Origin of the sequence: Pseudomonas sp. PSE1(2024), from assembly GCF_050990555.1 — a bacterium.
Taxonomy (GTDB): Bacteria; Pseudomonadota; Gammaproteobacteria; order Pseudomonadales; family Pseudomonadaceae; genus Aquipseudomonas; species Aquipseudomonas aphyarum.
Genome location: NZ_CP158967.1, coordinates 130,001 through 187,671, shown reverse-complemented (window position 1 = coordinate 187,671; position 57,671 = coordinate 130,001). Strand labels below are relative to the sequence as shown.

The window sequence follows — 57,671 nt, the reverse complement described above, 5'->3', positions numbered from 1 at the left end:
CGGCAGTCAGCCACTGCAAGTCTTGAACCCGGCCCTGGTCCTCAACTTCAGCGTTGCCCTGAACGGCCTGTTCCCGTCGCGCAACTGAGCAAACGCCGGGGGCTTCACGGCCCCCGGCCGTTCTTTTTTCACTGGAGTCAGACCATGCTGCAAGCGGTTCAGATTCAACACGTCCAGCCGTTGCTCGGACAGCAACGCACGCTGCACCTGCCCGATGGCACGGCATTGCCGATCCGGATCGAGCACCTGGATGAGGTCCCCGCGGCGAAAACCCGCTACAGCGAACGCATGCCCTTCTGCCTCGAATTCAACAGCCTGGTGCCGACCGAGTTCGTCGACGGTTTATGCGCGCTGGAGCTGCCGGAACTCGGCCGGGTGGAGGACATTTTCGTGTCGCGGGTGCCGGCGATGGGGCGGGATCCGCAACTGGGTTATTTCTGCATTTCCTTCAACTGAGACCCCGCCTCACTGCGGGTACCACACCAACCGCTCCGCCGCCGGATTGCGCTCCTCCACGGCAAACCCCAGCGCCAGGTAATGCTGGCGCGCATGGGGGTTGTTGGCCCAGACCACCGTCGCCACCGGGCAGCGCACTTGCTGCGCGGCTTTTTGCACGCCTTGCAGCACGGTTCGTCCGTAACCTTTGCCCCGCGCCTGTGGAATGAACGCGAGGTACAACACGCGGATTTCATTGACGCCGAAATCGGTGCTGAGTGCGCCGATGGCCGTGCCGAGTTTTTCCACGATGTAGTGCATGGCATTCGGATGGTTTTCACCCATGCCCTGCTCCTGCACCTGAAACTGCTGGGCAACGATTTGCTGCACCTGTTCCTGCTCGCCGTCGATCCATTGCAGATCCGGCCGCGCCGATTGATACAGGCTCTGCAGAAAGGGTCCGTCAGTCGCCCGCGAAGGCCGCACCACCAATCCGTCCGCCGCCAGGTTGTCCGTCACCTTCATGCTCCCTAGAAACCGCTTTCCCTGACCCCCAGCGCCGCCATCCGGCGCCAGGCCACGCCGAGCACCGATTCGCCGCTGCCCTGCAACACCACCACGCCACGCAGCGGCTGCACCGGGGTCGGTGCCTTATCCAGCGTAGCCAAACGCACGCCGTATTGCGCCTGCACCGGTTCCGCCCGTTGCTGCTGATCGCGGCGCACGGCAATCGGCCCGTGGTGATCGGAAGTCAGCGCCTCCTGATCGACATAGGCCACACCGTTGGTGTCGATTTCATTGAGTTGTACCGCGATGGCGGCATGCATCGGGTCGTCGGCGATAAACCGCCCAGTGGCACCGGGCTTGACCCGCCACAGTTCGGCTTCGGCCAGATAACCGCGCAGTCGCGTGCCGTCCTCGACCACCCGCGCCAGCGCATCCTTGCTCGACAGCCAGCGGCCCGGCGTCAGGTTCGGCAGCAGATCTCGTACGGTGCCCGCATGAGGTGCGCGCAACAGAAGGCGTTCACGTTGAGCAGTCAGGCCACGGTATTCCGCCACCGCTTCGGCAAGGCGTTGCTCGACGATGCCGGCGTCGGCAGCGGTTTCACTACGGCCAGCCTGGCGGCGCATCAGCAATTGCTGGATGCGGATTTCCCGGCGGACGATGGCCTGCCGCGAATCGAGATCAGGCGATTCCAGTTCGATCAGCACGTCGCCCTGAGCAACGGTCTGGCCATCCTCGACCTTCACGGCTTTGACCCGCGCCGCCGTCGGCGCGTGCAAGGCACTGGCGCGACCACCCTCAAGCATCGTCGGCAACTCGACCGAGCTGCGCCACGGCACGATCAGCACCAGCAACAGGCCGAGTACCGCCAGGCTGCTGAGCAACACCCGGGGACCGTGAGCCTGTTCGCGGCGGCTCCACCACTGGCGCCACTCACTCATGATCGGCAGGAAAATGAACCACACCAGTTCCACCAGCATCAGGAAGATCCCCAACACCTTGAAGAACAAGTGATAGACCGCCAGCGCGATCCCGAAAAACAACGCCGCACGCCATAACCACGAGCCATACCCCCAGATCAGCAAACGCCGCTGCATCGTCGGCGACCAAGGCTCCGGCGCGGGCGCGCCATAGCCGAACAGAAATTCCCTCAGCCGCCATCGACACAGGGCAAAGGCCCGCCCCTGCAAATTGTCGACTTCCCATAAGTCGCTGAGCAGAAAGTAGCCATCAAAACGCATGAACGGGTTGAGATTGACCACCAGTGTGGTGATCCACGTCGCGCTGGCGAGCATGAACGCCGCCGTGCGACCGGGCCCGTCCGGCAGGAACGACCAGACCAGCAACGCAATGCTCGCCAGCAGCAATTCCGCCAGTACTCCACCGGCACCGATCAGCAGTCGCGCGCGTCGATCATTGACCCGCCAGGCATCGCTGACATCGGTGTAGAACATCGGCAGCAAGACCATGAACGCCACGCCCATGCTTTGCACTCGACACCCGGCGCGCTTGGCCATGAACGCATGACCGAACTCATGACAGAGCTTGGCGAAGAACAACGCGATGCCGAACGCGATCGCGCCGCCGAGGCTGAACAGGTGCGGAAAAGTGCCGACGAACCGCTGCCAGTCCCGCGACACCAGAAACACTCCGAGCGCCAGCGTCGCCGGCAGACCGTAGCGCAAAACCCTCGGACCGAAACGCTCCAGCCACGGCCAGGCACGGTTGAGAAAAGCGTCCGGCCGCCACAGTGGAATGCGAAAAAACAGGTATTGATGCAGCAGGATTTTCCACAGGCTCTGGCGTTGTACGAGGGCCTTGAGCCGATAGCTGGCGCGCTGTTGCTCGTCGAGGGCGCTGATCAGATCGTGGCCGCGCAGGAACTCCAGCAGTTGCGCCAGCTCGTTGCCGTCCAGAGGCAAACCCGGTTCACGATTGGCGGCGCGCAGCACTTGTTCGGGATCGCCCAGCGACCAGTGGCGCAACAGACGCATGGCTGCCGCACCAAGCTTGAAGTAGCGCCCGCGCACCGGGTCGGCCAACGTCCAGCGCGGCGAACCGTCCAATGCCGGCGCCGCGGGCGACAATTGCAGGTCGGCACGCAGGCTCGGCAGCGTCATTTAAAGGCCTACGCTCTGACGCAGCCCGGCGAGTGGGCGCCGCAGCAGGTACAAGGCCAGCGGCGCGCGGTCGCCGAAAATTTTTGCGGTGCCGCGCAGGCCGATGCGCGGTGGGGCGTCGGCGAAATTGGCGTCCAGCCGATAGGCCAATTGGCCGCCGGCGGTGGGCTGCGCCTCGTAGGCCGAACGTTCGAGGGTGGCGAGATGGCGTTGCAGCGGATCGCTGTCGAGAAACAGCGCGACTTCGGCACCCGGCTCCAGCGAGATCGCGTCGCCCACGGCCAGTTCGATACGCAGTTCGGCCTGGCTCGGGTCGGCGATTTCCATCAGCCGTTCGCCGGTCTGCACCGGTTTGCCGGTCCAGCGCTCGGCATCGGCGAACACCGCAATGCCGTCGCGCTCGGCACGCACTTCGCTGCGGTTGAGCAGTTCGCGAGCGTAGTCGCGTTCGGCGCGTTTCTGTTCGGCGCGGGCGGCCAGCAGATCGACCCGGGAGCTGGATTCGGCGTCAACGAACGAGCGTTGGGAGTTGGCTTTGAGTTCCGCCTCGGCAACTCCGAGTGCACGCTCGGCGACATCGGCCTGAGCCTTCAGCGTCGTGCTTTCAAAGCGCAGCAACAAATCACCGGTTTTCACGCTCTGGTTGGGTTTGACCAGAAACTCTGCGATCACTCCGTCCAGCGGCGCGGCGACAACCCGCCCGCCCTGAGGCACCACTTCGGCAGGCGCCAGCACCGACTGGCGCACCGGGATCAACAGCCCGAGCAACAACACGGCGACCAGCGCCACCTGGCGTTTGCGGGTCCAGCGCAGCCGCCATGGCTTGCGCGGTTGCAGCGCCAGCCAGGCATGACTATAGGTGTCGCCCAGCTGCGACAGCAGCACTTGTTCGGAAGGATTCCACGGCAGATCACGGGCCAGCCACAAACCACCGAACACCTGCCCCTGACGATCAATCAACGGCAACCAGAACACTTGCATGGCCGACAGACTGCGCCAGTCGGCCTGGATCGATTCGCCGACCATTTCCGGCGTGATCACCCGCGCCTGTTTCAGCACATCCTGCTTGAACAACTGCGCCACGGCCTGCTCGACGAACGCCACGAACGGCGCATTCGGCTCCACCGCACTGACCCCGGTCACCGCCTGCACTTTGCCGGCGATCAGCAGCGCCGCATGGCGAAAACCAAACAGTGACTGGCCGTCATTGACCAGGCTGTAGGCCAGTTGCGAAATGTCATGGGCCGCGCGGGTCTGCCGTTCGAGATCGAGAAACCGCGCGAATACTTGCTCGGCGGCGCCGCTCACCGGGGCGTTCACTTAAGCTCCGGAAAGCGCGCGGTGCCGCTCATGCCGGCGAGCAAGCCTTTGGCTTCGGGAAGAGTTGCGACCAGCAACAGGGTCTGGCTGCCTTCATCGATCCGCGCACCGAGGCGTTTGACCGTGGCGTCGATGGCCTGACCGGTTTCATCAGGCACGAAGCTGAATGACTGACCGGGCTTGAGCCTGGCCATCCAGCGCGACGGCACCAGCAGATGAATTTCCAGGGTGCGGTTGTCGACCACATCGAGCAGCGGCGCACCGGCCGGCACGCTTTCATAACGCTGCACCTTGCGCTCGACCACTTGCCCGTCGAACGGCGCGACCACGCTGCAGCGTTTGACCTGGACTTGATAAACCTGAGATTGCGCCTGGGTTTCGCTGACCTTGGCCTCGGCCCGGGCCACTTCGAAACGCCCGACGGAATTGAGCGCCGCCAGTTGCCGGTTGTGCGCCAGCTCTTCACCGGCGCCACGGCTGGCGGCCTGCGCGGCATTCAACTGGGCCTGATAGGCCGAACAGTCGAACCGCGCCAGGGTATCGCCCTTCTTGAACGACTCGCCCTCGCTGAACGGCAACTCGACGATGCGCCCGGACAACTCGCTGGCCAACGTCGCCTGATCCCGCGCCCGCAACACACCGCGCGCTTCACTGCTGGCCGACGCATTCGCCGCCCCGCCGTTATCCAGCAGCGGATCGTCTGGCGCGGGCGTTTGAGCCTGAACTGCACACGTTACAAAGGTCAATCCGACAACCCAACCACGAAAACGCCGCATAACCGTTACTCCCTGACGGATGCTCGGAGTCTACGACAGCGGGGATTAGCGTCAAGCGAAAGGCCATCATTCGTCTTGAGGTGGGCGCTTTCGTCGCTTACAAACTTTAGGGAAGTTTCCTACGCGTCTTTCCAAAAGGCCGTTATTGCCGATTTATCGTTCGTTGCTTACTCTCACCGCACTCAACCCCGTACGTAGCGATTCAGTTCGCTGGCAGTTGGGGTCAAAGAAACCGGCTTCGGCCGGTTTTTTTATTTTTGCGCTTTTGCACTCAACGCTGCGCCATCTCCCCCACCGGATACACCGACTCCCATCCCCCGCCCAACGCCCGGTACAGCCCGACCATCGCCAGTGAAACGCCGGTGGAGCTTTCCACCCATTGTTCCTGGGTGGCGAGCAGTGCGCCTTGCACGGTGAGGACGTTGACGAAGTCGACCACGCCTTCGACATATTGCTGTTGCGCGGTGCGCAGGGCGATCTGGTTCTGGCGCACGGCTTCAGCGAGGCTGTCGCGGCGGCGCTGGCTGGCGTTGTAGGCGGTCAACTGGTCGTCGATTTCGTGCCAGGCGCGCAGGACGGTCTGTTGATAACCGATGGCCGCTTCCTGCTGCTGGGCTTCGCGCAGTTGAAGCACGCCGCGCAGGCGGCCGCCGTCGAACAGCGGCAGGCTGAATTGCGGGCCGATGCCGAAGGCGCGAGAGCCCCAGGAGCCGAAATCACTGAGCTGCATGGCTTGCGAGCCGAGATTGCCGGACAGGGTGATGCGCGGATAGAAATCGCCCTTCGCCACGCCAATGTTGGCGGTGGCGGCATGCAATCGGGCTTCGGCCTGGCGGATATCCGGCCGGCGCTCGGCCAGTTGCGACGGCAGGCCGATGGCGACGGTCAGCGGCGACTGTGGCACCGGCGCATCTGTGGATAACTCTTTCGCCAGCGCCTGCGGCGGTTCGCCCATCAACAGGCTGATGGCATTGATCAGTTGCGCCTGACGCTGCTCCAGTGCCGGCAGCCGCGATTCGATGGCCGCCACTTGCGCGGCCGCTTCGGCGACGTCGAGATCGGTGGCTACGCCATCGTTGAGGCGCAGTTGCGAAAGCTTCAGGCTGTGCCGCGCCACATCGAGGTTCTGCTCGGTGACCGCGCGGGTGTTTTGCACGCCGCGCAGTTGGATGTAGTTCTGCGCGGTGTCCGCGAGTACCGCCAGCAGCACGCCGCGACGGTCGTTTTCCGCGACTTCGAGGTTGGCGTCGGCGGCTTCGGTTTCCCGGCGCACGCGACCCCAGAAGTCCAGCTCCCAGGAGGCCGAGAAACCGGCATCCCACAGGTTGAACGCGGAATCGCCGTTGTGCCCGGACGGGTCGTTCAGGCCTTCGCCGCTGTTGCGTTTGCGGGCGTAGCTACCGGTGGCGGCGGTCGTTGGATAACGGTCGGCGGTGATCACCTGACGGGCGGCGCGGCTTTGTTGCAGGCGGCTGCTGGCCAGTTGCAGGTCAAGGTTGCTGCGCAAGGCGCGCTGGGTCAGGGCCGAGAGTTGCTTGTCGTTAAAGACCTCCCACCAGCGCTCGTTCAAGGATTCGCTGACGGCTTGGCTGGGGGCGCTTTTTGACGGTTTAGCCCACTCGGCAATCTGCGTGGCTTCGGGTTTCTGGAAATCCGGGCCGACGGTGCAGGCCGCCAACGCCGACAGACTCAGGACAACCGTCATGGACTGAAAGCGCTTCATCGCTGCGTCACCTCACGCACCGACGTCATCGAGCTTTCGGTGTCGATGCTCGCCTCCACCGACATCCCCACCCGCAAGCGTTCGGCCAATGGCTGGCCCGGATCCAGCAAAACCTTCACCGGAATCCGCTGCACAACCTTGGTGAAGTTGCCGGTGGCGTTGTCCGGTTTGACCGCCACGAAGGTCACGCCGGTAGCCGGGGCGATGCTCTCGACGCGGCCGGTGAGCGCTTCGCCGCCGAGGCTGTCGACCCGCACGACAACATCCTGCCCCGGCTGCACGTCGGTGAGCTGGGTTTCCTGGAAGTTGGCGACCACATACGCCTGCTTCAACGGCACCACCGCCAGCAGTTTGCTGCCCGGCGTCACGTACGCACCGACCCGCACGGCGCGCTCGCCGATCATGCCGTCCTGGGGCGCGGTGATGCGCGTGTAGGACAGCTCGAAACTGGCGATTTCCAGCGCAGCCTGAGCGTGTTTCAAACTGCCCTCGGCGGCATCGCGCTGCGCCGTCAGAATCTCGACCTGCTTACGTTCCGCCGCCAGTTTCGCGGTGGCCGTGTCCAGCCGCGCAGAGGCCTGATCGATCCGGGTCCGCGCCTGTTGCGCGTTCTGCACGGTGCCGGCACCGACGCCCGCGAGGTGGTTGTAGCGGTTCAACTCCTGCTGTGCGAAAGCCATTTCAGCCTTGGCCGAAACCACCGACGCCTGCGCCTGTGCAATCACCGAGGTCTGGCGCTCCAGGGTGGCATTGGCGTTCTGCAACTGCGCGCGGGCCACCAGGGTTTGCGCGTCGGCGGCCTCGGCAGCAGCGCGCAGGTCGCGGTCATCGATCAGCGCCAGCAACTGCCCGGCCTTGACCTGCTGGTTGTCTTCCACCAACACCTCTTTGATAAACCCGGCCACACGCGGCACCACCAGGGTGAAATCGGCGGAGACGAACGCATCGTTGGTGTTCTGCTGAGTACGCTTGCCGAACATGCCGGGCATCGCCAGATACACCAGCACACCGACCGCCAGCGCAGCGGCCACAGCCACCGCGAGTTTTTGCTTTGCTTGAGTCGTCATAAGAACCTTCTATTTCAGTCAGGTCGGCGCGCGCGGCGGAAAGATCCGCGTCGGCAGCCAGAAAATCAGCAGGATCATCGCCACCGCGACGCCAGCCATGCACAGATAAAGATCCGAAGAAGTCAGCACCACCGCCTGTTCGTGCAGGCGATGGGCGAGGCCGGGGTCGTTGCTCGCGGCCAGCGGCGAGTTGCCGAGGCGATCGACCAGCATCGTCGAGTGAAAATGCAGGCGCGAAGTGGTCAGCGCTTCGATAACGCCGGTGGCGACCACCGCCGCTAGGCCTTTCACGGTGTTGAACCACGCCGAAGCGAACGGCCCGTCCTGCGGCTGGATGCTGCCGGTCGACAGCATCAGCAACGGCAGCACCGCCATCGGCTGGCCGAAAATCTGCAGCCATTGCAGCACGTAGAAATCGTCGCGAATCCATTCCGAGGTCAGCTGCGAGCCGCCGAGGCACGAAAGCGTCAACATGCTCAAACCGATGCCGAGCACCCAGCGGCAATCGACCCAACGCAAGTTGCACAACGCCGCCACCAGCGGCAGCGCGATCAACTGCGGCAATGCCGCGATCAGCATGATCGGCGCGGTCTGTACCGGTCGGTAACCCTGCACCTGAGCCAGGTAACTCGACGGAATCAGCACCACTGCCAGCAGCACCACCAGCACGCCGGCCAACGTCATCAACGCGAACGACAGGTTGCGAATGCCGAGCATCTGCAACTTGAAAAACGGAATCGGCTGCGACCATTCATTGATCAGAAACGCCACCAGCAACAGCGAACCGGCACCGAGCAAAGCGCAGATCAGGTTCGACTCGAACCAGTCCAGCCGATTGCCCTGCAACAGGCCGATCACCAACATGCAGATCGCCGGAAAGCCCAGCAGCAGGCCTTTCCAGTTAAATGTTTTGAGGCGTTCCAGACGCAGCGGATCCTGCGGCAAGCCATAGGCGACAGCGGCCATGGCGATCAGGCACGGCACGATGATTTGCCAGAACGTCCACTGCCAGCCGACGTATTCGGTCCACAACCCGGCCAGCGGCGTACCAAGACCTGGGCCGAAGGTGGCGGTCAGGGCGTAACCGGCGAGACCGTAAAGCTTGATGTTGGCCGGCAGAAACCGCAGCGCAACGGTCATCAACATCGGCGGCAACGCACCGCCGGCCAGGCCTTGCAGGATGCGCATCAGCAGCAGGCTTTCGTAGTTCGGGGCGAACGGGCAGAGCACCCCGAGCAGGGTGAACACGCCGATGGCGCACAGGGTGAAACGACGCAGGGAAAAGGTCACCGAGCACCACGGCGCGAATGCCATGGCCGCCACCGAGGTCGCGGTGTAGCTGACGACCAGCCAGGTGCCTTCGTCGTAGCCGATGCTCAGGGCGCCGCGAATGTCGGCCAGGGCGACCTTGGTCACCATCTCGTTGAGACCCGACACCAGCACCGCCAGCAGCACGCCGACCAGACCGATGATGATCCGCGCCCCGAACACCGGTGGCGCGGCTGCCATCGGAGCGGCAGCGGCCATCGGCGCCGTGACCGTCAGGGATGTCATGCAGGCAAACTCCGGAGGGAAAAATACCGGAGCATAGTAGTAGGGCTTAGTGCTGACGAAAATTGACTTCTCGGCAGTTTATAAGTGCATCAGACGCAATCGTCAGGGCTGTGCCGCCAGCCAGGTTTCGTCGCAGCAGGTCTTGAGGGTTTCGCGCAGCCAGCGGTGGGCCGGATCCTTGTCGAAACGCGGGTGCCAGGCCTGGGTCAGCATCAACGTCGGAAGCGGAATCGGCAGGTCGAACGAGCGCAGCTTCAAGCCCAGCCGCCGCACGCTGAGCAACGCTTCCTTGGGTACTGGCAGAATCAGGTCGGAATCCGGCAGGGCGAACATCGCCGCATGGAAACTCGGCGCGATCACCGCGACTCGCCGCTCCAACCCCAAGGCATTCAAAGCGGTGTCGATAGGCCCACGGGCGATGCCCCGGCGGGACATGCTGATGTGGGAGAACCCGGCATAGCGCTCGGCGGTGATCTCGCCATCCAGCAGCGGGTGATCCTCGCGCACCAGGCCGACGAAGTGGGTGGAAAACAGGTTCTGTATTTTGACTTCCGGGGTCACCGGGCGGGTGTTGCTGACACTCAGGTCGATCCGCCCTTCGCGCAGGGCTTCATCATCGCCGTCACCCTCGGGGACGAAACGCAACTCACAGTGCGGCGCCAGTTGATCGAGGGTGTCGAACAGCTTGCCGCCGTACACGCCGACGAAAAAATCGTTAGCGCGAATGCTGAAGCGCCGGCGCAACGTCCCCAGTTCCACCGCATCGGCCGAGCGAAACAGCAGCGCCGCCTGTTCGACCACATCGCGCACCTGCTCGCGCAACTCCAGCGCCTTGGGCGTCGGCACCAGACCGCGACCGGCGCGCACCAGAATCGGATCGCCAATCGCTTCGCGAATCCGCGTCAGCGTGCGGCTCATGGCAGCCGAACTGAGGTTCATCCGCCGCGCGGCGCCGACCACACTGCCCTCGTCGAGCAAGGCGTCGAGGGCGACCAACAGGTTCATGTCCGGGAGTTGCATGCTGAGCACTCATGACCGATCAGGATTGATTCGCACGCAATGCTAGCAGATCAGAAAATCAGCGCTGCATGCCCCAGCGTTTTACCGTCACCCGCTCCAGCGTGTCGAACACCAGGTTCTCCACCAGCAAACCGATGAGGATCACCACGGCCAGACCGGCAAACACCTTGTCGGTGTACAGCTCATTACGGTTCTGGAAGATGTACCAGCCCAAACCACCCTTGCCGCTGGTGGCGCCGAACACCAGTTCGGCGGCGATCAGGGTGCGCCAGGCGAAGGCCCAGCCGATTTTCAGCCCGGCGAGGATCGACGGCAGCGCCGCCGGAATCAGGATGAACAGCACGAAGCGCATGCCCTTCAAACCGTAGTTCCGGCCGGCCATGCGCAAGGTTTCCGAGACGCCGAGAAATCCGGCATACGTGTTCAGCGCCAGCGCCCACAGCACCGAATGCACCAGCACGAAAATCAGGCTGTTCTGTCCCAGCCCGAACCACAGCAATGCCAGCGGCAATAGCGCAATGGCCGGCAGCGGGTTGAACATCGAGGTCAGCGTACTCAGCAAGTCCCGGCCGAATTGGGTCGAGACCGCCAGCGTGGTCAGGGCGAAGGCCAGGACGATGCCGATCAGATAACCCTTGAGCAGCACCACCAGCGAGATCCACACCTTGCCCAGCAGTTCGCCACTGAGCAGGCCGTCGTACAGCGCATGACTGGTTTGCAAAAAGCTCGGCAGCAGCAGATCGTTGTTCTGCACCCGGGCCACCACTTCCCAGAGCACAGCGAGCAAAATCAGAATCACGCTTTTACGCAGCCAGCCCTGTTGCCACAGGCGCTGGCCCAGCGGCAGCTCGCGCTCCACCGGGACGCTGGTCAGCGGTTGCAGATCATTTTCGAATTCTTGACGTACGGATGATGAATGGCTCATCGGGCAATCCTCCGGGTGGCTCAATAAGCGATGCGAATGTCGTTGAAATCGTGCTCGCGCTCGGTTTCCAGCGACGGCCCTTCATCGAACAGCAAACGGTGAATGCGCCGTGCCGACTCTTGAAACGCCACGCCGCCAAGGCTGTGCAGATCGTACTGATGGCTGTGCACTTCCGCCCTCACCCGGCCCGGGTGCGGCGACAACAGCAGGATGCGATTGCCGACCACCAGCGCTTCTTCGATCGAGTGGGTGACGAACAGCAAGGTGAAACGCACCTCCTCCCAGAGCAGCAGCAACTCCTCCTGCATCTTGCGCCGGGTCAGGGCGTCCAGTGCGGCGAACGGCTCGTCCATCAGCAGGATTTTCGGCTGCATCGCCAGCGCCCGGGCAATCGCCACCCGCGCCTTCATGCCGCCGGACAAGGTGTGCGGATAGGCATCGGCGAACGCCGCCAGACCGACCTTTTCCAGATAGTGCAGCGCACGCTCCTCGGCTTCCTTTTTCTTCAGCGTGCGCGAAGCCAGCAGCGGAAACATCACGTTCTGTTTGACGGTTTTCCACGGTGGCAGTTGATCGAACTCCTGAAACACCACGATCCGGTCCGGCCCCGGCGCGTCGACGCGCTGGCCCTGCAGACGGATCTCGCCCTCACACGGCGCAATGAACCCCGCGACAGCTTTGAGCAAGGTGGATTTACCGCAGCCGGACGGGCCGAGCAGCACGAAGCGATCCTGTTGATCGACTTCAAAACTGACCTGGTGGGTGGCGCGCACGACGCGCTGCGGCGTGCGGTATTCGAGGCTGACCTGGTCGACCGCCAGCAGCGCTTGCGCGGTGGCGATCGGGTTGCTGGCCGCGTGGCCTTGCAAAGGGGCGTTCATGTCGATCAGCTCCCCTGCAACGGTTTGGCGTCCTGGAAGAAGTAGTCCTTCCACGATTCGGGTTTGTTCTTGATCGCGCCGACGCGGTAGAGGAATTCGGCGAGCGGGTAGGTGTTTTTCGGCGTGACGCTGAATTCGAACTGCGGGTTGTCGATGATTTTCAGCAACGCGGCGCGGTCGATCTTGGCCTTGGTCACGCGGATGTAGGTGTCCGCCGCCGCGCCTTTATCGTTCTGCGCGAATTGCGCGGCTTCGGTCAGGGCTTCGACAAACGCCTTGTAGGTTTTCGGGTTCTCGTTGCGGAATTTCTCGGTGGCGAACAGCACGGTCGGCGAGTTCGGGCCGAGCACGTCATAGGAGTTGAGCACCACGTGCACATTCGGATTTTCCAGCGCCTGATCCTGGAACGGCGGGTTGGAGAAGTGCCCGGTCAGCTCGGTGCCGCCAGCGATCAAGGCAGCGGTGGCGTCCGGGTGCGGAACGGCGATGGTGTACTTGTCGAGGCGATTGAACTCCTTGTCGCCCCACTGTTTGGCCGCCGCGTATTGCAGGAAGCGCGACTGCACCGAAACCCCAACCGCCGGCACCGCAATGCGGTCCTTCTCGGTGAAGTCGGCGATGGTTTTGACCTTGGGATTGTTGCTGACGAGGTAGTACGGGAAGTTGCCCAGCGAGGCCACGGCTTTGACGTTCTGCTTGCCGTGGGTGCGATCCCAGATGGTCAGCAATGGCCCGACACCGGCGCCGGCAATGTCGATGGAGCCGGAAAGCAGCGCATCGTTGACCGCCGCGCCGCCGGACAACTGGGTCCAGTCGACCTTGATGTCGAGCCCTTCCTGCTTACCGTACTTCTCGATCAGTCCCTGATCGCGCACCACATTGAGCAATAAATAGACAATACCGAACTGTTCGGCGATACGGATTTCACCTTCGGCGTGGGCCACGGTCGGCGCCACCAGGCTGCCGGCGATCAGGCTGAAACCGAGGCCGATGGCCGCCGCCAGCGGCGCGAATGGAAGACGTTTGGACATGATCGGATCTCCGGCAAATCAGAAAGGCGCGTCGCCCTGGATGGTGGTGCGATACAGCTTGCGGCGCAGGTGCGCGGGGCAGCCGGCGGCAAGGTGGATCAGCGAGCGGTTGTCCCAGAACACCATGTCGTGGGGCTGCCATTGATGGCGATAGATGTTCTGCGGCAGCACGCTGTGGGCGTAGAGCTCGTCGAGCAGTTGTTTGCTCTCGTCTTCCGGCAGGCCGACGATGCGAGTGGTGAAGCCTTCGCTGACGAACAATGCTTTGCGGCCGTTTTCCGGGTGGGTGCGGACCACCGGGTGCACGACTTCGGCGACCTGAGCCAATTGCTCCGGGGTCAGGGTCGGGCGCCAGTTGCCTTCGAATTTGGTTTCGCTGTAGCGCGCGGTGTAGGAATGCGCAGCCGAGCGGCCTTCGACGGCTTTGCGCAGGGCGTCGGGCAGGCTGTCCCAGGCTTTATGCATGTCGGCGAACAGGGTGTCGCCGCCTTCGGACGGCAGCTCCTGGGCGTGCAGCATCGAGCCGAGGCTCGGCAGCTCTTTATAGGAAAGGTCCGAGTGCCAGAACTTGCCGGCATCACCGAGGCCGATGTTCTGGCCGTTCTCGACGATGTTGGAAACGATGAGGATTTCCGGGTGATTGGCCAGCAGGAACTGCTTGAGCACGTGGATCTGCAACACGCCGAAGCGGCGGCTGAAATCGATCTGCTGTTGCGGGGTGATGCGCTGGTCGCGGAACACCACGACGTGGTGATCGAGGTGCGCGCGGTGGATGCGGGCGAAGTCTTCATCGTTGACCGGGCGGGTCAGGTCGAGGCCGATGATTTCGGCGCCGACGGCACCGCTGAACGGGCGGATCTCGAAAGTTTGCGTCGCGACAGTCGCGGCGCTTGGGGTAGCAGTAGCTGCGGACATCAATCAATCTCCCACGCACGGCGCGCTCAAGGGCGCGCGCGTCGATCAGAAACTCACGCTGGATTGCGTGTTGGTTCGTGTCGTGCGGCGCGCCGATTGGTCGGCAGGTACGCAGGAGGCTGACTTTATAGCTATAAGAAGCGGAATTTAAATACTGTTAACGAATAACGATATGGCGATTGCTTAGGAATGGACTGGATGGTGAGTGACCATTTGTGTCACTTCTGGACGGAATGTGTTGTTCCGACAGACGCCTTCGTCGGATCGCCGCCCGGACCAAGCTCGCTCCCACACTCGATCGCGTGTCTCTGGAAAAACGCAGTCGAGTGTGGGAGCGGGCTTGCTCGCGAAGAGGCCTGAAAGGCCAATAAAGATCTAGCGTTCGTGCAACGCCTCGGCCCGCGCCCGGATGATCGGTTTGAGCAGATAGCTCAGCACGGTCTTCTTGCCGGTGATGATGTCCACCGACGCCACCATCCCGGGGATGATCAGCAACGGTTTCTCGTCAGTGCCGAGATGGCTGCGTTCGGTACGCAGTTTGATGATGTAGTAGGTGGTTTTCTTGTCTTCGTCGGTGATGGTGTCGGCGCCGATCTGTTCCAGCTTGGCCTTCAGACCACCGTAGATGGTGTAGTCATACGCGGTGAATTTCACCGTGGCTTCCTGGCCCGGATGCAGGAACGCAATGTCCTGCGGGCGGATCTTCGCTTCGACCAGCAGGGTGTCGTCCAGCGGCACGATTTCCAGCAGGTCGCTGCCCGGCTGAATCACGCCGCCGATGGTGTTGACCAGCATCTTGTTGACGATACCCCGCACCGGCGAGGTGACGAGCGTACGGCTGACCCGGTCTTCCAGCGCCTTGCCGGTGGCCTGGGCCTTGTTCAGGTCGGTGCGCGCTTCGTTGAGCTGAGTCAGGGCTTCGCTGCGGAATTTACCGCGAGTCTCGTCAATCTTGCGCTGCACTTCCTTGATCGCCGATTCAGCGCGCGGGATCGCCAGGGTGGTGGCGTCGAGCTGACCACGGGTTTCCACTTCGGCACGTTTGAGTCGCAGCACCTCCACCGGCGACACCGCGCCCTGGGCCACCAGCGGCTCGGACATGTTGATTTCCTGGCGTTGCAGGCCAAGTTGCTGGCGGTACTGCGCCTGCTTCGAGGTGAACTCACGCAGCTCTTGCTGACGCTGGATCAACTGCTCCTGCAAACCACCAACTTCGTCGTGCAGTTGCTGACGACGGCTGATGTACAACGATTCTTCACTTTTCGCCTGACCCGGCACGGCTTTGAGCACGTCCTCGGGGAAATTCAGCGGGCGGTCATCGACCTCGGCGCTCAGGCGCTCGACCCGCAGCAGCATCGACAGCCGATCAGCCTCGGTTTCGCCGACGTTGGACGCAAAACGCGTGTCGTCCAGGCGAACCAGCGGCGCGCCGGCTTCGACGATCTGGCCTTCCTTGACGAACAGCTCGGAGACGATCCCGCCCTCGAGGTTCTGGATTTTCTGGATTTTCGACGAGGGAATCGCTTTGCCGTCGCCCTTGGTCACTTCGTCGATGACGGCGAAGTTGGCCCACAGCATCAGGAACACGAAGAAACCGATGATCGCCCAGATCGTCAGCCGCACTACGCGCGGCGCGTCCTCGATCAAGGCCTTGTTAACCTCCGGCAGCGGCTGGCCCTGCAGCGATGCCGAGCCCTTGAAGTAGCGGCGGATCGAATCCTTGAAACCCGACTTAAGCAACACTGATCTGCCCCTTCTTCAACGCTTCCATGACGGCCGCTTTCGGGCCGTCGGCGAGGATCTGTCCACGGTCGACCACCAGCAGGCGATCGACCAGCGACAGCAGCGATGCCCGGTGCGTCACCAGCACCACGGTCTTGTTTTCCACCACCGCCGCGAGGCGTTGCTTGAGGCGTTCTTCGCCGGTGTTGTCCATCGCACTGGTCGGTTCGTCGAGCAACAGGATCGGCGGATTGAGCAACAGCGCCCGGGCCAGGGCGACGTTCTGGCGCTGACCGCCGGACAGGTTCTGCCCGCGCTCGCCGACTTGCAGCTCATAACCCTGCGGGTGCAGACGGGCGAATTCGTGGACGCCGGCCAATTCGGCGGCCTGCAGGACAAGCTCGTCCTCGACGTAACGGGCGCCGGAAACCAGGTTGTCGCGCAGGGTGCCGGCCAGCAGCTGGATGTCCTGCGGCACATAGCCGATGTTGTAGCGCAGCTCGCTGACGTCGATCTGGCGGATGTCGACGCCATCCACCAGTAACGCGCCGTCGTCCGGCTGATACAGGCCGACCAGCAGTTTCGCCAGTGAGCTTTTGCCGGAACCGCTGCGGCCGATGATGCCGATCTTCTCGCCGGGACGAATCACCAGGTTGATGTTCTTCAGCGCCGGGTTCTGTTGTTCCGGGTAGGTGAAGTTGAGCTGGCGGCATTCGATGGCGCCTTGCAGAACCTTGCGGCTCAACGGGCGCTCTTCGAAATTGCGCTCCTGCGGCAACTCCATCATCTGGTCGACCGAGGTCATGGTGACCCGCGCCTGCTGGTAGCGGGTCAGCAGACCGGACAGCGATGCCAGCGGGCTGAGGGCGCGGCCACTGAGCATGTAGCAGGCGATCAGGCCGCCCATGCTCAGGTTGCCGGCGATGATCTGGTACACGCCGAAGACGATCATGATCACCCCGGCCAGTTGCTGGATCAGCAGGGTGATGTTCATCGCCAGACCGGAGAGCATTTTCACCCGCAGCTCGAGACGGCTGAGGGTGCCGATGGTCTGTTCCCACTGATACTGGCGTTCGCTTTCGGCGTTGTTGACCTTCACCGCGTCGAGGCCGGCGAGGGTTTCGATCAGGCTCGACTGACGCTCGGCGCCGAGGGCCATGGTGCGTTCCATGGTTGCCACCAGCGGCTTCTGCAAGGCGTAGCCGATCAGCAGCGCAATCGGGAAGGCCAGCACCGGAATCCACACCAGATGCCCGCCGAGAATCGCGATGACGATGAAGATCAGGATGGTGAACGGCAGGTCGATCAGGCTGGTCAGGGTCAGCGAGGCGAGGAAGTCGCGTAGGCTCTGGAACTCGTGGATGTTCTGGGCAAAGCTGCCGACCCGCGCCGGGCGGTATTTCATGGCCATGCCGACGATGCGTTCGAACAGCGTGGCGGAGATGATCAGGTCGGTTTTCTTGCCGGCCAGATCCAGGCACAGGCTGCGCAGGCTCTTGAGGATCAGGTCGAACATATAGGCGCCGGTGATGCCCAGCGCGAGCACCCACAGGGTCGCTTCGGCCTGGTTCGGCACCACGCGGTCGTAGACGTTCATCACGAACAGCGGCGCGGCCATGGCGATGATGTTGATCAGGAAACTGGCGGCGATGGCGTCGGCGTACAGCCAGCGCGAACGCTTCAGGGTGTCGCGAAACCACGAGCGCGCACGCGGGATCAGCGTGCCGTGGTTGACGTCGAATTTGTGCTGGGGCTGGGCGAAGAACACTTTGCCGGTGTAGTCGTCGGCCAGCAGCTCGCGGCTGACCAGGGACTCGCCGCCGTCGCTTTCGCTGAGCAGCACCCGCGCGTCGTTCTCACCCTGCCAGCCGAGCAGGACGGCACTGCGGCCATCCTTGAGCAGCAACAGCGCCGGCATGGCAATCGTCGGAATTTCTTCCAGCTTGCGCTGCAGCACCCGCCCTTGCAGCCCGGCGCGCGCCGCTGCACGGGGCAACAGCTCGACACTCAGGCGTTGTTTGGGCAGCGGCAGGCCGGTGGTCAGCATCGCCGCGCTGGCGGGTTTCTGGTGGAGCATGCAAAGAGCGAGCAGACCATCCAGTAACGGATCGTCGTGCAACGCGCGTGGATCATGACTGAGATGAACTCGACTGACTTCTGATTCCACGCTCGACACTCTTTAGCAGTTGAAAAGGGACAACTCAATTCATCCCAGGCAGCTGGACCTTGGGCTTCACGTCGTTCTGCACAACGGATGCCAATGGTGCGACCACTCCCTGGCTCTTGAGCAATTCGCCCATGGTCGCCTTGATTCGATACTGAGTAAATAACTGAATGTTTTTGATTTCAGCCAGACGCCGCGAAGCGGTGAACAGCTCGTTTTCACTGTCGAGCAAATCCAGCAGGGTCCGTTCGCCGAGGCTGAACTGACGCTGGTAAGCGGTGCGCACCGAGGTGCTGTGATCAACGTACTGCTGAGCGATCGGCACCTGAGCGTTGGCGTTGTTCAGGGCGTTCCAGGCCAGGCCCAGTTCTTCATTCAATTGGCGCAAGGCGTTGTTGCGGATGTCCAGCGCCTGGTTCGACAGGTAGGACTTGGATTCCAGGTCCGCCTTGTTGCTGCCGCCCGAATACAGGTTGAAGCGCATGCGCAGCATGGCCTGCCATTCGTTGTTGTGACCGTTCTGGCCGTCGAGGTCGTTGTCGGCGGTGCGGCCCAGCTCGGCGTCGAAGCGCGGGTAGAAGGTCGACTTGGCGGTCTCGTACTGCTTCTCGGCAGCGGCGATATCGGACTCGGCCGAGCGCAGGATCGGGCTGTTTTCCAGCATCTGCGCGCGGGCTTCATTCAGGTTGGCCGGCATCATCGCCATGAACGGCGCCGGACGCTCCAGTTGATCGGGCATCTGGCCGACGGCGCTGAGGAAGTTGGTTTCCGAGTCGGCGAGATTGGTCTGCTCGGTGATCAGGTTGTTGCGGGCCTGGGCCATCCGCGCTTCGGCCTGATCGAGGTCGGCACCGCTGCCGACGCCGCGCTGGGTGCGCAGCTGGATCTGGTCGTAGATGCGTTGGTGGCTTTTGAGGTTTTCTTCGGCCAGACGCACGAATTCGCGACGAGTCAGTACATCCAGGTAAACCTGGGCCACGGTCAGCGCGGTGCGTTCGGAAGTGCCGAGCAAGGAATAGGCGCGGGAGTTGACGGTGGCTTGTTGACGCCCGACTTCGCTGGACGTCGCAAAACCGTCAAAGACCATTTGCGACAGACGCAAACTTGACTCGCTGCGGTTCAGGGTTTCCCAGTGATTGCCGCCACCATTGGCGCGGGTGGTCACGCTGTCGGTGCCTTCACGACCATAACCGCCCAGCAGATCGACCTTGGGCAGGTATCCACCTTTTGCAGCCTTTAATTGATAATCCGCGGCCAGCCGACTGTTGACCCCTGCCTGGATTTCCGGATGGACATCCAGCGCCTGCTGCATGGCTTCTGGTAAGGATTGTGCTTGTACGAAAGAGGCGGCGAGAGCGAAGGGTAGAGCCTTGAACAGGTGCGAACGCATGGTAAAGATTTCCCAGAACTTCTTGTCTTGAATCACAGCAAATTGGTGAGCTGCGTCGGAAGATGGCAACCGGAATGACCGTATGTCGGAAAGTTTAAAACCGGAACTGGATCACACGCTGAAGGGCAGGTCGCCGCATAAATATCAATGTGACATTACTGGGACGATTGTTTAGGATGGCACCCAGAAGGTCAATAGTTTGGCATAAAGTTAATAGCGAAAGAATCTAGCCAAAATATTGACGAACAGCAGCGTCAACTTTGTTTCATCTTTTTTAAAAAGTACGTCCAGACTGAATCGGCGCAGACAGCCATCAGGTCTATGGAAGTCAACTGAACGTGACACCCGGAGAGTCTTCAATGAGCAGTGTTGTTGCCATCGTCAAAAGCATTGTCGGTCAGGTTTTCGTGGTGTCCCCAGAGGGCGTCCGTCGCGTACTCGTTGAAGGCGACCGATTGTTTGCCGGCGATCAGGTCGACACCGGCGTTTCCGGCGCCGTGTCTCTGGAACTGGCCGATGGCCGCACGATCGATCTGGGCCGTGACACCCAGTGGAGCGCCGATACCCCGGACTCCAGCACCGACCTGGCCGAAGCCACCGCGCAAGCCTCGCCGTCGGTAGAAGAACTGCAACAAGCCATCGCCGCGGGCGTCGACCCGACCACCGCTCTTGATGCCACCGCTGCCGGCCCGAGCGCCGCGGGGACTGGCGGTGCCGCCGGTGGCGGTCACAGCTTCGTGATGCTCGATGCGACCGCCGGCCGCGTCGACCCAACCATCGGTTTCCCGACTGCGGGCATCAACGCTGCCGGCCAAGCCGCGCAGAACATCACCGGCGGCCAGACCACCGACACCAACGCCAATGCCCTGCGCGAATCGACCCTGAGCCTCAGCGCCACGCCGAGCATCACCGAAGCCGGCGGCGTGCTGGTGTACACCGCGACCCTGACCCAGGCGCCGCTGACCGACCTGACCATCACCCTGTCCAACGGCGCGGTGATCGTGATACCGGCCGGTTCCACCACCGGCACCGTCAACGTGCCACTGGCACCGAACGACACTGTTTATAACGACCCGACCCAGATCGACGTGACGGTCACCGGCACCACCGGCGGCGGCATCACCGTGACCCCGCCGACCACCCCGGCCACGACCCAGGTCACCGACACCATCGACACCACCACCGTCACTCTGACGGCGGGGCCAAGCGTGACCGAGGGCGGTCAGATCACCTACACCGCCACGCTGACCAACCCGGCGCAGACGCCGGTGACCGTCACGTTGTCCAACGGCTCGACCATCACCATCGGCGCCGGCCAGACCACCGGCACCGTCAACGTGCCGACCGCGCCGAATGACGTCTATAACAACGGCAGCACCGTCACCACCACCATCACCGGTGCCACCGGCGGCAACTTCGAGAACCTGGTGCCGAACCCGACACCGGCCGTTACCACGATCGTCGATTCGCGAGACACCACCGGCCTGACCCTGACCGCTACCGGCACCGTGGTCGAAGGTGGCCAGATCACCTACACCGCGACCCTGACCAACCCGGCGCAGACGCCGGTGACCGTCACCCTGTCGAACGGCTCGACCATCACCATCGGCGCCGGTCAGACCACCGGCAGCGTCAACGTGCCGACCGCACCGAATGACGTCTACAACAACGGCGGCACCGTCAGCACCACTATTACCGGTGCTACCGGCGGCAATTTCGAGAATCTGGTGCCGAACACGACGCCAGCGACCACCACCGTCACCGACTCCATCGACACCACCAACCTGTCGCTGAGCGCTACCGGTTCCGTGGCCGAAGGCGGTTCGATCGTCTACACCGCAACCCTGACCAATCCTGCTGGCACCCCGGTGACCGTGACGTTGAGCAACGGCTCCGTCATCACCATCGAGGCTGGCAAAACCACCGGCACCGTGACCGTTCCGGCACCAGCCGATGACGTCTACAAAGACGCCGGCAAAGTCGAAGTCACCATCAAGGACGCCACCGGCGGCAACTTCGAGAACCTGGTGCCAAGCACTGTTCCGGCCGTTACCGAAGTCACTGACACCGTCGACACCACCACGGTGAAACTCACCGCGACCGAGTCGGCAGCTGAAGGTGGCACTGTCACTTATACCGCTACTGTCGGCGCGCCAGTGACCGGTTCGCCGGTCACCGTGACCTTGGCCAACGGTCAGTCGATCACCATCGAAGTGGGCAAAACCACCGGTACCGTGACTACCACTGCGCCGAACGATGCGTTGACCGGCAATGCACCACTCACCAACTCGATCACCGGCGTTTCCGGCGGTAATTACGAAAATCTGGTGGCCGACAAGACTCCGGTTTCGACCACGGTGACAGACGTTGCCGACACCACCAACCTGACCCTGAGCGCCACCGGCACCGTCGCCGAGGGTGGTTCGATTGTTTACACCGCGACCCTGACCAATCCGGCCGGCACCCCGGTGACCGTGACGTTGAGCAATGGCTCCGTCATTACCATTGAAGCGGGCAAAACCACTGGCACCGTGACCGTTCCGGCCCCTGCCGATGACGTCTATAAAGACGCCGGCAAAGTCGAAGTGACCATCAAGGACGCCTCCGGCGGCAACTTCGAGAACCTGGTGCCAAGCACCGTTCCGGCTGTTACCGACGTGACCGATACCGTCGACACGACCACCGTCAAACTGACCGCGACCGAGTCAGCAGCTGAAGGTGGCACCGTTACTTACACCGCGACAGTTGGCGCCCCGGTAACCGGCTCGCCGGTCACCGTGACCCTGGCTAACGGTCAGTCGATCACCATCGAAGTCGGCAAAACCACCGGCACCGTCACCACCACCGCACCGAACGACGCATTGGCCGGCAACGCACCGCTGACCAACGCGATCACCGGCGTGAGCGGCGGCAACTACGAGAATCTGGTCGCCGACAAAACTCCGGTTTCGACCACCGTCACTGACACCGTCGACACCACCAACCTGACCCTGAGCGCCACCGATTCCGTGGCCGAGGGCGGCTCGATCATCTACACCGCGACGCTGACCAATCCGGCCGGCACTCCGGTGACCGTGACCTTGAGCAACGGCGCGGTCATCACCATCGAGGCCGGCAAAACCACTGGCACCGTGACTGTCGATGCACCGAAAGATGACGTCTACAAGGATGCCGGCAAAGTCGAAGCGACCATTACCGGCGCAACCGGCGGCAACTTCGAAAACCTGGTGCCAAGCACTGTTCCGGCCGTGACCCAGGTCACCGACACCATCGACACTTCGACCGTCAAACTGACCGCGACCGAATCGGCGGCTGAAGGCGGCACCGTCACTTACACCGCGACGGTCGGCGCCCCGGTAACCGGCTCGCCGGTGACCGTGACCCTGGCCAACGGTCAGTCGATCACCATCGAAGTCGGTAAAACCACCGGCACCGTGACCACCACAGCGCCGAACGACGTACTGGCCGGCCATGCACCGCTGACCAACTCGATCACCAACGTCAGCGGCGGCAACTACGAAAACCTCGTGGCCGACAAAACCCCGGTCAGCACCACCATCACCGACACCGTGGACACCACCACCGTATCGCTGACCGCCACCGGCAACGTCAACGAGGGCGGGCAGATCGTCTACACCGCCACCCTGACCAACCCGGCCGGCACCCCGGTGACCGTGACGTTGAGCAACGGCTCCGTCATCACCATCGAAGCCGGCAAAACCACTGGCACCGTGACCGTTCCCGCACCAGCCGATGACGTCTACAAAGACGCCGGCAAAGTCGAAGTGACCATCAAGGACACTTCCGGCGGCAACTTCGAAAACCTGGTGGCCAACCCGACACCAGCGGTGACCAACGTCGCCGACACCATCAACACCACGCACCTGACTCTCAGCGCCGAAAGCTATGTGCTCGAAGGCACATCGATCACTTACACCGCGACCCTGACCAACGCCGCGCAGACGCCGGTGACCGTCAATCTGAGCAACGGCCAGACGATCGTTATCGAGGCCGGCAAGACCAGCGGTTCGGTGACCATCCCGGCGCCGAGCGATGACGTCTACAAGGATGTCAGCAAGCTCACCGTGACCATGACCGATGCCAGCGGTGGCAACTTCGAGAAACTCGACGTCAGCAAGACGCCGGTCAGCACCACGGTCAACGACACCATCGACAAGACCACGCTGACCCTGAGCGCCAGCGACACCGTCAGCGAAGGTGGCCAGATCACCTACACCGCGACCCTGAGCAACCCGGCCGGCACCGCCATGACCGTGACCCTGGCCAACGGCGCGGTGATCAACATCGCCGCCGGTGCCACTAGCGGTTCGGTGAATTTCCCTGCGCCGGCCAACACGCCTTACATCGATGGCGGCAAGGTGCAGACCGCGATTGCCAGCCACAGCGGCGGCAACTTCGAACAGGTCGATGCCAACCGTACGGCTGTGGTGACCAAGGTCACCGACACCGTCGACACCACCAACATCAGCCTGAGCGCCACCGGTTCGGTCGCCGAGGGCGGTTCGATCGTCTACACCGCGACCCTGACCAACCCGGCCGGCACGGCCATGACCGTGACCCTGAGCAACGGCGCGGTGATCAACATCGCCAAAGGCGCGAGCACCGGCACCATCACCGTCGCAGCACCGGGCGACGACGTGTACAAGGACGCCGGCAAAGTCGACGCCAGCATCACCAAGACCACGGGCGGCAATTTTGAAAACCTGGTGGTCGACAAGACCCCGGCGGTGACCGATGTCACCGACACCATCGACAACAGCACCGTTTCCCTGAGCGCCACGGCCAGCACCGTTGAAGGCGGCGTGGTGGTTTACACCGCCTCCGTCACCGCACCGGTGACCGGTTCGCCAGTGGTCGTGACGCTGTCCAACGGCCAGACCATCACCATCCCGGTCGGCGCCAGCAGCGCCAGCGTCAACTACACCGCACCGAACGATGCACTGGCCGGCGGCAACACGCTGAGCGTGAAGATCGACGGCACCAGCGGCGGCAATTACGAAAACCTGGTCGCCGACAAGACTCCGGCCGTGACGTCAGTCACCGACACCGTCGACACCACCAACCTGACCTTGAGCGCTACAGGTTCCGTGGCCGAAGGCGGTTCGATCGTTTACACCGCCACGCTGACCAATCCAGCTGGCACGCCAGTGACCGTGACTCTGAGCAACGGCTCGGTGATCACCATCGAAGCGGGTAAAACCACCGGCACCGTGACCGTTCCGGCTCCGGCCGATGACGTCTACAAAGACGCCGGCAAGGTCGAAGTCACCATCAAGGATGCGTCCGGCGGCAACTTCGAGAATCTGGTTCCGAGCACCGTACCGGCCGTCACTGAAGTGACTGACACCATCGATACGTCGACCGTGAAGTTGAGCGCCGATACGTCGGTGGCTGAGGGTGGCACCGTCACCTACACCGCCACTGTTGGCGCTCCGGTGACTGGCTCGCCGGTCACCGTGACTCTGGCCAACGGTCAGACCATCACCATCGAAGTCGGCAAGACCACCGGCACCATCACCACCACCGCGCCGAACGACGCACTCAACGGTCATACCCCGCTGAGCAACTCGATCACTGGCGTGAGCGGCGGCAACTACGAAAACCTCGTAGCCGACAAAACCCCGGTCAGCACCACCGTGACCGACACCGTCGACACCACCGATCTGACACTGACCGCGACCGGCACCGTGGCCGAAGGTGGCTCGATCACCTACACCGCCACCCTGACCAATCCGGCTGGCACTCCAGTGACCGTGACGTTGAGCAACGGCTCCGTCATCACCATCGAAGCGGGCAAAACCACCGGCACCGTGACCGTCGACGCGCCGAAAGATGACGTCTACAAAGACGCTGGCAAAGTCGAAGTCACGATCAAGGATGCATCCGGCGGCAACTTCGAGAACCTGGTGCCGAGCACTGTTCCGGCTGTTACCGAAGTCACCGACACCATCGACACCACCACGGTGAAACTCACCGCAACCGAGTCGGCAGCTGAAGGCGGTACCGTTACGTACACCGCCACTGTTGGCGCACCTGTCACTGGTTCGCCTGTGACCGTGACCCTGGCCAATGGTCAGTCGATCACCATCGAAGTGGGTAAAACCACCGGCACCATCACCACCACTGCGCCGAACGACGCGCTGAACGGTCACACCCCGCTGACCAACTCGATTACTGGCGTGTCTGGCGGTAACTACGAAAACCTCGTAGCCGACAAAACGCCGGTCTCGACCACCGTCACCGACACCGTCGACACGACCAACCTGACCCTCAGCGCCACTGACTCGGTGGCCGAGGGCGGTTCGATCGTTTACACCGCGACCCTGACCAACCCGGCCGGCACCCCGGTGACCGTGACGCTGAGCAACGGCGCCGTCATCACCATCGAGGCCGGTAAAACCACCGGCACCGTGACCGTCGATGCGCCGAAAGATGACGTCTACAAAGACGCCGGAAAAGTCGAAGTCACCATCAAGGATGCAACTGGCGGCAACTTCGAGAATCTGGTGCCAAGCACTGTTCCGGCTGTCACCGATGTAACCGACACCATCGACACCACCACGGTGAAACTCACCGCGACCGAGTCGGCGGCCGAGGGCGGCACCGTCACTTACACCGCCACCGTTGGTGCCCCGGTCACCGGCTCGCCTGTGACCGTGACCCTGGCCAATGGTCAGTCGATCACCATCGAAGTGGGCAAAACCACCGGCACCATCACCACCACTGCGCCGAACGATGCACTCAACGGCCACACTCCGCTGACCAACTCGATCACTGGCGTGACTGGCGGCAATTACGAGAATCTCGTAGCCGACAAAACCCCGGTTTCGACCACCGTCACCGACACCGTCGACACGACCAACCTGACCCTGAGCGCCACTGACTCGGTGGCCGAGGGCGGCTCGATCGTTTACACCGCGACACTGACCAACCCTGCCGGCACACCAGTGACCGTGACGCTGAGCAACGGCGCCGTCATCACCATCGAGGCCGGTAAAACCACCGGCACCGTGACCGTCGATGCACCGAAAGACGATGTCTACAAAGACGCCGGCAAAGTCGAAGTCACCATCAAGGATGCAACTGGCGGCAACTTCGAGAACCTCGTTCCGAGCACTGCTCCGGCGGTTACCGAAGTCACTGACACCATCGACACCACCACGGTCAAACTGACTGCGACCGAGTCGGCGGCTGAAGGCGGCACCGTTACCTACACCGCCACCGTTGGCGCCCCGGTAACCGGCTCGCCTGTGACCGTGACCCTGGCCAACGGTCAGTCGATCACCATCGAAGTCGGCAAGACCACCGGCACCGTTACCACCACCGCGCCGAACGATGCGTTGAACGGTCACACACCGCTGACCAACGCAATCACCGGTGTGAGCGGCGGTAACTACGAAAATCTCGTGGCCGACAAAACGCCGGTCAGCACCACTGTGACTGACACCGTCGACACCACCAACCTGACTCTGAGCGCCACGCCGGAAGTCAACGAAGGTGGCCAGATCACCTACACCGCAACCCTGACCAACGCCGCCGGCACCCCGGTGACCGTGACGTTGAGCAACGGCGCTGTGATCACCATTGAAGCCGGCAAAACCACCGGCACCGTGACCGTCGATGCGCCGAAGGACGACGTCTACAAGGACGCCGGCAAAGTCGAGACAACCATTTCGACCACCACCGGTGGCAACTTCGAAAACCTGGTCACCAGCACCGCCCCGGCGGTCACCACCGTCAATGACACCATCGACACGTCCACCGTGTCGCTGACCGCTACCGCCAACGTCGCCGAAGGCGAAACCGTGGTCTACACCGCGACAGTGACGGCGCCAGTGACCGGCTCGCCGGTCGTCGTGACCCTGTCCAACGGCCAGACCATCACCATCGCCGTGGGCGAGACCACCGGCACCGTGAACTTCGTCGCGCCGAACAGCCCGTTGGCGGGCGGCAGTTCGCTGAGCGTGACCATCGACAAGGCCACCGGTGGCAACTACGAAAACCTGGCGGTGGACGGCAAGCCTGCCGACACCTCGGTGTCGGACACTGTCGACACGACCAACCTGAACCTGACGGCCACCGATTCGGTTGCCGAGGGCGGTTCGATCACTTACACCGCGACCCTGACCAACCCGGCGGGTACGCCGGTGACCGTGACCCTGTCGAACGGCGCCGTCATCACCATCGAGGCCGGTAAAACCACCGGCACCGTGACCGTTGATGCGCCGAAAGACGACGTCTACAAAGACGCCGGCAAAGTCGAGGCGACCATTTCGACCGCCACCGGTGGCGGTTTCGAGAACCTGGTGCCGAGCACCGTTCCGGCCGTGACCAACGTCACCGACACCATCGACACCACCACGGTGAAACTCACCGCGACCGAGTCGGCGGCTGAAGGCGGCACCGTTACTTACACCGCTACCGTCGGCGCGCCTGTGACCGGTTCGCCTGTGACCGTGACCCTGTCCAACGGACAGTCGATCACTATCGAAGTCGGCAAGACTACGGGCACCGTGACCACCACCGCGCCGAACGATGCGCTCAACGGCCATGCGCCGCTGACCAACGCGATCACTGGCGTGACTGGTGGTAACTACGAAAACCTCGTGGCTGACAAAACGCCGGTTTCGACCACCGTCACTGATACCGTCGACACCACCAACCTGACCCTGAGCGCCACTGGCTCCGTGGCCGAGGGTGGTTCGATCGTTTACACCGCGACCCTGACCAACCCGGCCGGCACTCCGGTGACCGTGACCCTGTCGAACGGCGCCGTGATCACCATCGAAGCCGGTAAAACCACCGGCACCGTGACTGTCGATGCACCGAAAGACGACGTCTACAAAGATGCCGGCAAAGTCGAGGCAACCATTTCGACCGCCACCGGTGGCAACTTCGAGAACCTGGTGCCGAGCACCGTTCCGGCCGTGACCGAAGTCACCGACACCATCGACACCACCACGGTGAAACTCACTGCGACCGAGTCGGCCGCGGAAGGTGGCACCGTCACTTACACCGCGACCGTGGGCGCACCTGTGACCGGTTCGCCAGTCACCGTGACCCTGTCCAACGGTCAGTCGATCACCATCGAAGTGGGCAAGACCACCGGCACCGTGACCACCACTGCGCCAAACGATGCGCTGAACGGCCACACGCCGTTGACCAATGCGATCACTGGCGTGAGCGGCGGCAATTACGAAAATCTGGTCGCCGACAAAACCCCGGTCAGCACTACCGTGACCGACACCGTCGACACCACCAATCTGTCGCTGAGCGCGACCGACAGCGTGGCCGAAGGTGGCTCGATCGTTTACACCGCGACCCTGACCAACCCGGCCGGCACCCCGCTGACCGTGACTCTGTCGAACGGCGCCGTCATCACCATCGAAGCCGGTAAAACCACCGGCACCGTGACTGTTGCCGCGCCAGCCGATGACGTCTACAAGGACGCCGGCAAAGTCGAAGTCACGATCAAGGACGCAACCGGTGGCAACTTCGAGAACCTGGTGCCAAGCACCGTTCCAGCCGTAACGGAAGTCACCGACACCATCGACACGACGACCGTGAAGCTGACCGCTTCCGAAACGGCCGCTGAAGGTGGCACCGTCACTTACACCGCGACTGTTGGCGCGCCTGTGACCGGCTCGCCTGTGACCGTGACCCTGGCCAATGGTCAGTCGATCACCATCGAAGTGGGCAAAACCACTGGCACTGTCACCACCACCGCGCCGAACGATGCGCTCAACGGCCACACGCCGCTGACCAACGCAATCACCGGCGTGACGGGCGGCAACTACGAAAATCTCGTAGCCGACAAGACCCCGGTTTCGACCACCGTCACTGACACAGTCGACACCACCAACCTGACCCTCAGCGCCACCAATTCGGTTGCCGAGGGCGGTTCGATCATCTACACCGCGACACTGACCAACGCCGCTGGCTCGCCAGTGACCGTGACCTTGTCGAACGGCGCCGTCATCACCATCGAAGCCGGCAAAACCACTGGCACCGTGACCGTTGCCGCGCCAGCCGACGACGTCTACAAAGACGCCGGCAACGTGCAGGCCACGATCACCAACGCCACCGGTGGCAACTTCGAAAACCTGGTGCCGAGCACCGTTCCGGCCGTGACCCAGGTCACCGACACCATCGACACCACCACGGTGAAACTCACCGCGACCGCGTCGGCAGCTGAAGGCGGCACTGTCACCTACACCGCGACCGTGGGCGCGCCTGTGACCGGTTCGCCAGTCACCGTGACCCTGTCCAACGGTCAGTCGATCACCATCGAAGTCGGCAAGACCACTGGCACCGTCACCACCACCGCACCGAACGATGCGCTGACCGGCCACACGCCGTTGACCAACGCGATCACCGGCGTGACGGGCGGCAACTACGAAAACCTCGTGGCCGACAAAACGCCGGTCTCCACCACCGTCACCGACACGGTCGACACTACCAACCTGACCCTCAGCGCCACCAATTCGGTTGCCGAGGGCGGTTCGATCATCTACACCGCGACCCTGACCAACGCCGCTGGCTCGCCAGTGACCGTGACTCTGTCGAACGGCGCCGTCATCACCATCGAAGCCGGTAAAACCACGGGCACCGTGACCGTTCCTGCGCCAGCCGATGACGTCTACAAGGACGCCGGCAACGTGCAGGCCACGATCACTAATGCCACCGGTGGCAACTTCGAAAACCTGGTGCCAAGCACTGTTCCGGCCGTTACCCAGGTCACCGATACCATCGACACCACCACGGTGAAACTGACCGCGACCACGACGGCGGCTGAAGGCGGCACTGTCACCTACACCGCTACCGTTGGCGCTCCGGTGACTGGCTCGCCAGTGACCGTGAACCTGTCGAACGGCCAGAGCATCACCATCGAAGTGGGTAAAACCACCGGCACCGTGACTACCACGGCGCCTAACGATGCGCTCAACGGCCACACGCCGCTGACCAACGCAATCACCAACGTGACGGGCGGCAACTACGAAAATCTGGTGGCCGACAAGACGCCGGTCAGCACTACCGTGACCGACACCGTCGACACCACCAACCTGTCGCTGAGCGCGACCGGCACCGTGGCCGAAGGTGGTTCGATCACCTACACCGCGACCCTGACCAACGCTGCGGGCACCCCGGTGACCGTGACCTTGAGCAATGGCGCCGTCATCACCATCGAAGCCGGTAAAACCACGGGCACCGTGACCGTCGCCGCGCCAGCTGATGACGTCTACAAAGACGCCGGCAATGTGCAGGCCACGATCACCAACGCCACGGGCGGTAACTTCGAAAATCTGGTGACCAGCACCACACCAGCGGTGACCAGCGTTACTGACACCATCGACACCACCACCGTGAAGCTGACCGCAACCGCGACAGCTGCTGAAGGTGGCACCGTCACTTACACCGCGACGGTTGGTGCACCGGTGACCGGCTCGCCTGTGACCGTAAACCTGTCCAACGGCCAGAGCATCACCATCGAAGTCGGCAAGACCACCGGCACCGTCACCACTACCGCGCCGAACGACGTGTTGACCGGTCATGTACCGCTGACCAACGCAATCACCGGCGTAAGCGGCGGTAACTACGAAAATCTGGTGGCTGATAAGACCCCGGTTTCGACCACCGTCACCGACACCGTCGACACCACCAACCTGTCGCTCAGCGCGACCGGTACCGTGGCCGAAGGTGGTTCGATCACCTACACCGCGACCCTGACCAACGCCGCTGGCTCGCCAGTGACCGTGACCTTGTCGAACGGCGCCGTGATCACCATCGAAGCGGGCAAAACCACCGGCACCGTGACCGTTCCTGCGCCAGCCGATGACGTCTACAAAGACGCAGGCAACGTACAGGCAACGATCACCAACGCCAGCGGTGGCAACTTCGAGAACCTGGTCACCAGCACCACACCAGCGGTGACCAGCGTTACTGACACCATCGACACCACCACCGTGAAGCTGACTGCGACCGCAACAGCTGCTGAAGGTGGCAACGTTGTCTACACCGCCACCGTCGGTGCGCCTGTGACCGGTTCGCCAGTGACCGTGACACTGTCGAATGGTCAGTCGATCACCATCGAAGTCGGCAAGACCACCGGCACCGTCACCACCACCGCGCCTAACGACGTGTTGAATGGTCATGCGCCACTGACCAACGCGATCACCAACGTCAGCGGCGGTAACTACGAGAACCTGGTTGCCGACAAGACCCCGGTCAGCACCACCGTGACCGACACCGTCGACACCACCAACCTGTCCCTCAGCGCCACCAACTCGGTCGCCGAGGGTGGTTCGATCGTTTACACCGCAACCTTGACCAACGCTGCGGGCACCCCGGTGACCGTGACCTTGAGCAACGGCGCCGTGATCACCATCGAGGCCGGTAAAACCACGGGCACCGTGACCGTTCCTGCGCCAGCCGATGACGTCTACAAGGACGCCGGCAACGTGCAGGCCACGATCACCAACGCTACCGGCGGCAACTTCGAGAACCTGGTAACCAGCACTACGCCAGCAGTGACCAGCGTCACCGACACCATCGACACCACCACCGTGAAACTGACCGCGACCACGACGGCAGCTGAAGGTGGCACCGTCACCTACACCGCGACCGTGGGTGCGCCGGTGACTGGCTCGCCGGTAACAGTGAATCTGGCCAACGGTCAGTCGATCACCATCGAAGTGGGCAAAACCACCGGCACCGTGACCACCACCGCGCCGAACGATGCGTTGACCGGCCACACACCGCTGACCAACTCGATCACCAACGTTTCTGGCGGCAACTACGAAAATCTCGTAGCCGACAAGACGCCGGTCTCGACCACCGTCACCGACACTATCGACACCACCAACCTGACGCTCAGCGCGACCGGCACCGTGGCCGAGGGTGGCCAGATCACTTACACCGCAACTCTGACCAACGCTGCTGGCTCGCCAGTGACCGTGACCTTGAGCAACGGTTCGGTGATCACCATCGAAGCCGGTAAAACCACCGGCACCGTGACCGTTCCTGCGCCAGCCGACGACGTCTACAAAGACGCCGGCAACGTGCAGGCCACGATCAAGTCCGCCACCGGTGGCAACTTCGAGAACCTGGTCACCAGCACCACACCAGCCGTGACCAGCGTCACCGACACCATCGACACCACCACCGTGAAGCTGACCGCGACCACGACGGCGGCCGAGGGTGGCAACGTTGTCTACACCGCGACCGTCGGCGCACCAGTGACCGGCTCTCCTGTGACGGTAACCCTGTCCAACGGTCAGTCGATCACCATCGAAGTCGGCAAGACCACCGGCACCGTGACCACCACCGCACCGAACGACGCGTTGACCGGTCACACGCCGCTGACCAACTCGATCACCAACGTTTCTGGCGGCAACTACGAAAATCTCGTGGCCGACAAGACGCCGGTCAGCACCACCGTCACCGACACCATCGACACCACCAACCTGTCGCTCAGCGCGACCGGCACCGTGGCCGAAGGTGGCTCAATCACTTACACCGCAACCCTGACCAACGCCGCTGGCTCGCCAGTGACCGTGACCCTGAGCAACGGTTCGGTGATCACCATCGAAGCGGGCAAGACCACCGGCACCGTGACCGTTCCTGCGCCAGCCGACGACGTCTACAAAGACGCCGGCAACGTGCAGGCCACGATCACCAACGCCACGGGCGGCAATTTCGAAAACCTGGTGACCAGCAACACACCAGCCGTGACCAGCGTCACCGATACCATCGACACCACCACCGTCAGCATCACCGGCAGCACCTCGGTGACCGAAGGCCAGACCGCCAGTTACACCGTCAGCCTGACCCACCCGGCGCAGACCGAAGTGACCCTGAAAATCGTCTACAGCGGCACCGCCGCCGACGGTTCGGACTTCACCGGCGTGTACACCGTGAAGATCCCGGCCGGTGCCAGCAGCGCGCAGTTCAACGTTGCGACCATCGACGACAAGATCACCGAAGGCACCGAAAACTTCGTGGTCAAGATCGACTCGGCCACCGGCGGCAACTTCGAAAACCTGGCGGTCAGCAGCACCAATGGCAGCGTCAGCACCTCGATCATCGACAACGATGCACCGCCGGTCATCGACCTCGACGCCAACAACTCCAGCGGTGCAACGGGTGCCGACTACAAGGTGACCTTCACCGAGAACACCCCGGGCGCAGGCGTATCAATTGCCGACACCGATATCAAGATCACCGACCCGGACAGCACCATGCTGACCGGCGCCACCGTCGTGCTGACCAACCGTCAGGACGGCGATGCGCTGAACCTGGGCAACAGCGTCAACGGCATCACCATCAATGCCAACAGCACCAACGGCACCGTCACCCTGACCCTGTCCGGCAACGCAACGCTCGCCGACTACATGCAGGCCATCAAGAACATCAGCTTCACCAACAGCAGTGAAGACCCGAGCACCGTGCCGCGGATCATCACCGTGACCGTGACCGATGGCGGCAACTACTCCAACACTGCGACCACCACGGTCAACGTGGTGGCGATCAACGACGCGCCGGTCGCTGCACCGGTCAACGTCACCGGCACCGAAGACACCCCGCTGGTTCTCGGCTGGTCGACCTTCGGCGTCAGCGACGTCGACAGCCCGGCCAGCAGCCTGGGCGTGAAAATCACCCAGCTGCCGGGCGAAGGCAAACTGCAGTACCTGGACGGCTCGACCTGGAAAGACGTCGCCAACAACCAGACCTTCAGCAAGGCTGACATCGACGCCGGCAAGCTGCGCTTCCTGCCGGATGCCAACGAGTCGGGCGTGAACGGTTACGGTGGCACCGGCCTGGGCAACAACCAGGCTGACTACGCACAGATCAAGTTCCAGCCAACCGACGGCCAGTTGCTGGGCAATACCGGCACCATCAAGATCGATATCACGCCGGTGGCGGATGCGCCGACCCTGTCGGTGGCCGACAACAGCGTGAAGTCCACCGGGCTGATCAAGGAAGTCTGGACCGGTCTGTCGGGCCTGGGCACCGACGGCAGCGGCGCGAACTCGACCACCCTGAAAAACGTGATCGACGGCGCGGGCAAGCCGAACACCAGCGGTACCGTGAACAACGTGCAGTCCGACGGCAGCGTGACCGCCGGTACTGCGTCGAAAACCTCGGGCCTGATCTATCTGGAAGCCGGCAAGACCTACACCTTCAGCGGTACCGGCGATGACAGCCTGCTGGTGACCATCGGCGGCAAGAACGTAGCCTCGACCACGTGGGGCGCAGGTGGCAACCTCAACGGTTCGTTCACCCCGACCACCAGCGGCTACTACACCCTGGACATCTACCACCACAACCAGAGCGGCCCGGGCAGCTACGACGTCAACCTGTCGGTCAACGGCAGCACGCCGATCGACCTGAGCAGTGCCGGCGTGCCGATCTACACCGGCGTGCAGGATCTGGTGAATGCCGGCGTGACCGTCTCCGATCTGCACGGCAACAACGGCGAAGGCTATTACGACGGCTACAAACTCAACACCGGCGCCGAAGGCACCACGGTGAAACTGTCGTCGATCAGCACCGCGCTGACCGATAACGACGGCTCGGAAACCCTGAGCATCAAGATCAGCGGCGCACCGGTCGGCTCGGTACTGAGCGACGGCGCAGGCCACAGCTTCACCGTGACCGCCACCAGCGGCGACGCCAACGTCACCGGCTGGAACCTCGGCACCCTGACCGTAACCCCGCCGACCTACTACAACGGCCAGTTCAACCTGACCGTGACCTCGACCTCCACCGAACAAGTCGGCGGCTCGGCCAGCACCACCGCGACCATTCCGGTCACCGTGGTGCCAGCGGTGTACAACGCGGTGGTCGCCACTTCGGCCGACGACACCGTCACCGGCACCGACGGCAACGACATCATCGTCGCCGACATCGGCGGCCTGACCGTGGTGCCGGGCACCAACTACAACATCGCGTTCATGGTCGACAGCTCGGGCAGTATGAGCGCCTCGTCGATCAACGCCGCCAAGGACTCGCTGACGTCGGTGTTCAACACCCTCAAGCAGAGCCTGGGCAGCAACTCCGGCACGGTGAACATCTTCCTGGTGGACTTCGATACCCAGGTCAACAAGTCGGTGTCGGTGAACCTCAACGACCCGAACGCGCTGACCTTGCTCAAGGCCGTGCTGGACTCGATGTCGTCCGGCGGCGGCACCAACTACGAGGACGTGTTCAAGACCACCGCCAACTGGTTCCAGAGTGCCGAGGCCGTGGCCAATACCGGGGCGAAGAACCTTACGTACTTCATCACCGACGGCCAGCCGACCTACTACCAGAGCAACGAGTCGACCAACCCGACGCTGTACGGCAACAAAACCCTCGATAGCCTGATCACGACCAGCAACTATCAATTGGGCAAAGCCATCAGCCTGTACCCGGACAGCACGCACCAGATCGACATCAGTGCCTCGGGCTACGTGACGGTCTGGACCAAGTCCGGCGGCAGCTGGTCGTACCAGAACTTCGGCACCCTGCATGCCCAGGGCGACGGTACTTACGAGTTCTCAAGCCTGGCAGGTTCGGGCAACAGTACCGGCTCGACCACCACCGACAACTCCACCAGCAGCTTCGCACTGCTGGACAAACTGTCGACCGTCGAGGCCATCGGCATCAACAACGGCGTCAGCCTCAACGACCTGAAGCCGTATGACTCGGACCACGCGCCGCAGACCAACATCGATCCGAAGGACCTGGCCAACTCGATCATCGGCCACACCGAAGCGACGATGCCGGGCAACGACACCGTCAGCGGTGGCGACGGCAACGACATCCTGTTCGGCGACCTGGTGAGCTTCAACGGCATTGCCGGCGAGGGTTATCAGGCGATGCAGGCGTTCGTGGCCAAGGAAACCGGAGTCGACGTCAGCAAAGTCACCACCAGCAACGTGCACCAGTACATCACCGAGCACTATCAGGCGTTTGATGTGTCTGGTGCCCACGATGGCAACGACACACTGCTGGGCGGCGCGGGCAACGACATCCTGTTCGGCTCGGGCGGCAACGACCTGCTCGACGGCGGCAAGGGCAATGACATCCTGCTCGGCGGCACCGGCAACGACACGCTGATCGGTGGTCAGGGCAACGACATCCTGATCGGTGGTTCGGGTGCCGACACCTTCGTCTGGAAAGCGGGCGACACCGGCAACGACGTGATCAAGGACTTCAAGGCCAGCGAAGGCGACCGCATCGACCTGCGCGACCTATTGCAGGGCGAGACCGGCAGCACCATCGACAACTTCCTGAAGATCACCACGGTCGACGGCGTGTCGTCGCTGCAAGTCAGCTCGGGCGGCAAGTTCAACTCGGGCGATGCCGCAGCCGCCACACCGGACGTGACGATCAAACTGGAAGGCAACAACTGGTCCACGGCCAACATTCACAATCTGATTGCCGGCAGCGATCCGACCATCAAGGTCGACCACAACAACAGCTGATGCGTGAACAACGGCCGCCCCACTTGGGGCGGCCGTCACGTTTGCGGCGCTTGTACCGGTGACGATTTCGTCGGCGCACCGCATACTCGCGCGCAGTTGGCTATGCTGCTGACAGCATGACGCTGGTCCATTTCCGAGGGATGCTCAATGTTTTACGTGCAACGCGATGCGCAGGGTCAGTTGATTCGCGTGGAAGCTGCGGCCTACGCCGAGGCCACGGAAACGCTGCCGGCCGACCACCACGAAATCCAGGCCTGGTACGCCAACGAGGCCGTGGAGAACAGCCTCAAACAGCTCAAGCAGAGCGACCTGGAAATGATCCGGGTACTCGACGACCTGATTCAGGTGCTGACCAGCAAAGGCGTGATCCGCGTCACCGACCTGCCGCCGGCGGCCCAGGCCAAGTTGATGGACCGGACCCAGGCGCGGGAAGCGCTGGGGGGGTTGAGTCAGTTGATTGATGAGGATGAGGGCGGGTTGATCTGATCCACCCGGAATCAAAAGCCTGCCCTCACCCCAGCCCTCTCCCGGAGGGAGAGGGGGCCAACCGAGGTGTCTGGCGCTATACATCGACCTGAAAAATCGAGTCGATTATGGATTCACGGCGAATCGTTCAGGTCGGCGGACCTCTCCAATATCCCCCAATCGGTCCCCTCTCCCCCCGGGAGAGGGTTAGGGTGAGGGCAGCGATCTCAATGGCTCACCGCCAAGGCGCAGGCTCACCGAACAGCTGCCCCTGAACCCCATACAACCCCATCTCGCGAATCACCGACAATTCCCCTTCCGTCTCGACTCGCTCGGCAATCAGCGGCAGATCGATGCTGTGCGCCGCGCGCTGGATCGCTTCGATGAACAGACGCTTGTCGCTTTCCTGATCGATCGCCCGGATGTAGCTGCCATCGATCTTCAGGTACGCCAGCCCGAGCCGCGCCAGGTTGCCGATCATGCTGAAGCGTCCGCCGAAGCGCTGCAGGCTCAGTGAGAACCCGAGCTCGCGCAGGCGCCGGGTCAACTGTTCCAGCACCGCTTGCTCCGGCAATTGTTCCTCGCCGATTTCCAGGGTCAGGCGCGCACCGAGGTTGGAATGCGTCCGCAGAATCTCGAACACTTTGTTCAACGCCTGCGGATCGGCCAGGGTCGCCGACGACAGATTCAGCGCCAGGGACTCTTCATGTCCGGCCATCTGCTCCAGCACCCGCTCAAGCATCAAACGGTCCAGTCGCGCGGTCCAGCCGAAGCGCTCCAGCCACGGCAGGAAGCGTCCGGCGGGAATGGTCTGGCCCTGCTCGTCGAGCAAGCGCGACAGCACCTTGTAATGCAGCACCAGTTGCGTGTCCTGCGCCGCCACTACCGGCTGGAAGAACAGCTCGAAACGCCGCTGATTCAACGCCTGATCGAGCAAGCGATGCCAGGCGTGGTGATCGTCACCGACGTCCGCCACCAGGCTCTGATCGAGGCATGCCCAGTTCTGCTCGCCCTGCCCTTCGGCCTGGGCCAGCGCCTGATCGCCGAGGCTGAGGACCGCTTGCGGCGAATCGCCGTGAGCGAACGGTGCCAGGCCGATGGAGGCCACGGCGGCCACGTCGGTGGCGCCTGTCGCGTGCAGACTGCTCAGCGCACTGTCGAGACTCTGCGCCAGTTGCAGCGCTTCTTCTCGGGTCAGCCCCGGCGCCAGCACGGCGAATTCACCGCCACGAATCCGGGTGACGAGGTTCTGGGTTTCCGGGTATTTGGCGCACTCGCGGGACAGTTGCTCGCCGACTGCCTTGAGCAATTCATCGGTGCGCTGACCGCCAAGACGCTGGTTCAGCCCGGCCAGATCCTTGACCCGCAACAGCAGCAGATATCCGGAGCTGGCCTGCTCCGGGTTGCTCACCCGCGCATTCAACTGCATCTCGAAATAACGCCGGTTGGCCAGCCCCGTAAGGTTGTCCTGATAGGACTCGGTGCGCAGTTTTTCACTGCGCTCGGCCTGCTCCTGGAACAGTGCCTTGAGCTTCTCGACCATCTGGTTCATCGCCAGCACTACGCGCCGCAATTCAGGCGTGCGCGGTAGGTCCGGCAGACTCAGGAACTCACGACGAGCGATGGCGTGGGATTGCTTGACCATGTAATCCAGCGGCTTCAATTGCCGACGCAACAACAACGCGCCCAGCACCGCACTCACCGCCCCACAGACCAGCAACCAGCCCAGGCTGCCGAGCGCGCTCTGCCAGAGTTTGGCCAGGGCGAACATCGGGTGGCTGACCACCTCGACCCGCGCCGCCTGCTCCCAGCCACGGCTGACCAGCGCATCGCCACCGGCCGGCTCCAGGCCGATCAGTTTGACGAACCAGTCCGGCACGTTGGTGACCGCCGGAATGCCGTTGCGCTCGACGATGGTCTGGTCGGTCTTCAGGTCGACCACGCGGATGCTCGAGTAATAACCACTGTCGAAGATCGAACTGACCAGCAGCTCGACCATCGCCGGGTCATCGATGTTCGGCGTCAACGACAGCGCCAGCGCCGTGGCCGCATCCTGGGCATGGGAGCGCAACTGGTTGACGTACTGGGTGCGCGAGCTCTCCAGACTGACCATGAAGCTGCCGGTGAAGGCGACCACCAGGAACAGACAGATAGCGATCAACAGCTGTTTGAACAAAGACATCTGAGCGCGTGCTCCTAGTTAGTCGTCTCGACCGGAAATCCTTCGGCCTGCATTTTCTTCAACACATCCTGCCAGCGTGACAGGCGTTTGGTGTCACCGACCTTCTTGTTGCCCTTGGCGCCCGGCAGGTACAACCCTTCGGCATTGAAAGAGTAGACCGGCAGCAAATCGGTTCGCTCGGCGGCCGGCTTGATCGGGTCGATCAGGCTGTCGAGCACCAGCGGCATGGCGTCAGGGCTGGAATAGTAAGTCAGGACCATGTGCGCGCGGTTCTGGCGCAGGGCCTTTACGTAGGTGATACGCAACTTGTCACTGGCCACACCGAGGTGGCGCAGGCTGAAATACTTGGCGATCGCGTAGTCTTCGCAGTCGCCGGCGCCTTTCCACAAGGCTTCGATGGGGGTTTCCCAATAATCGACCTCGTGCCACAGATCGATGTCTTCGACGTAGCGCATCTGTTTGTTGAAAAACAGGTTCACCACTTTGAGCTTTTCCATCTCGCTGACCTGCTTCTGCGTGGCCAGCAGGTTCTGCCAGGCATCGATCCGCTGTTGCCCGGCGCCCAACGGCCCGTACAGTGCCGTGGCCTTGCGGCTGATCGCGGAAAAATCCCAATCGGCATGCAGGCCGCCCAGCATGATGCCGGCCAGCAGCAGCGCGCAGGCAAGCCAGCGCGCAATCCGTGGGATTGCGAAACGTACCGCCAATGCAAGGCATCCAGGGCAGAGAGGAAAGCGCTTGATGGTGAAGGTTAGCCCAGCAAAAAACAATGGCACCCTGAGATCATCGCTGGCGCGCTAAACTTCAGATGTGACAGGGTTCTTCTACACGGTTTGACAACCTGTAGAGCAATCACTAGTGTCCTTTGGATCCAAATCCGCAGTCATAGGGTGTGCAGTTGTGACCCAGAAGCCCAAGCCACTCCACAGCATCAAAGTCGAAGGCCCGATTCCCGCGCATCTGGCGCGCTCGGTCATCGAAGAAACCCTGCGCGCCGCGATTCTCGACGGACGCCTGCCCTGCGGCACCGCCGTGCGCCAGCAGGATCTGGCCGACCTGTTCGGTGTCAGCCGCATGCCGGTGCGCGAAGCCTTGCGTCAGCTCGAGGCCCAGGGCCTGCTCAACGTGATTGCGCACAAAGGCGCGGTGGTGGCGCCGCTGATTCAGGGTGACGCAACGGAAACCTATGAGCTGCGCATCCTGCTGGAGTCCGAAGCGCTGCGCCAGTCGATCCCGTTGCTGACCCCGGCCGATCACGAGCGCGCGGCCGGCTACATCGAAGAGCTGGAAATCGAACACGACTACACCGAAATCGGTCGGCTCAACCGTCTGTTTCACATGGCGCTCTACAGCAAGGCGCCCAATGGCCGGCTGTTGCGGCTGGTGGAGGACGGCCTGAATGAAGAAGAACGCTTCCTGCGCTTCAACCTCGAGGCCATGGGCCTGGGCAAACTCTCCCAGGACGATCACCGTGCGTTGTTGCAGGCCGTGAAAGAGCGTGACACCCCGCACGCCGTGACACTGCTGGAGCAGCACCTCAATCGCGGTGTCGAGGTCATCACTCGTTACCTCGCCAGTTCCGCCGGCCAAAGCCGCAAAGCGGCGCGCTGAATCTCTCTCCCGGGTGAGCTACCACTCACCCGGCGAATAACCCGCTTACAAATCCCCCCACCGGTCACGGTCATTTGCCGTGGCACATCGGCGCCTGCGCTCTAACCTCCCCCCTGCTTTGAACAGCCCGGAATTTGCACCGCAAGGAAGTCATTTTCGACGATAGCCGCGGCGCCGATTTACGCGCACCCTTGAATCGCCAACCCAATATAGAACGGGGACGCGCCGCCCCGGCAGCAGTCCCCGCACCAGGAACCTACGGAAGGAGCCTTGTCACGGGAACAGGAAGAAACGGCGCCGTTACAGCCCGACTTCATCCCCTCATATTCATTCAATTACTCAATTGGAAAGTTGCTTCGAGTGAGGCATTCACTCTTGTCGTTCAATTTTGGCCATTAAACGCCGAAAGGAGTAACTACGCCCAAATAAAACTTAACTTATAAGTTTTATCAGACCCACTCATACTTCAAAAACAGTCAACTAAAAATAATTAAAAATAAACTTGTTAAGTTGTTTTGCGATGTATTAGTTTTTCTTCGCCGAGTTTGGATCCGAAATGACAAACCCGGCACAACCTTGCAGTAAGGCCTCGATTGCGACGGTTTGACCGTCCGCTGCTGTCTCGGGCCCTTCAGACATTGCCTGCTTTCATCGAAACCGAATGAGGCTGTCGTTCGCCTGGAGAAACTTGTTCAGCGTTATTAGCGATTGATTGAGCAATCCCTATTCCCTATTAGCCAGAGTCTCGCAACCATGCCAACTAAAGAGCAACTTACACTAAAGAAAGCCGAACTCAGCGTTCATCCGATCTTCTCCGAAATCGATTCTTTGGCGACATTGCGCCGTTTCATGGAGTCCCATGTATTTGCCGTCTGGGACTTCATGTCGCTGACCAAGCGCCTGCAGCAGGAACTGACTTGCACGCGTCTGCCGTGGTTGCCGCCACGGGATCCGCACGCGGCACGACTGATCAACGAAATCGTGCTCGGGGAAGAATCTGACGACCGGCTGTCACACGGGCATTACAGTCACTTCGAACTGTACCTCGATGCGATGCGCGAAGTCGGTGCGGACACGACAGCGGTGGAGCGCTTCGTGACGCTGCAGCAGGAAGGCGTGAGTTACGACGTCGCCCTGCAAAGCGTCGAGGTCGATCCGGCGGCTGCGCGGTTCGTCCGTGACACTTTGCACACCGCGCTGCATGCACCCGGTCACAGCGTCGCCGCCGCCTTCCTGCACGGTCGCGAGAGCGTGATTCCGACCATGTTCCAGCGCATGCTCGATGCCTGGGGCATCGGCGTCGAACAGGCGCCGACCTTCCGTTACTACCTCGAGCGACACATCGAAGTCGACTCCGAAGACCACGGCCCGGCCGCAGAACAACTGCTGGACCGACTGGTGGACGGCGATCCGCAGCGCGAAGCCGAGGTCTACGCCAGCGCCATCGCCGCCGTGGAAAGCCGCATCGCCCTGTGGGACGGCCTGCGCCTGAGCATGCGCGAACCGCTGGCGGAGGTGGCCCAATGAACGCCGCCGACTACCAGTCTTTCGCCGATGCCTGGGAAAGCCGCGCGACCATTCGCACCCGGCCGCGCCGCGTGCTGGAAGATGACGCGCGGCTGATCTATCCGCTCAGCCGCCAGCCGTTGGTGCTCAGCGAAACCTTCCTGCGCGAATGCCCGGAACAGCGTGATTTCGCCCTGGTGCAGACGCTGTACAAGTTCATCAACGACGTGGTGATTTTCGAAACCGAGATCGTCGACAAGACCGCGCGCAGCATCGCCAAGAACCGCTTCGCTGTGCCCTTCCCGTTCGCCTGTCGCTACGACGCCATGACCGTGGTCGTGGACGAGGATTACCACGCACTGGTAGCGATGGATTTCATGCAGCAAACGGTGGCCATGACCGGCATCGAGCCGATCGAGCTGCCGAATGAAATCGAACTGAGCCGGGCGATTCCGGCCGCCGTCGAGCTGGCCCCGCAACATCTGCGCAGCGCCGTGGAACTGATCTGCGTCGCCATCGCCGAAAACACCGTGACCGGCGATGTCGCGGCGTTCGCCCGGGACGACACGGTCAAGCCGTCGATCAAGGGCCTGATGGCCGACCACTTGCTCGACGAGGGCCGGCACTCGAGTTTCTGGGCGCGGATGGTGCGCATCTACTGGCACACCGCGAGCGATGCGGATCGCGAATGCATCGCGCAGATCCTGCCGGTGTTCATCGGCCACTACCTGACCAACGACATCCAGAAGTCCTTCGACCTGCGCCTGATCGACGCCCTGCCAGTCAACGAGGCAACCCGCCGCGCACTGAAAGACGAGATGGCCGGGCTGGCCTTCCCGATCAATCGCCACCACCCGCTGGTGGGCAACATCGTGCGGTTTTTCCACAACAGCTCGCTGCTCGACACACCGTGCGTGCAGCACGCCCTGCGCGACTACCTGGTTTGACAAGGAGGCTGACATGAGACGTCTCGACATTTTGCTGAGGGGCCGCAGCCAGGCCTTGACCGACCTGGCGCAGGAGCTCGAACAACACGGTCATTCATTGCTGACGCAAGCGGCTCCGTCGGTGGATCTGGTGATCGATGACGGCAGCCTTGCGCCGCAGGATCACGGCGTGACACCGCACCTGACTTTGCGTCTGGGTATCGGTGCAACGGGCGCCGGCGGTTTGCCGGTGCTTGATCTGCTGTGCCTGTACAACTCGACGTTGCTGAGCCGCGTGCCCATCGCCGACGAACCGTCCGGCAACGGTCAGGCCCTGCGCCAGCGAACACTGGCGCAGGTGGTGGACGAGGTGGCGCTGCTGGTCAGCCGCTTTTCCCGCGATGCCGAGTATTTCCAGCATGCGACGACGGCCCGTGCGCCGGACTTCGAGCAGGTGGAAAACCTGTTGTTTCTCGACAGCCTGGCCTACGTCCATCGCCTCAATGCCACGGCCAATCCGGGGTTGCTGCAACAGGCACGGATCCCGGTGATCGAGCGGCTGCAACAGAGCTTGATCGAGCACGCTGAACGCCCGGCGCTGCACCTCGCCGAGCAGTCGATCAGCTACCGCCAGTTGCATGCTCACAGCCGTGCAATCCAGCAACGCTTGCTGGCAATGCTGGAGACACAACCGCAACCATGGGTGGTGGGGATTTGCCTGCCGAAATGCGATGCGCTGTTTGCTTCGATTCTGGCCATTCTCGGCAGCGGCGCGGTGTATCTGCCGCTGGAACCGAGCCATCCGCTTCAGCGCCAGCAGTACATTCTGGAAAACGCCGGGGCGGTGCTGTTGCTGCACGACGGCGAACACCCGCTGAGCGGTTCGATGCCAGGGCTGGATGTCTGTCGCATCAACCGCACCGACGCCGATCTGTCGCAACCGTTGATGCGTCGTCGGCCCGAGCTCGATGCGCCGTGCATGGCGCTCTACACCTCGGGTACTACCGGGCATCCGAAAGGTGTGCTGCTGAGTCAGGCGAACCTCGCGCACTTCACCGCGTGGTACGCCGATTACGTGCAGTTGCGGGCCGAGAGCCGGGTGCTGCAGTTCTCGTCGCTGAGTTTTGACTCGTCGCTGATCGATATCTTCCCGACCCTGCTCGAAGGCGCAGAATTGGTGGTGCCCGACGACAACCAGCGCCGTGATCCGCTGCAACTGGTGGCGCTGATTCGCCGTCGGCAACTGACCCACGCGTTCCTGCCGCCGGCACTGTTGAGCATCCTGCCGCTGGAGCAACTGCAAAGCGTCGGGCAAATCATGACTGGCGGCGACGTCTGCGAGCCGTTCGTGATCGAGCAACTGACGCGCCAGGGCAAGCTGCACAACCTCTACGGCCCCACCGAAGCCACGGTGCTGATCACCGCGCGGCAACTGCAACCGGGCGACAGCAATCGCACCCTCGGCCGGCCGATTGCCAACAGTCAGGTGCTGATCCTCGATGACGATCTGCAACCGGTGCCGGAGCAAACGGTGGGCGAATTGTTCATCGTCGGCCCCGGCGTATGCCTGGGTTACCTGAACAATCCACAGCAGACATCGGAGCGCTATCTGGATCTGGAATTACCGGACGGCCAGCGCCTGCGTGCCTACCGCAGCGGCGACATGGCCAAGTGGGGCGAGGATGGCATCGAGCTGTGCGGGCGCCGCGACAATCAGGTGAAGATCCGCGGCTTCCGGGTCGAGCCGGAAGAGATCGAGCGCTGCCTGCGCGAGAGTCAGCTGTATCGGCAAATCGCCGTGGTGATCGACAGTCAGCGACGGATTCTGGCGTTCCTCGCCCAGCCGCAATCGGATGCCGCGCGCGAGTCTTTGAAAGCTCACGCACAGCAGTTCTTACCCGACTACATGCAACCGGTGGCGTGGATGGAATTGCCGAACATGCCATTCGCCGCCAACGGCAAAGTCGACCGCAAGGCCTTGCTGGAACTGCCGGTCAGCGTGCAGGACAGCGGCCCCAAATGCCTGCCGGCCAACGCCGACGAAGCGCTGCTGCTGGAGATCTGGGGTGAGTTGCTGGAGCTGCCGACCAGCGACATTTCCACCGACGAAAGCTTCTTCAATCTCGGCGGTCACTCGATTCTGCTGTCGCGCATGCTCCTGCGTCTGCGGGAGGAATTCGGTCGCAGTATTTCGATCAACCGCTTCATTGAACTGCCGACCATCACCAAGCTCGCCACGCTGGTGCGCGGCACAGACGACAGCGCGGTGCTCAGCGCTCAGGCGATGGCCGACGCCGAGCGAGCGCTGGACATCGAGCCGTTGCCGATCAGCCGCATGGGCGATGTGCACAAGGTGATCGTCACCGGCGCCAACAGTTTTGTTGGCGTGCACATCGTCGAGGCGCTGCTGGGGTGGGGCGCCAGCGAAGTGGCGTGTCTGGTGCGCGATGGCGGCGGGCAAACGGCGGCGCAGCGTTTTGCCCAGTCTTTGCGAGAGAACCGGCTGGAGCATCTGGACCTGAGTCGGGTGCGGGTCTATTCGGCGGACATCACCCGGCCGCAACTGGGCCTGGCCAATGAGGATTTCGAGCGACTGGATCGCGAGTTCGGCGCGCTGGTGCACAACGCGGCCAACGTCAATCACGTGCTCGACTACGAGTCGCTGGCAGCGGACAACGTCGAGCCGATTTTCGAACTGCTGCGGCTGTGCGAAGGGCGCAGCAAGAAGGTGTTCAATTTCGTCTCGACGCTGTCGGCCTCCAGCACCGTCGACGACGCAGGCCGGGTGCTGGAACTGCCGGCCGCACCGACGCCGCCGATCTACATCCGCAACGGCTACAACCTGTCGAAATGGGTCGGCGAACGCATCCTCGAACGGGCGCGGGAGCGTGGGGTGCGGGTCAATCTGTATCGGCCCGGCAACATCAGTTTCAACAGCCTCAGCGGCGTGTGCCAGCCGCACAAGAACCGTTTGATGCTGATGCTCAAGGGCTCGATCCAGCTCGGTCAGGTGCCGGCCTTCGCGCTGAATTTCGACCTGATGCCGGTGGATTTTCTCGCCCGTTTCATCGCCTTCCACGCCAGCCGTTATTCGGCCGAACGGGCGGTGTTCAACCTGCATAACCCGGAGCCCCTGAGCTGGGATGCCTACGTTGCGTCGTTCCGCGAAACCGGCAGCGAGTTTTCGCTGGTCAGCGTCGCCGACTGGCAACAGCAACTGGGCCGGGTCGATGCCGATAACGCGCTGTTCGGCGTGCTTGGTTTCTACCTCAACGGCTTCGAGGAAGACATCGGCGACATCTCCCTGATCGGCCACGCCAATGCCCAGGCCGGCGTGCAGCAAATGGGCGCGCACTACCCGGAAAAATCCCCGGCGCTGCTGCGTCGCGGCTGCGACTACCTGAAAGAAATCAACTTCATCTGACTCAACCACCAAGGAGCAACACCATGAGCGATCTTCAACCCGACACCCTGATCAAAAACCCTCACGGCTGCCACGTCGTGTCTTCGGTGGAAGTGCCGGTGGACGCCAGACAAGCGTGGGCGGTCGTCGGCAAGTTCGACGGTTTCGACCGTTTCATTCCGGCCCTGTCGCACATCGAAATGACCGGCGAAGGCGTGTCTTCGCTGCGCAAGAAGTTCTTCAAGGATGGCAACGTGGTGGTCGAGCAACTCAACTCCCGGGACGACCAGGCGCTGAGCATGACCTGGACCACGATCTACAACACGCTGGGCGTGGCCAATCTGTGGGCGGCGATGAATGTGGAATCGCTGGGCGCAGGCAAGTCGCGGGCGACCTGGACGATCATCGCCGAGCCGGCAAGCGGCGGTCCTGAGGCGCTGCCGGGGTTCAAGGATTTCGTGCAGGGGTTCGCCGATGATGCGATGGGCAATGTGCTGAAGCTGTTTGTGTAAGGCATGAAAAAGCCCGCTGCGGATCACTCCGCAGCGGGCTGTTTTTTGACCGCAAGCAATCAGATCTTGAAGCTGTCCACCAGCTGTTTCAAACGGTTGGCCTGCTGCGACAACGCATCGCAATCCTTCAACGTTTCATTGAGGTTGGCCACGCTCTGCTGGTTCAGCAGGTTGATCTGGTTGACGTCGACGTTGAGGGTTTCCACCACCGCAGTCTGCTCTTCGGTAGCGGCTGCCACCGACTGGTTCATGCCGTCGATTTCGCCGATGCGCTGGGTCACGCTGACCAGGCGCAGACCGGCCTGGTTCGCCACTTCAACGGTCTCCTCGCTGGACGCCTGACTGGCGTTCATGGTGGTCACCGCTTCGCGCGAGCCGACCTGCAGCGAGGTGATCATCTTGTGGATCTCTTCCGCCGATTCCTGGGTGCGGTGAGCGAGGTTGCGCACTTCGTCCGCCACCACCGCGAAACCGCGTCCGGCTTCACCGGCACGGGCCGCTTCGATGGCCGCGTTGAGCGCCAGCAGGTTGGTCTGCTGGGAGATGCCTTTGATTACATCGAGAATGTGGCCGATGTTATCGGTGCTCGCATTCAGGGTTTCGATCTGGGTGCACGACAGGCTGATCTTCTGCGACAGCTCGGTCATCGCCTGAATCGTCTGCTCGACCACCTGACGACCGTCATCGGCCTGCTCGCTCGCGCCGCTGGCGTGTTGCGAAGCGTCAGCCGCGTTACGGGCGATTTCCTGGGTGGCGGCACCCAGTTGATTGATCGCGGCAGCCACGCTGTTGGTGCGTGCGCTTTGTTCGTCGGAACCGATGATCGAGGCGTTGGACGATGCCATCACCCGTTGCGACAGGTCGTGTACGTGGCGAGTCGCGGAAGACACTTCGGAGATCGAAGCGTGAATCCGCTCTACGAACTGGTTGAACGAACTGCCCAGCTCACCGAACTCGTCTTTGCTTTCCACTACCAGACGACGGGTCAGGTCACCTTCACCCTGAGCGATGTCCTGCATCGCACGGCCCATGGTGATCAGCGGACGCATCAGTACGGTGATCAGCAGGCTCAGGAAGACTGCAATCGCGCCCACCGCGACGAACATCGCAATCACTGCCGAGGTACGGAACTGGCTGAGTGCGGCGTAGGCCTTGTCGCGGTCGATCGACAGACCGATGTACCACTCGGCATTCGGCAGACCCGCGACCGGGGTGAACGACAGGATGCGTTCCTGGCCGTTGAGCACTACGTTCTGGTTGCCCTTCTCGATGCGCACACCGGCGTTCGGGTAGATGTCCTTGAGGTTCTTCATCACCTGGTCTTTGTCCGGGCTGACGATCACCTGACCGTCACCGCTGACCAGGAACGCGTGGCCCAGGCCACCGAAGTCCACCGAGTTGATGATCTTCACCAGGGTTTCCAGGCTCAGGTCACCGCCCACGACGCCGAGCAGCTCGCCGTTCTTTTTCACCGGCATGGCGATGGTCACCACCAGACCGCCAACGGCGGCCATGTATGGCGGGGTCAACATGGTCTGGTCAGCGGCCACGGCCTGCTTGTACCAGGGACGCTGACGCGGATCGTAGCCGTCCGGCATCTTCGCGTCCGGGCGCTGGGTGAACACACCGTTGGCCTGACCGACGTAGGTGAACTGGAAGTTCGAGGTGAAGGCCGGTTGATCGACCAGCCCCGGGAAGTCGGCGTTCTTGCCTTGATGGGCGACGTTCTGCGCGAGGTTTTCCAGCACCAGAATCCGCCCGCTCATCCAGTTCTGCACACTGCTGGCGGTCAGGTCGCCGGCCTGCTGGACGGATGACTGGAGGTTCTGGCGAATGGTGTTTCGCTGCAGATAGTCGTTGTACAAAGTGAACAGCGCGAACGCCAGGACCACGACGCCCGAGGCGGCCAACAGGATTTTATGGCTGAACTTGAGATTCATTTCATGGGACTTCTTATGCCAAAAGTGGGGATGCGTTCCGGATGCAACATTCCATGTACAGCGCAGGCAGCGTTCTGATGGCCGCTCTACTTTGGTGCACGCATGTCTCACCAGTCTGTCGGCACGCTTTGGAGAAAACTTAGGGCTTTGCAGGAAATGGACGGCATTTCTGCCAGATTCCCGCCGAACGGCGTGCCAGAGCGTTCGCCTGTCATTTTTTGATGACTGTTTTGCAGCGCCGGTTGCAAATTCTGTAACCCTTGATGACAATGCGACTAATTATCATTTGTGACGTTCGGGCTGTCGCGTTCATGTCCTCTCCTGAGTTTGCAGTACAGGCGCTTTACAGTAGTCATCACGGCTGGCTCAACGGCTGGTTGCGCACTCGGCTGGGCAATGCCGCCGATGCAGCGGATCTGGCTCAGGACACGTTCGTGCGTTTGCTGCAACGCACCGAGCGTCTGGAACTCAAGGCACCTCGCGCATTCTTGCGCACGGTTGCTCGGGGTTTAGTGATCGATCATTGGCGCCGTGAAGAAATTGAACGCGCCTATCTGGAAACCATCGCCCATTTGCCTGAAGCCGAAACCCCGAGTGCCGAATCCCGCGCATTGGTGATCGAACTGCTCGAAAGCATTGCCCGCATGCTTGAAGGCTTGAAGCCGAAAGTGCGTCAGGCATTTCTGCTGGCGCAGTGCGAAGGTTTGACCCACAAGCAGATCGCCGAGCAAATGGGCCTGTCCTTGCGCTCGGTGGAACGCTACGTCGCCGATGCGCTGTATCACTGCTACGTGCTGCGGTACGAAAACTGATGCCGGTGGATAACCTCTCGCTTGGCCGACGCGCCGAGCCACCGCAACAAGTCGTCCGACAGGCCATTCACTGGCTCCTGCGCCTGCGCAACAACCATGGCAATCCGCGCCTGAATCGCCAGTGCGAACAATGGCGCGCCGAACACCATGATCACGAACTGGCCTGGCAGCGGGTGCAGTCTCTGCAAGCCGAACTGACCCACAATCTGCGTGCCGTGCCCGGTGCGCAGGTGGCGTTCAACACGCTGGAAAACAGTGCTCAGGGTCTGGGTCGACGTCGGGCATTGAAGCTGTTGTCCGGCGCGCTGCTGATGGGTTCGGCGGGATGGCTGGCCAGCGACACTTCCGCCTGGCAACAGTGGAGCGCCGACTACGCCACCGCCACTGGCGAGCGCCGTGGCTTCCAGTTGCCGGACGGCACGCGGATCGAACTCAACACCGCCAGCAGCGTGGATCTCGATTACACCGCGCAGCAACGGCTGATCAAACTGACCCGTGGAGAAATCATCGTCACCTGTGGCGGTGCCGATGAAGGTGCGTCGTTTGACCGACCACTGCGGGTGCAGAGTCGTCATGGCAGTTACGAGCCGTTCAAGGCGCGATTCATTCTGCGCCAGGAAGATGGATGCACGCGCCTGAGCGTCACCAGTGGTCGAGTCGCGATTCACTCAGGCGGCAACTCAACAGAGGCCATCGCCGGTCAGAGCTATCTGATCGATCACCATCAAGTTCGCCCGGCGCCGCCGTTGGACATGGACGCCGGTGCCTGGGTCGACGGGCTGATCGTGACCCGCAACATGCGGCTGGGCGACTTCCTCAGCGAAGTCGGCCGGTATCGTCAGGGATTTCTGAGCTGTGCGTCGGACATTGCGGATTTGCGCCTGTCCGGCGTGTTCCGTCTTGAGGACACCGACAAGCTGCTGGCGATCCTGCCGCAGACCCTGCCGGTGCAATTGCGCTACCGCACTCGTTGGTGGGTGACGCTGGAGTCTGTGGCCTGAAATTATTTTGGCGGGTTTTCGCGGCAAGTCCGGCTTAGTCAGTAAGCACTTCAACTCAGCCTTCGCGACTGCCTACGGAAACCTACAATGACTGCGCGCGTTACCTGTAAGAACCCTCTGAATTTCTCTGCCGAATCGGGCCTGTTGCGTCACGCCGTTCGGGCGGCGCTGTTCTCTACTGCACTGGGCGTTGGCTTGTTGCCGAGCCTGAGCATGGCGGCCAATGCCAGCGAGGTCAGCAGCCACCGCTACAACATCGCCGCCGGACCGCTGGGCGATGCGCTCAACCAGTTCGCGCGTCAGGCGGGCATCACGTTGTCGATGACGCCGCAGCAAACCCAGGGCCGCCAGTCACCGGGTGTACAGGGTGAGTATTCGACCGATCAGGCCTTGAGCCACTTGCTCGGCGGATCAGGTCTGGAGGCGGTCAGCCAGGACGGCAGCAGCTATGTGTTGCGCTCGGTCGCGGAAACCGAAGCACTGGCTCTGCCGACCACGGACATCAAAGGCTTCGCCCTCGGCAACGCGCTGGGCAGCATGGACGGCTACAACGCGACGCACAGCCAGATCGCCACCAAGACCAGTACCGCGCTGCTGGAAACTTCGCAAAGCGTGTCCGTGGTTACCCGTGAGCAAATGGACGACCAGGGCTCGCAAACCGTGTCCCAGGCCATGCGTTACACCCCCGGTGTGCTGACCAATCCTTACGGCGCCACGCACCGTTACGACTACGTGGCAATGCGCGGCTTCAACGATGGTTCGGTGGATAACATCTACCTCGACGGCCTCAAGTCGATGGGCGACAGCGGCACCTACAGCACTATGCAGGTGGACCCATATTTCCTTGAGCGTGTCGATATCCTGAAGGGCCCTTCGTCGGTGCTCTACGGCCGTAGCTCGCCGGGCGGTCTGGTGGCGCTGACCAGCAAGAAGCCGCTGTACGAGGCCTATCACCAGGTTCAGGCCACCGTCGGCACTCAGGGCCAGCGCGGTGTCGGTTTTGACTTCAGCGGACCGGTCGATGACGACAAGCGTATCGCCTATCGTCTGATCGGTTTGACGGATCAGTCCGACACGCAATTCGACCACAACAAGGAAAAGCGCTTCGCCCTCGCACCAACCGTCAGCATCGATTTCAACGAAGATACTTCGCTGACCCTGCAGGCGTATCTGCAGCATGACCCGGATGGCGGCTACCACGGTGGCGTGCCGGCCGACGGCACGATTCATCAGCGCAACGGCAACCGGATCTCGCCGCATTTCTTCGAAGGCGAGCCGGGCATCGATGGTTACTCCCGTGATCAGCAGTCGTTCGGTTACCAGTTCGAACACCGCTTCAATGACGTCTTCACCGTGCGGCAGAATTTCCGCTACCTCGACTCCAAAGTGAACATGGATCAGGTGTATGCCTATGGCTGGACGTCGCCGACCAGCAACGAACTGAATCGCTACTACACCGGCGGTGACGAGCGTCTGCACGCGTTCATCGTCGACAACATGCTGCAGGCTGAATTTTTCACCGGCGCGACCAAGCACACGGTGTTGATGGGGGCGGATTATCAGCGGCGCAAAACCGTGGTCGACTGGACCAGTGGTGGCCTGGCGCCGATCAATGCGTTCAACCCGGTGTATGGCAATTCCACTATCACGCCATATGGCGAGACCAGCTATCTGCGGCGCCTGGAGCAGACCGGCGTTTACCTGCAAGACCTGATCGAGATGGACAAGTGGCGCTTCTCGCTGGGGCTGCGTCAGGACTGGGTGGAAACCTCCGACGAAAACCGCATCGCCGAAGCGGGTCGTCCGGTCGGCACAGAGATCAACGATCGTCGCACCAAGCTCACCGGTCGTGCCGGCGCGCTGTATCTGTTCGATAACGGCCTCGCGCCGTACGTCAGCTATTCCGAGTCGTTCAACCCGAATTCCTACGCTGATAGCGCCGGCAATCCGCTCGCACCGACCGATGGAACGCAGTGGGAAATGGGCCTGAAGTATCAGCCGCCGGGTACCGACAATCTGTTCACCGCCTCGTTGTTCCGCATCGATCAGGAGAACCTGGCGACCAAACTGCCGCAGGAAAACTTCTATCGCGCTGTAGGTGCTGTCCGCTCTCAGGGTCTGGAACTGGAAGCGCACATGCAGCTGACCAACAACCTGAAAGTCCTCGGCAGCTACACCTTCACCGACATTGAATACTCGAAGTCGATGACCAGCACCTTGAGCACACCGACCAATGTGATCGAGAACAAAGGCAACTCGCCAAGCCAGGCACCGCGGCACATGGCATCGCTGTGGGCGGACTACAAGTTCGACAGTGCGGCGCTCGATGGGCTGCGATTGGGCGGCGGTGTGCGGTATGTCGGCTATAGCTGGGCGGATGCAGAGAACACCATGAAAGTGCCGTCCTACACATTGTTCGACGCATCGATTGGCTATGACCTCGGCAAGGTCGGTTTGAAGGGTGTCGACGTACGCCTGAATGCGAACAATCTGACCAACGAATCCTACGTAGCCTCCTGCGCCAGTCTGGACTTCTGCTACATGGGCGAAGAGCGCAACGTCGCCGCGACGGTCAGTTACCAGTTCTAAGCCTTTGTCTTGTGCATAAAAAAGCCAGCCCCTGATTTCAGGGGCTGGCTTTGTCGTATCTGTGGAGGAAGTTTTCATGCGTTCGTTTCTGGTTTTATTGCACCGGTATATCGGATTGGCCACGGCGGTTTTTCTGCTGCTGGCCGGGATCACGGGCAGCATTCTGGCGTTCAACCATGAGCTGGATGAGTGGTTGAATCCGGAGTTTTACGCGGCTTCGGCCGAGGGGGAGCGTCTGCCGCCAGGTGGGCTGGTTGATGCGGTGCAATCGGCCCATCCGAAGTTGCAGGTCTGGTACATGGAGTACCCGAATGAGGCAGGCCACACGGCATTGCTGGCGGCGGTTCCGCGAAATAATCCGGCGACGGGCGAACCCTTCAAAGAACGCAATGAAGTGTTCTACCTCGACCCGGTCAGCGCAGAGCAAAAAGGTCAGCGTTACTGGGGCGAGTGCTGTTTCCAGCGTGAGAACTTCGTTCCGTTCATTCTTGAGTTTCACTACAACCTGACACTGCCCGGTAACTGGGGTTTGCTGTTGATGGGGTTGGTGGCCATCGCTTGGGTAATCGATTGCTTCATCGCTCTCTGGCTGACGTTACCGCGGGGTAAACCGTTCTGGAAGAAGTGGTCGAAGGCCTGGAAGATCAAGGGCGGGCATGCCTATCGACTCAACTTCGATCTGCATCGGGCAGGGGGCTTGTGGCTGTGGTTGTTGTTGCTGCCGATAGCCGTCAGCAGCGTGGCGATGAACCTGCCGAGCCAGGTCTTCAAACCCGCGGTGTCGCTGTTTTCTCCGATTGAACCGAGCGTGTATGAGGCTCGAGGGCGGATGCCTGCCGAAGAGCTGGGGATCACCCGATTGAGTTATCAACAAGCATACGAAAGGGCACAGCAGGAGGGGAAAAGGTTGGGGCTGACAGCGGCGATCGGCGAGTTGTATTACAGCTTTGAATACAACTTCTACGGTGCGGGGTTTGGACAGCATGACACCGAGGCCCACGGTAAATCCTGGTTGTTCTTCCACGGTACTGACGGACGATTACTGGGGCAGGAGATCGCAGGAAAAGGGACGTTGGGAGAGCGGTTTTATCGGTTGCAGTTGCCGATACACGGGGGACGGATCATAGGCTTCACCGGACAAGTGATGATCGCGGTATTGGGTGTTCTGATTGCGGGATTGTCGGGGACTGGCGTCTACATCTGGTGGCGCAAATGGCAGGCTCGTCGGAGCAGCAAGGCACGCAGAGCGGTTTGAAAATCGGATTTTTGTGGGTACTGAAACGACAAAACCCCTGTCTGCGTTAGCAGACAGGGGTTTCGGAATTCAATCTTGACGATGACCTACTCTCACATGGGGAAACCCCACACTACCATCGGCGATGCATCGTTTCACTTCTGAGTTCGGGATGGGATCAGGTGGTTCCAACGCTCTATGGTCGTCAAGAAATTCTGTGACCAGCCCGTTACCGCAGTAACGTTCCGGCAAAAATCGGTGACTTCTACTAAAACAAAACCCCAACTGCTTTCGCAATTGGGGTTTCGGAATTTAATCTTGACGATGACCTACTCTCACATGGGGAAACCCCACACTACCATCGGCGATGCATCGTTTCACTTCTGAGTTCGGGATGGGATCAGGTGGTTCCAACGCTCTATGGTCGTCAAGAAATTCGGGTACTGAGTCGTGACCAGAGGTCTCGCTTCAGCAAATTGGGTATGTGACAGCTAGGTGTTTTGTGAGCATCGAACTTTCGGTTCATTTTCGTCTTCACACACCGCAATCTGGTCTCTCTCGCTTTTCAGCTCGGAGCATGCAAATTGCTTGGGTGTTATATGGTCAAGCCTCACGGGCAATTAGTATTGGTTAGCTCAACGCCTCACAGCGCTTACACACCCAACCTATCAACGTCGTAGTCTTCGACGGCCCTTCAGGGAACTCAAGGTTCCAGTGAGATCTCATCTTGAGGCAAGTTTCCCGCTTAGATGCTTTCAGCGGTTATCTTTCCCGAACATAGCTACCCGGCAATGCCACTGGCGTGACAACCGGAACACCAGAGGTTCGTCCACTCCGGTCCTCTCGTACTAGGAGCAGCCCCTCTCAAATCTCAAACGTCCACGGCAGATAGGGACCGAACTGTCTCACGACGTTCTAAACCCAGCTCGCGTACCACTTTAAATGGCGAACAGCCATACCCTTGGGACCGGCTTCAGCCCCAGGATGTGATGAGCCGACATCGAGGTGCCAAACACCGCCGTCGATATGAACTCTTGGGCGGTATCAGCCTGTTATCCCCGGAGTACCTTTTATCCGTTGAGCGATGGCCCTTCCATACAGAACCACCGGATCACTAAGACCTACTTTCGTACCTGCTCGACGTGTCTGTCTCGCAGTCAAGCGCGCTTTTGCCTTTATACTCTACGACCGATTTCCGACCGGTCTGAGCGCACCTTCGTACTCCTCCGTTACTCTTTAGGAGGAGACCGCCCCAGTCAAACTACCCACCATACACTGTCCTCGATCCGGATAACGGACCTGAGTTAGAACCTCAAAGTTGCCAGGGTGGTATTTCAAGGATGGCTCCACGCGAACTGGCGTCCACGCTTCAAAGCCTCCCACCTATCCTACACAAGCAAATTCAAAGTCCAGTGCAAAGCTATAGTAAAGGTTCACGGGGTCTTTCCGTCTAGCCGCGGATACACTGCATCTTCACAGCGATTTCAATTTCACTGAGTCTCGGGTGGAGACAGCGCCGCCATCGTTACGCCATTCGTGCAGGTCGGAACTTACCCGACAAGGAATTTCGCTACCTTAGGACCGTTATAGTTACGGCCGCCGTTTACCGGGGCTTCGATCAAGAGCTTCGCGTTAGCTAACCCCATCAATTAACCTTCCGGCACCGGGCAGGCGTCACACCCTATACGTCCACTTTCGTGTTTGCAGAGTGCTGTGTTTTTAATAAACAGTCGCAGCGGCCTGGTATCTTCGACCGGCGTGGGCTTACGCAGCAAGTGCTTCACCCTCACCGGCGCACCTTCTCCCGAAGTTACGGTGCCATTTTGCCTAGTTCCTTCACCCGAGTTCTCTCAAGCGCCTTGGTATTCTCTACCCAACCACCTGTGTCGGTTTGGGGTACGGTTCCTGGTTATCTGAAGCTTAGAAGCTTTTCTTGGAAGCATGGCATCAACCACTTCGTCGCCTAAAGGCAACTCGTCATCAGCTCTCGGCCTTGGAATCCCGGATTTACCTAAGATTCCAGCCTACCACCTTAAACTTGGACAACCAACGCCAAGCTGGCCTAGCCTTCTCCGTCCCTCCATCGCAATAACCAGAAGTACAGGAATATTAACCTGTTTTCCATCGACTACGCTTTTCAGCCTCGCCTTAGGGACCGACTAACCCTGCGTCGATTAACGTTGCGCAGGAAACCTTGGTCTTTCGGCGTGGGTGTTTTTCACACCCATTGTCGTTACTCATGTCAGCATTCGCACTTCTGATACCTCCAGCAAGCTTCTCAACTCACCTTCACAGGCTTACAGAACGCTCCTCTACCGCATCACTTACGTGATACCCGTAGCTTCGGTGTATGGTTTGAGCCCCGTTACATCTTCCGCGCAGGCCGACTCGACTAGTGAGCTATTACGCTTTCTTTAAAGGGTGGCTGCTTCTAAGCCAACCTCCTAGCTG

At 61.7% G+C, this 57,671-nt stretch carries 31 protein-coding genes and 3 rRNA genes (2 of these 34 running past the window's edge); 13 read left to right on the top strand and 21 right to left on the bottom strand.

What is annotated here, in order from left to right; translation table 11 throughout:
• Nucleotides 1–88, top strand: partial view of a phage tail protein gene (locus tag ABTV87_RS00795; protein WP_085608544.1) — the end only. Its footprint begins 500 nt before the window's first position; the window shows 88 of its 588 coding nt (coding positions 501–588); the start codon falls outside the window, past its left edge; its stop codon occupies nt 86–88.
• A gap of 56 nt (nt 89–144) precedes the next feature.
• Nucleotides 145–456: a DUF6916 family protein gene (locus tag ABTV87_RS00790; RefSeq protein ID WP_221535789.1), complete on the top strand. Its 312-nt coding sequence runs from the start codon at nt 145–147 to the stop codon at nt 454–456.
• A gap of 9 nt (nt 457–465) precedes the next feature.
• On the opposite strand, the gene ABTV87_RS00785 is transcribed toward ABTV87_RS00790, so the two are convergent.
• The 15 genes from ABTV87_RS00785 to ABTV87_RS00715 all read right to left on the bottom strand — a co-directional run bounded on the left by ABTV87_RS00785 (nt 466) and on the right by ABTV87_RS00715 (nt 19,550).
• The gene (locus tag ABTV87_RS00785) at nt 466–960 is read right to left on the bottom strand and encodes a GNAT family N-acetyltransferase (RefSeq protein WP_433898839.1); all 495 of its coding nucleotides are present in this window, start codon (nt 958–960) and stop codon (nt 466–468) included.
• Between the two features lie 5 nt (nt 961–965).
• Nucleotides 966–3,062: a biotin/lipoyl-binding protein gene (locus ABTV87_RS00780; RefSeq protein WP_433898838.1), complete on the bottom strand. Its 2,097-nt coding sequence runs from the start codon at nt 3,060–3,062 to the stop codon at nt 966–968.
• Nucleotides 3,063–4,382 carry an efflux RND transporter periplasmic adaptor subunit gene (locus ABTV87_RS00775; RefSeq protein ID WP_127796548.1) on the bottom strand — a complete coding sequence of 440 codons (1,320 nt, stop codon included), beginning with the start codon at nt 4,380–4,382 and terminating at the stop codon, nt 3,063–3,065.
• The gene (locus ABTV87_RS00770; RefSeq protein WP_085608539.1) at nt 4,379–5,158 is read right to left on the bottom strand and encodes an efflux RND transporter periplasmic adaptor subunit; all 780 of its coding nucleotides are present in this window, start codon (nt 5,156–5,158) and stop codon (nt 4,379–4,381) included. The genes ABTV87_RS00775 and ABTV87_RS00770 overlap by 4 nt, the downstream gene beginning before the upstream one ends.
• A 271-nt stretch (nt 5,159–5,429) precedes the next feature.
• Nucleotides 5,430–6,881, bottom strand: coding sequence for an efflux transporter outer membrane subunit (locus tag ABTV87_RS00765; RefSeq protein WP_433898837.1), 1,452 nt, complete (start codon nt 6,879–6,881; stop codon nt 5,430–5,432).
• Entirely contained in the window at nt 6,878–7,948 is a 1,071-nt protein-coding gene (locus tag ABTV87_RS00760) for an HlyD family secretion protein (protein WP_433898836.1), read from the bottom strand. Before ABTV87_RS00760 ends, ABTV87_RS00765 begins: the two co-directional genes overlap by 4 nt.
• 18 nt (nt 7,949–7,966) lie before the next feature.
• Complete coding sequence (locus ABTV87_RS00755) at nt 7,967–9,502, bottom strand: MFS transporter (protein WP_433898835.1); 1,536 nt, start codon at nt 9,500–9,502, stop codon at nt 7,967–7,969.
• Nucleotides 9,503–9,604: 102 nt separating this feature from the next.
• A complete protein-coding gene (locus ABTV87_RS00750) occupies nt 9,605–10,522 on the bottom strand; it encodes a LysR family transcriptional regulator (RefSeq protein WP_007957716.1) in 918 nt (305 codons plus the stop codon).
• 58 nt (nt 10,523–10,580) lie between these two features.
• A complete protein-coding gene (locus ABTV87_RS00745) occupies nt 10,581–11,447 on the bottom strand; it encodes an ABC transporter permease (RefSeq protein WP_085608535.1) in 867 nt (288 codons plus the stop codon).
• Between the two features lie 20 nt (nt 11,448–11,467).
• Nucleotides 11,468–12,328 carry an ABC transporter ATP-binding protein gene (locus ABTV87_RS00740; RefSeq protein ID WP_085608534.1) on the bottom strand — a complete coding sequence of 287 codons (861 nt, stop codon included), beginning with the start codon at nt 12,326–12,328 and terminating at the stop codon, nt 11,468–11,470.
• 5 nt (nt 12,329–12,333) lie between these two features.
• Nucleotides 12,334–13,359 (bottom strand): ABC transporter substrate-binding protein, encoded by a 1,026-nt coding sequence (locus ABTV87_RS00735; protein ID WP_007957722.1) that lies wholly within the window; start codon nt 13,357–13,359, stop codon nt 12,334–12,336.
• 18 nt (nt 13,360–13,377) lie between these two features.
• A complete protein-coding gene (locus tag ABTV87_RS00730) occupies nt 13,378–14,274 on the bottom strand; it encodes a TauD/TfdA dioxygenase family protein (RefSeq protein WP_085608533.1) in 897 nt (298 codons plus the stop codon).
• Nucleotides 14,275–14,649: 375 nt separating this feature from the next.
• Nucleotides 14,650–16,017, bottom strand: coding sequence for an HlyD family type I secretion periplasmic adaptor subunit (locus ABTV87_RS00725; protein WP_007957729.1), 1,368 nt, complete (start codon nt 16,015–16,017; stop codon nt 14,650–14,652).
• Nucleotides 16,007–18,163: a type I secretion system permease/ATPase gene (locus ABTV87_RS00720; RefSeq protein ID WP_085608532.1), complete on the bottom strand. Its 2,157-nt coding sequence runs from the start codon at nt 18,161–18,163 to the stop codon at nt 16,007–16,009. The genes ABTV87_RS00725 and ABTV87_RS00720 overlap by 11 nt, the downstream gene beginning before the upstream one ends.
• A 34-nt stretch (nt 18,164–18,197) precedes the next feature.
• Nucleotides 18,198–19,550, bottom strand: coding sequence for a TolC family outer membrane protein (locus tag ABTV87_RS00715; RefSeq protein ID WP_192563030.1), 1,353 nt, complete (start codon nt 19,548–19,550; stop codon nt 18,198–18,200).
• Between the two features lie 359 nt (nt 19,551–19,909).
• On the opposite strand from ABTV87_RS00715, the gene ABTV87_RS00710 reads away from it, so the two are divergent.
• Together ABTV87_RS00710 and ABTV87_RS00705 are read left to right on the top strand one after the other, a co-directional pair.
• Nucleotides 19,910–37,039 (top strand): LapA family giant adhesin, encoded by a 17,130-nt coding sequence (locus ABTV87_RS00710; RefSeq protein WP_433898834.1) that lies wholly within the window; start codon nt 19,910–19,912, stop codon nt 37,037–37,039.
• Between the two features lie 147 nt (nt 37,040–37,186).
• Nucleotides 37,187–37,525 carry a hypothetical protein gene (locus ABTV87_RS00705; RefSeq protein WP_007960236.1) on the top strand — a complete coding sequence of 113 codons (339 nt, stop codon included), beginning with the start codon at nt 37,187–37,189 and terminating at the stop codon, nt 37,523–37,525.
• Between the two features lie 214 nt (nt 37,526–37,739).
• Here ABTV87_RS00705 and lapD read toward each other — a convergent pair whose 3' ends face one another.
• Together lapD and lapG are read right to left on the bottom strand one after the other, a co-directional pair.
• A complete protein-coding gene (gene lapD, locus ABTV87_RS00700) occupies nt 37,740–39,686 on the bottom strand; it encodes a cyclic di-GMP receptor LapD (RefSeq protein WP_433898833.1) in 1,947 nt (648 codons plus the stop codon).
• A gap of 14 nt (nt 39,687–39,700) precedes the next feature.
• Nucleotides 39,701–40,393: a cysteine protease LapG gene (lapG, locus tag ABTV87_RS00695; RefSeq protein WP_007960234.1), complete on the bottom strand. Its 693-nt coding sequence runs from the start codon at nt 40,391–40,393 to the stop codon at nt 39,701–39,703.
• 193 nt (nt 40,394–40,586) lie between these two features.
• Between lapG and ABTV87_RS00690 the strand changes: the two genes are divergently transcribed.
• From ABTV87_RS00690 to ABTV87_RS00670, 5 genes are all read left to right on the top strand, one after another.
• Nucleotides 40,587–41,297, top strand: coding sequence for a GntR family transcriptional regulator (locus tag ABTV87_RS00690; protein WP_007960233.1), 711 nt, complete (start codon nt 40,587–40,589; stop codon nt 41,295–41,297).
• A 753-nt stretch (nt 41,298–42,050) separates the two neighbouring features.
• The gene (locus tag ABTV87_RS00685; protein ID WP_085684382.1) at nt 42,051–42,824 is read left to right on the top strand and encodes a DUF3050 domain-containing protein; all 774 of its coding nucleotides are present in this window, start codon (nt 42,051–42,053) and stop codon (nt 42,822–42,824) included.
• Nucleotides 42,821–43,750, top strand: coding sequence for a diiron oxygenase (locus ABTV87_RS00680; RefSeq protein WP_433898832.1), 930 nt, complete (start codon nt 42,821–42,823; stop codon nt 43,748–43,750). The genes ABTV87_RS00685 and ABTV87_RS00680 overlap by 4 nt, the downstream gene beginning before the upstream one ends.
• Nucleotides 43,751–43,763: 13 nt before the next feature.
• Entirely contained in the window at nt 43,764–47,153 is a 3,390-nt protein-coding gene (locus tag ABTV87_RS00675) for an amino acid adenylation domain-containing protein (protein WP_433898831.1), read from the top strand.
• A gap of 23 nt (nt 47,154–47,176) precedes the next feature.
• Nucleotides 47,177–47,644: an SRPBCC family protein gene (locus ABTV87_RS00670; protein WP_433898830.1), complete on the top strand. Its 468-nt coding sequence runs from the start codon at nt 47,177–47,179 to the stop codon at nt 47,642–47,644.
• 59 nt (nt 47,645–47,703) lie between these two features.
• On the opposite strand, the gene ABTV87_RS00665 is transcribed toward ABTV87_RS00670, so the two are convergent.
• Nucleotides 47,704–49,584, bottom strand: coding sequence for a methyl-accepting chemotaxis protein (locus ABTV87_RS00665; RefSeq protein WP_011331841.1), 1,881 nt, complete (start codon nt 49,582–49,584; stop codon nt 47,704–47,706).
• Nucleotides 49,585–49,895: 311 nt separating this feature from the next.
• Between ABTV87_RS00665 and ABTV87_RS00660 the strand changes: the two genes are divergently transcribed.
• The 4 genes from ABTV87_RS00660 to ABTV87_RS00645 all read left to right on the top strand — a co-directional run bounded on the left by ABTV87_RS00660 (nt 49,896) and on the right by ABTV87_RS00645 (nt 55,241).
• On the top strand, nt 49,896–50,396 hold the full coding sequence (locus ABTV87_RS00660; RefSeq protein ID WP_433898829.1) for a sigma-70 family RNA polymerase sigma factor: 501 nt from the start codon (nt 49,896–49,898) through the stop codon (nt 50,394–50,396).
• Nucleotides 50,396–51,397, top strand: coding sequence for a FecR domain-containing protein (locus ABTV87_RS00655; protein ID WP_433898828.1), 1,002 nt, complete (start codon nt 50,396–50,398; stop codon nt 51,395–51,397). Before ABTV87_RS00660 ends, ABTV87_RS00655 begins: the two co-directional genes overlap by 1 nt.
• 87 nt (nt 51,398–51,484) lie before the next feature.
• Nucleotides 51,485–53,986 (top strand): TonB-dependent siderophore receptor, encoded by a 2,502-nt coding sequence (locus tag ABTV87_RS00650; RefSeq protein WP_433898827.1) that lies wholly within the window; start codon nt 51,485–51,487, stop codon nt 53,984–53,986.
• A 76-nt stretch (nt 53,987–54,062) separates the two neighbouring features.
• Nucleotides 54,063–55,241, top strand: a complete 1,179-nt coding sequence (locus ABTV87_RS00645; RefSeq protein ID WP_433898826.1) for a PepSY-associated TM helix domain-containing protein — start codon at nt 54,063–54,065, stop codon at nt 55,239–55,241.
• Nucleotides 55,242–55,314: 73 nt separating this feature from the next.
• On the opposite strand, the gene rrf (ABTV87_RS00640) is transcribed toward ABTV87_RS00645, so the two are convergent.
• From rrf (ABTV87_RS00640) to ABTV87_RS00630, 3 genes are all read right to left on the bottom strand, one after another.
• Nucleotides 55,315–55,430: ribosomal RNA gene (rrf, locus tag ABTV87_RS00640) — 5S ribosomal RNA — on the bottom strand.
• A 106-nt stretch (nt 55,431–55,536) separates the two neighbouring features.
• A 5S ribosomal RNA gene (gene rrf / locus ABTV87_RS00635) occupies nt 55,537–55,652 on the bottom strand.
• A 167-nt stretch (nt 55,653–55,819) separates the two neighbouring features.
• Nucleotides 55,820–57,671 (bottom strand): 23S ribosomal RNA (locus ABTV87_RS00630); it runs 1,039 nt beyond the window's last position.

Coding starts and splice junctions, on each gene's coding strand:
- ABTV87_RS00745 (WP_085608535.1), bottom strand. CDS start 11,447: ATGAGCCATTCATCATCCGTACGTCAAGAATTCGAAAATGATCTGCAA.
- lapD (WP_433898833.1), bottom strand. CDS start 39,686: ATGTCTTTGTTCAAACAGCTGTTGATCGCTATCTGTCTGTTCCTGGTG.
- ABTV87_RS00705 (WP_007960236.1), top strand. CDS start 37,187: ATGTTTTACGTGCAACGCGATGCGCAGGGTCAGTTGATTCGCGTGGAA.
- ABTV87_RS00680 (WP_433898832.1), top strand. CDS start 42,821: ATGAACGCCGCCGACTACCAGTCTTTCGCCGATGCCTGGGAAAGCCGC.
- ABTV87_RS00665 (WP_011331841.1), bottom strand. CDS start 49,584: ATGAATCTCAAGTTCAGCCATAAAATCCTGTTGGCCGCCTCGGGCGTC.
- ABTV87_RS00780 (WP_433898838.1), bottom strand. CDS start 3,062: ATGACGCTGCCGAGCCTGCGTGCCGACCTGCAATTGTCGCCCGCGGCG.
- ABTV87_RS00715 (WP_192563030.1), bottom strand. CDS start 19,550: ATGCGTTCGCACCTGTTCAAGGCTCTACCCTTCGCTCTCGCCGCCTCT.
- ABTV87_RS00740 (WP_085608534.1), bottom strand. CDS start 12,328: ATGAACGCCCCTTTGCAAGGCCACGCGGCCAGCAACCCGATCGCCACC.
- ABTV87_RS00685 (WP_085684382.1), top strand. CDS start 42,051: ATGCCAACTAAAGAGCAACTTACACTAAAGAAAGCCGAACTCAGCGTT.
- ABTV87_RS00765 (WP_433898837.1), bottom strand. CDS start 6,881: ATGAAGCGCTTTCAGTCCATGACGGTTGTCCTGAGTCTGTCGGCGTTG.
- ABTV87_RS00650 (WP_433898827.1), top strand. CDS start 51,485: ATGACTGCGCGCGTTACCTGTAAGAACCCTCTGAATTTCTCTGCCGAA.
- ABTV87_RS00645 (WP_433898826.1), top strand. CDS start 54,063: ATGCGTTCGTTTCTGGTTTTATTGCACCGGTATATCGGATTGGCCACG.
- ABTV87_RS00750 (WP_007957716.1), bottom strand. CDS start 10,522: ATGCAACTCCCGGACATGAACCTGTTGGTCGCCCTCGACGCCTTGCTC.
- ABTV87_RS00760 (WP_433898836.1), bottom strand. CDS start 7,948: ATGACGACTCAAGCAAAGCAAAAACTCGCGGTGGCTGTGGCCGCTGCG.
- ABTV87_RS00670 (WP_433898830.1), top strand. CDS start 47,177: ATGAGCGATCTTCAACCCGACACCCTGATCAAAAACCCTCACGGCTGC.
- ABTV87_RS00660 (WP_433898829.1), top strand. CDS start 49,896: ATGTCCTCTCCTGAGTTTGCAGTACAGGCGCTTTACAGTAGTCATCAC.
- ABTV87_RS00710 (WP_433898834.1), top strand. CDS start 19,910: ATGAGCAGTGTTGTTGCCATCGTCAAAAGCATTGTCGGTCAGGTTTTC.
- ABTV87_RS00790 (WP_221535789.1), top strand. CDS start 145: ATGCTGCAAGCGGTTCAGATTCAACACGTCCAGCCGTTGCTCGGACAG.
- ABTV87_RS00675 (WP_433898831.1), top strand. CDS start 43,764: ATGAGACGTCTCGACATTTTGCTGAGGGGCCGCAGCCAGGCCTTGACC.
- ABTV87_RS00655 (WP_433898828.1), top strand. CDS start 50,396: ATGCCGGTGGATAACCTCTCGCTTGGCCGACGCGCCGAGCCACCGCAA.
- ABTV87_RS00755 (WP_433898835.1), bottom strand. CDS start 9,502: ATGACATCCCTGACGGTCACGGCGCCGATGGCCGCTGCCGCTCCGATG.
- ABTV87_RS00730 (WP_085608533.1), bottom strand. CDS start 14,274: ATGTCCGCAGCTACTGCTACCCCAAGCGCCGCGACTGTCGCGACGCAA.
- ABTV87_RS00735 (WP_007957722.1), bottom strand. CDS start 13,359: ATGTCCAAACGTCTTCCATTCGCGCCGCTGGCGGCGGCCATCGGCCTC.
- ABTV87_RS00770 (WP_085608539.1), bottom strand. CDS start 5,158: ATGCGGCGTTTTCGTGGTTGGGTTGTCGGATTGACCTTTGTAACGTGT.
- ABTV87_RS00785 (WP_433898839.1), bottom strand. CDS start 960: ATGAAGGTGACGGACAACCTGGCGGCGGACGGATTGGTGGTGCGGCCT.